Here is a 57671-nt window from a genome sequence, read left to right as displayed (position 1 = left end):
TCCGGCAGCATCGGCACCACCTGCGACGGGAAGTAGACCGAGGTTCCGCGGCTGCGCGCTTCAGCGTCCAGCGGCGTCCCCGGACGCACGTAGTAGCTGACGTCGGCAATGGCTACCCACAGGCGCCAGCCGCCGCCGCGTTTCTTCTCGCAGTACACCGCGTCATCGAAGTCGCGGGCATCTTCGCCGTCAATGGTGACCAGCGGCAGGGAGCGCAGATCGACGCGCCCGGCTTTCGCCTCTTCCGGCACCTGCTCTTTCAGGCCGGAAACCTGGTTTTCTACCGCCGGCGGCCAGACGTATGGAATTTCATGGGTGCGCAGCGCCATATCGACGGCCATGCCGGTACCCATGTTGTCGCCCAGCACTTCGACGATTTTCCCCACGGCTTTGGTGCGACGGGTCGGGCGCTGGGTCAGCTCGACCACCACCACGTAGCCCATCCGCGCGCCCATAATCTCTTCCGGCGGGATCAGGATATCGAAGCTCAGGCGACTGTCGTCCGGGACGACGAAACCGACGCCAGCGTCGGTAAAGTAGCGGCCAACAATCTGGCTGGTTTTCGGCACCAGGACGCGGACAATGCGCGCTTCGCGGCGGCCCTTGCGGTCCGCGCCCAGCGGTTGGGCCAGCACCTGGTCGCCATGAATACAGGTTTTCATCTGCTCTGACGACAGGTAGAGATCGTCTTTGCGCCCTTCAACACGCAGGAAACCATAGCCATCACGGTGGCCGATAACGGTTCCTTTGAGGAGATCAAGGCGCTCCGGCAGCGCATAGCACTGACGGCGGGTGAAGACCAGCTGACCGTCGCGCTCCATCGCGCGCAGGCGGCGGCGCAGCGCTTCGGTTTGCTCTTCGCCCTCGATATTTAACTCGATGGCCAGCTCATCGCGGCTGGCAGGCTTTTCCCGTTTGGTTAAATGTTCGAGGATAAATTCCCGGCTCGGGATTGGGTTCGCGTACTTCTCAGCTTCGCGTTCCTGGAATGGATCTTGTGACATATCGGTTCCTCCGTTGTCATCTCCGGCAGAGTGGCGTCACTCCACCAGCAATAATTTATAAAGCGGTTGATTCTTCTCAACCAAATCAGCCAGCGTATAGTTATCCAGTTCCTTGAGAAAACTCTGCGCGGCTTCAGCTAGCGCCTGTTTCAAACGACAGGCTGGTGTAATGTGGCAAAACTCGCTGCTGCAGTTGACCAGCGATAAGGGTTCAAGGTCGCGCACCACGTCACCGACGCGGATCTGTCCTGCTGGTTTGCCGAGGCGAATGCCCCCGTTCTTCCCCCGCACGGCAGTTACGTAGCCCATGCGACTTAACTGATTGATTATTTTAACCATATGATTACGGGAGACGCCATAGACCTCGGTCACTTCCGAGATACTGGTCATCCGTCCTTCCGGCAGCGACGCCATGTAAATCAGCGCCCGTAGTCCGTAATCGGTGAAACTCGTTAACTGCACATAAACCTCAGGGAAAAGAAAACAGGGTATGTCGAGCGACATCATTATTATTGATGATAAACCAGCCAGCGCTCAGGCCGCTAATTTATTTAAAATGGGGCGGGCGAACAGCAAAAACAAGGGCGCCCGAACGGCGCCCCTTGCGAGTGATTATGCGTCGAACGGGTCGCGCAGAATCATGGTCTCGGTACGGTCTGGACCGGTAGAGATGATATCAACCGGAACGCCGGTCAGCTCTTCAATACGCTGGATGTAGTTCAGCGCTGCCTGCGGCAGGCCGCTGCGCTCTTTCACGCCGAAGGTGGTTTCAGACCAGCCCGGCATGGTTTCGTAGATAGGCTCGATACCTTCCCAGTTGTCGGCGGCCAGCGGAGTGGTGGTCACTTCGCGGCCATCCGGCATACGGTAGCCAACGCAGATTTTCACTTCTTTCAGGCCGTCGAGGACGTCCAGTTTAGTCAGGCAGAAGCCGGACAGGGAGTTAATCTGCACCGCGCGACGAACCGCGACGGCGTCCAGCCAGCCGGTACGACGACGACGACCGGTGGTGGCGCCGAATTCGTTACCCTGCTTGCAGAGGAACTCGCCGGTTTCATCAAACAGCTCGGTCGGGAACGGACCCGCGCCTACGCGAGTCGAGTAAGCTTTGATGATACCCAGAACGTAATCCACATAACGCGGGCCCAGGCCGGAGCCGGTCGCCACGCCACCGGCGGTGGTGTTGGAAGAGGTTACGTACGGATAAGTACCATGGTCGATATCCAGCAGCGTGCCCTGCGCGCCTTCGAACATCACGAAGTCGCCACGTTTACGCGCCTGATCCAGCAGGTCGGAAACGTCCACCACCATGCCGGTCAGGATGTCGGCAATCGCCATCACATCGTCCAGCACTTTCTGGTAGTCAACGGCTTCTGCTTTGTAGAAGTTCACCAGCTGGAAGTTGTGATATTCCATCACTTCTTTCAGTTTATCGGCGAAGGTTGCTTTATCGAACAGATCGCCAACGCGCAGACCGCGACGAGCGACTTTATCTTCGTAAGCCGGGCCGATGCCGCGACCGGTGGTGCCGATAGCCTTCGCGCCGCGCGCTTTTTCACGTGCCACGTCCAGCGCCACGTGATAGTCAAGGATAAGCGGGCAGGCTTCAGAGAGCAGCAGACGCTCGCGAACCGGGATACCACGGTCTTCCAGGCCCTTCATCTCTTTCATCAGCGCAGCCGGAGACAGCACGACGCCGTTACCGATGATGCTGGTGACGTTTTCACGCAGAATGCCTGATGGAATAAGATGGAGAACGGTTTTTTCACCGTTGATTACGAGAGTATGGCCGGCGTTGTGACCACCCTGGTAGCGCACAACATATTTAGCCCGTTCTGTCAGGAGATCGACGATCTTCCCTTTACCTTCGTCACCCCATTGGGTGCCCAGTACGACGACGTTGTTACCCATTTTTCAAAATCACCGTTTGCTTAAAAATGGATTCTACCATCGCTTTTTCAGAGTTACAGCACTTTTTGCATCCAAAATAAGGCAAATCCGACCACTTTTTGATCAGCCAATCGATTTCCTCAACATGTAGTAGATCACAATCCCGGCAACCACAAGTCCGCCGCCAAAGCGCCGCAATAAATTATCCGGGAGCTGGCTCAGGCTGGCGACCATCTTGCGCCAGGCGCGCGGATAAAGTAGCGGGCCAAGCCCTTCGAGTACTAAAACCAGCGCCAGCGCCAGCCAAATGGTGGAGTTCATCGTCAACCCTAATTGAAAAGTATCATCGCCGCCTTCGCAGGCGTCATCGGCCAGCACAGTGAATTCATTCACTCATTTCACATTGTCCCGTATTTCAGCTTCATTATGAACCAGCAAAGTGAAACATAATTCACAACCAATTGTATTGATGGATATTTTTTAAACTGTAACTATGCCGTCGCGTACTACAACCCGGTACGTCTACATAATCAGGAAGATTATCATGAGAGAATTAACCGCATTTGAAATCGAAAATGTGAGCGGCGCAGGTTGGTTACAGGATGGCCTGGCCTCCTTAGGTAGCAAGGTCGGCGCCGCCGTATGGACGATGGGCACCGATGCCCTGAGCATCAACCTGCCGCTGATTGGCACCATTAATCTGGCCGATCTGGCGCCGGACCTGGGCAAAACCTTGGGCGAAAGCGTTGGCTCATCTATCGGCGGCACCATCGAGAGTACGCTGGCGAGCCTGCCGGTGATCGGTGGCCTGCTGAACAAGCTGCTCGGCAACTAATTCACGCCGTCGTAGCATAAAAAAAGGCGCCTGTCTCAGGCGCCTTTTTGCATTAACCACTGTAGGTTACTGTCATCTTCGACTTATTTACGCACCGAATCCGGTGAACGCATATAGCGGAAGAAATCGCTATCCGGGCTCAGGACCATGACATCCTGATTGCTCTGGAAGCTCTTCTCATAGGCGCGCAGGCTACGAATAAAGGAATAGAAGCCCGGATCCTGGCTGAACGCGTCGGCAAACAGTTTTGCCGATTCCGCATCGCCTTCACCACGCAGGATACGGCCCTGGCGCTCGGCTTCCGCCAGCGTCTTGGTGACTTCATAGTCCGCGGTCGCGCGCAGTTTTTCCGCCTCTTCCTGACCCTGTGAACGGTGGCGACGAGCAACCGCTTCACGCTCCGCGCGCATACGGTTGTAGATCGCTTCCGACACTTCCGCCGGCAGGTTGATCTGCTTGATACGCACGTCGACGACTTCAATACCCAGCGCCGCCATACTGTTCGGGTTGATCACCTGCACTTTGCCGTTGGTTTCAGCTTCCACGCGCTCTGCCGCTTTGGCAATCGCGTCGTCAGCTGCCGGCGTGCTAACCTCGTCTTCCGTACCGGCCGACCCTGAGTTCAGCGCATCACGCACTTCCAGCGTCAGGCGGCCACGGGAGTCGGTGACGATGTCTTTCACATCCAGACGGCCGATTTCAGAACGCAGACGGTCCGAGAATTTACGCTTCAGCAGCACCTCTGCCTGGGAGACGTCGCCGCCGCCGGTGGCCAGGTAGTAACGGCTGAAGTCGCTGATGCGCCATTTAATATAGGAGTCGACGATCAGGTCTTTCTTCTCTTTGGTGACAAAACGGTCAGCCTGGTTATCCATGGTCTGAATACGCGCATCCAGCATTTTCACCGATTCGATAAACGGGATCTTGAAGTGCAGGCCTGGCGCGTATACCAGCGGCTTGTTTTCGTCGTCGCGCAGAACTTTACCGAAACGCAGCGTGATACCGCGCTCGCCCTCCTTCACGACAAAGACTGACATGTAGAGCACTACCAGCACGATGACAATGATCGCGATAACAGATTTACGCATCGTTATTCCCCCTGACGCTGGTAGTCGTTACGCTGCGCGTTAGCGCGGCGTTGGTCCATAATGCTACCCCCGGTTGAGCTCGAGGTTGATGAGGTGCTGGCGCTGCCAGTGCTGGATGCAGGCGGCAGACGCAGCAGATCGCTGGCGTCACTGCTATCGCTCTTTGCTGCCGGCGCAGCGGCGCCTTTCAGCATCTGGTCCAGCGGCAGAACCATCAGATTGCCGTTTTTGCTGTCATTAACCAGCACTTTACGGGTGTGGCTCAGCACTTTTTCCATCGTTTCGATGTACAGACGCTCGCGGGTAATCTCCGGCGCGGCTTTGTATTCCGGCAGGATCTTAGCAAAGCGAGCCACTTCACCCTGGGCTTCCAGGACGGTCTGGGTCTTATAGGCGCGTGCCTCTTCGAGGATACGCTGCGCCTGACCATTCGCGCGCGGCTGGACTTCGTTGGTGTAAGCCTCCGCTTCACGAATGTACTGCTGTTCGTTCTCACGCGCGGCAATGGCATCGTCAAACGCGGCTTTCACCTCTTCCGGCGGACGTGCCGTCTGGAAGTTGACGTCCAGCAGAGTGATGCCCATGTTGTACGGGCGAATCGTCTCTTCCAGCTCACGCTGAGTATCGCTACGGATCACGGTACGACCTTCGGTCAGAATGCGATCCATGGTGTATTTACCGATCACCCCGCGCAGCGCGCTGTCGGTGGCCTGACGCAGGCTGTCGTCCGCGCTGGTGACGCTAAACAGATAGCGCTCCGGATCGGTGACGCGGTACTGCACGTTCATCTCAACGCGCACCACGTTTTCGTCAGAGGTCAACATGACGCCGGACGCCGCCAGTTCACGTACCGACTCCACGTTTACTGCCTGCACGTTATCGATAAAGGTCGGCTTCCAGTTCAGGCCCGGCTCAACCAGATGGCTGAACTTACCAAAACGGGTGACCACGCCGCGTTCGGCTTCTTTAATAGTATAGAAACCGCTGGCCGCCCAGATAATCACTGCCGCCGCGGCAACGATGCCGACAATACGCCCGCCCATCGGTCCGCGAGGTCCCTGCGCGCTATTGCCGCCGCCCAGTCCGCCCTTGCCGCCGCCGAGCCCGCCAAGTTTTTTACTTAACTTGCGGAAGATATCATCCAGATCCGGCGGCCCCTGCTCGCGACCGCCTTTGTTGCCATTTCCCTCAGAGTTGCCGCCAGGTTTGCTGCTCCCCCACGGGTCGCGGTCCTGTCCGTTATTACCGGGCTGATTCCACGCCATGTATATGCTCCATATTTGTTTTTGATATCCCCACAGGGGTCAATATCTTCAGGCAAGCTGCAAGGTCAAACCACATAGTCAACAAGCGTTGGCTCTTGCTTACAGAGGCGCCGCCAGTCAACGATCGGCATGCGCACCTGCAGACTCACGCTGCCGTCATCCTCCATCCACTCTTTTTCTATCGCCTGAAGCTGATAGAAACGGCTTCTCAGTCGCCCTTCTTTCGGCGGTAAGCGCAGCGTATGCTGGGCCACTTCACCGGAAAGGCGCTCCGTTAACGCCTGAAAAAGCAGTGGTACGCCAACCCCGGTCTGAGCGGAAAGCCAGACCCGAATCGGTTTATTTTCATCGTCGCGATCGATGCGCGGTTCAAAATCGTCCAGCATGTCGATTTTGTTCATCACCAGCAGCGCCGGGATCTCATCGGCCTCAATTTCAGCGAGAACCGTATTTACCGCATCAATGTTTTCCTGCACGCGGACATCCGCCGCGTCAATCACATGCAGCAGCAGCGTCGCCTGACGCGTCTCCTGCAACGTCGCTTTAAACGCGGCCACCAGATCGTGCGGCAGGTGGCGAATAAAGCCGACGGTATCGGCCAGCACCGTTTCGCCGACGTCAGGGACGTCAATGCGGCGCAGCGTCGGGTCCAGGGTCGCGAACAGCTGGTTCGCGGCATAGACCTCGGCGGCGGTGATCTGGTTAAAGAGCGTTGATTTTCCGGCGTTGGTGTAGCCCACCAGCGACACGGTTGGAATATCGGCTTTCGCGCGCGACCGCCGCCCCTGCTCACGCTGTTTTTCGACTTTTTCCAGCCGCGACAGGATCTGCATGATGCGGTTACGCAATAAACGACGGTCAGTTTCGAGCTGGGTTTCACCCGGGCCACGCAAACCGATCCCGCCCTTTTGTCTTTCAAGGTGGGTCCAGCCGCGGACAAGGCGGGTCGCCATATGGCGCAGCTGCGCCAGCTCGACCTGCAGTTTCCCTTCATGGGTGCGCGCGCGCTGAGCGAAAATATCTAAAATAAGACCGGTACGATCGATAACCCGGCATTCGCACAGGCGTTCCAGGTTGCGTTCTTGCGCCGGACTCAGGGCATGATCGAAGAGCACGACCGAAGCGCCGGTCGCTTTAACGGCTTCCGCAATTTCGACTGCCTTACCTTCACCAACAAAATACTTCGGGTGCGGTGCTTTACGGCTACCGGTAATCACCTGCATTGCTTCGACACCGGCGGAAGAGGCCAGAGTTTCAAACTCCTGGAGGTCTTCCATATCTTTGTCTTGCGAAAAATAGATGTGTACCAGTACCGCCTGCTCACCGGCGTCATAACGGTCAAACAAGCGTAAACCCCTTATAAAATACCAGCGGGGAACGCAGAAAACCTGGCTCCCCGGCGTGGAAAAACAGCACTAGCCTTATTCGGCGTCGTCGCTGTCTTGTTGTGGCGCAGAAGAGCCCTGCGCGCTACCACCGTGGTGATAGTTACTGGAACCGCCGCCAGCATTGTTGCTGTGGTGAGACACCGGGCGAGACGGGACAACAGTAGAAATTGCGTGCTTATAGACCATCTGGCTGACCGTGTTCTTCAACAGGATCACGAACTGATCGAAAGACTCAATTTGCCCTTGCAGCTTGATACCATTCACCAAATAAATAGAAACCGGAACGCGTTCCCGACGCAAAGCGTTCAGGAACGGATCTTGTAAAGATTGCCCCTTAGCCATTCTCTCTTTTCCTTATATGTATGCTTGTTTTGTACTCAGAACCTTACGATTCTCAAAAAAAATTACGCACGATACCGTTTAATTGTACACGTTCAGTTCTGGCTCGCACCAACAACCTGTAATACTTTGTTGAGCGCTTGTTCAGGTTGTTCACTGTCTAACCAGTGCACACCTTCCCAACCGCGCAGCCAGGTGACCTGACGTTTGGCTAACTGTCTCGTGGCGCAAACACCTCGATAAACCATCTCATCATATGGGATCTCGCCATTGAGATATGACCACATCTGGCGGTATCCGACACAACGGATGGAAGGCATATCCGTATGCAAATCTCCGCGGGCAAAAAGCGCCCGTACTTCTGCTTCAAAACCTGAAGCTAACATCTGATGAAAACGCTGTTCTATGCGTTGATGGAGCAGTTCACGGCTCGCCGGGGCGATGGCGAACTGATGCACCTGATATGGCAGAGCGTCTCCTGACGTTTGCGTCAGTTCCGTTAAAGTTTTACCCGAAATGAAAAAAACTTCCAGTGCCCGGGAAAGCCTTTGCGGATCATTTGGATGAATACGCGCAGCCGCTACGGGATCGATCTCCTGTAACTGCTGATGTAACGCGTTCCACCCCTGCTCTGCGGCCTGTTGCTCAATCCGCGCTCTGACCTCTGGGTCAGCGGACGGTAAGGGCGACAATCCTTCCAGCAACGCTTTGAAATACAACATCGTCCCGCCGACTAACAGCGGAATTCGCCCGGCGGCGACAATTTCCGCCATCGCCGCCAGCGCATCGCGGCGAAAATCCGCCGCGGAATAGGCCTCTGCAGGATCCAAAATATCCAGCAGCCGGTGCGGCGCGGCGCTCAGCTCTGCGGCATCCGGTTTGGCGGTGCCAATATCCATTCCCCGATAAATGAGGGCGGAATCAACACTAATCAACTCTACTGGCAAAACTTTACGTAAGGCTATCGCCAGCGCGGTTTTGCCGGAGGCCGTCGGGCCCATTAAAAAAATTGCCTTGGGCAGGCTCGCCTCGGTTACATCATTCATCTTTCAGGGCATTCATCGCCGAATGGAGATCTACAGGTTGTAACAGGCCACCCGGCGGCGTTCTCACCAGCTGCGGGCAAAGACGCTCAACGTCCGCCAGCAGCGCAATCGCCTGCGCCATATTCCATGACGTCTGTTCGCTCGTCAGATTACGCGCCATCCATTGGGCGATATTGCCGACGTCGAATGCGTTTTGCTGCGCCAGGTAGCCTATCAGTTCAGGAATCAAGATTTGTAAATTTTGTTGTCTTAAGGGTAAAGGGACCGCGCGCACCGTCACGTGCAGGGCATCGGTATGCATATCGATCCCCAGCTGCGTCAGCGCCGGCTGCGCGGCGGCCAGCGCCTGTTTTTCCCCTTCCGTCACTTTTAACCGCAGGGGGATCAGCAGCGGCTGGGCACAGACGGCCTCTGCTCCCGGGGTTAACTGCGCCTGGCGCAGCCAGCGCTCGGCAACGGTCAACGACAGCAGCGCCAGGCCGCCCTCGCGCTCCAGCAGCGCGCAGTCGCGACTCACAATCGTCAGCACTCTGCCAAAGCTCTGGCTGTGACCGGCCAGTTCCGCCGCGCCCGGAGTCTGTAATGCGGGCTTTGGTGCCGTTGGCGTGTCGAGCAACTGACGATAAAGCGCCCCTTGCTGCTTCTGGTAACCCGGCTGCGCGTGCGGCCAGCTCGCGCCGCCCGGCCTGCCGCTGGAGGCCGCAGGCTCACGCGATGGCGTGATGCTGAAACGGGTTGCCGGTTCACGCGCTTCCGACGGCCGCGCAAACTGGTTGCCGCCCGCCGCGATCCGGTTCTCCGGCATCGCACGGGGCGCCGGCGGGTCGTCTTTTTCCGCCAGCGGCGCGTCAAGTTGCTGCTGCAGCACGCTCAGTACGCCCTGGTAGATAAAGTCATGCACCAGGCGCGACTGATGGAAACGCACCTCATGCTTGGCCGGGTGGACGTTCACATCCACCTGATGGGGATCGATCTCCAGATACAGCACAAACGCCGGCTGCTGATCGGCCCCCAGTTTGTCTTCACAGGCCTGGCGGATAGCGTGGTTGATCAGCCGGTCGCGCATCATCCGCCCGTTAACATAGCAATACTGAATTTCCGCCAGCGCAGGGGTGGTATGCAGCGGATCGGCGACCCAGCCGCGCAGGGTCAGATCGCCATGCTGCCACTCAATCGCCAGGGCATGTTCAAGAAAGGCGGCGCCACAGATGGTTCCCAGCCGCCGCTCCCGCTGGCCATCCTGAGCGACTGCCCGGTACTGGCGCATCACCTTGCCGTTATGGCTGAGGTTGATGGTGACGTCGAAGCGCGCCAGCGCAATGCGGCGGACCACCTCGTCAATGTGGCCGAACTCAGTCTTTTCGGTACGCATAAATTTGCGCCGCGCCGGGGTATTGTAGAACAGATCGAGGACTTCCAGGGTGGTGCCGACCGGGTGCGCCGCCGGCTTCACCGTCACCGCCTGATCGCGGCCTTCGGCATACGCCTGCCAGGCTTCCTGCTGTTCCGCCGTGCGCGAGGTGAGCGTCAGACGCGCCACCGAGCTAATACTGGCCAGCGCTTCGCCGCGAAAGCCGAGGCTGATAATGGCTTCGAGATCGTCGAGCGAGGCGATTTTGCTGGTCGCGTGGCGAGCCAGGGCCAGCGCCAGCTCGTCTTTTTTGATGCCGCAGCCGTTATCGCGAATGCGAATGAGCTTCGCGCCGCCGCGTTCGATATCAATATCAATTCGCGTGGCGCCCGCATCAAGGCTGTTTTCAACCAGCTCTTTCACCACCGACGCGGGCCGTTCCACCACTTCGCCGGCGGCAATCTGGTTGGCGAGCTGCGGCGGCAGAACCTGAATCGGCATCCCCTGCTCCTTAGTTAATCAACATCCCGCCTGGCGCTGCGGCGCTGGCGGTCTGCGCCGCCTCGCCGCGAGGCGCAGACTGCAGCGGATGCTGCATAAAGTAGTTGCGCAGACCGTTGTAAATCGCCTCCGCAATCTGCTCCTGGTAATCATCGCTCCCCAGCAGCCGTTCTTCCCCGTTGTTACTGATAAAGCCTGTTTCCACGAGGATCGACGGAATGTCCGGCGAGCGCAGTACGCCGAGGCTGGCATGCTCAGGACGGCGCTTATGCAGATTGCCAATCCGCTGCAGCTGGCTGAGCACGTTGGTCGCCACATCGTAGCCGACACGCTGGGAGTGACCGAACTGCAGATCCAGCACCGCCTGGCTCAGGTAGGGATCGGCCTGGCTGTTCGCCAGCACATCGCCCGCGCCGCCGAGCAGTTCAGACTGCTTCTCATGCTGCTCCAGCCAGCCGGCCATTTCACTGTTGGCGCGACGGTTCGAGAGCACCCATACCGAGGCGCCGGTGGCATCGCGGTTTGGCGCGGCGTCGGCATGGATTGAGACGAGGAAGTTGGCGTTTTGCTTACGCGCCACATCCGAGCGCCCCATTACCGAAATAAAGTAATCCCCGTCACGGGTCAGCACCGGTTTAAACTGCGGATCGGCGTTCAGCAGCGCCCGCAGCTTGCGCGCGATAGCGATAGTCACGTTCTTCTCTTTGGTGCCATTCGGACCAATCGCGCCAGGATCCTGACCGCCGTGCCCGGCGTCGATGGCGATAATCACCTTATCCTGCGCCGACACCGTGCGGGCCGCCGGACGGGTCACGGTCTGATTGTTGGTCATCGCCGGCTGAGAGGGGGTCATCACCGTCTGCCGATCGTGGCCCGACGAGCTGAACGGATTGCGTCCCGCCGTCGCCGTCCGGGAAGGCATTACCGGCGGCGGGTCGGCCCGTTTCACCACCACAGGAGGCGGCGGCGGTGGCGGCGGTGGCGCGTCGGCGTTGATGGTAAAGACCACCGTGTAATTCGCCCCGTTCTGCTGCTTCACCGCCCGGGTTTTGCCATCTTCCGTCAGATCCACCAGCAGACGCAGCGTCTGCGTATCCTGCGGCGTACCGGCGCGAATACTCTTCACCAGGTTGCTGCCGCTAAATTTCAGCGGCAGTCCCTGCAATACGCCGGTCTGCTTGATATCCAGCGCCACCAGTCGTTTGCCCTGCGGGGTAAAGGAATACTCCGGTTCACCGACAAAGCTAAGAGTAATACGGGCCTGCTGGTCTCCATTGGAGACCTGGATATCGGATAAACTCGCCGCAGTGGCGTGAAGACTCGACAGCATCAGCGCAGCGGCAAGCCAGGTGGTTATGCGATACTTCATCCCGTCATCCTTCAGGCTAAATGGCTAAACGCGCCAGTAAAGACTCACCCCGTGAGGAGATCGCGGTAATGCGCGCCTCACGCCCTTGTGCCTGGTAATCAAGGTGAATTTCAACGTCCGGGTCAGGCAGGACACCTGCGCCTTGCTGCGGCCATTCCACCAGGCAGATGGCATCGTCGGCAAAATAATCGCGGATCCCCATAAATTCCAGCTCCTCAGGATCCGCCAGGCGGTAGAGATCGAAGTGATACACCATCAGTTTGTCGAGGATGTACGGCTCCACCAGGGTATAGGTTGGGCTTTTGACATTGCCGCGGTGACCGAGCGCCTGTAAAAAGCCGCGGCTAAAGGTGGTTTTCCCCGCGCCTAGGTCACCATACAGGTAAATCACGGTGGCGCCGGTACAGGCCTGCGCAATACGGTCGCCCAGGGCCAGCGTGGCCTGCTCATCGGGTAAAGGAATCACTCGGTTAATCATGGTCTACGTCAATCACATCCGGGTTAACAACACGCCTGAGCGTGGAAAAGAGATCGGTCGCCAGCATGCCGCGGGTGCCCTCGCGGGCGGCCAGTCGGTCGGCGGCATCGCCATGCGCGACGCACCCGGCACAGGCAGCATCATACGGCGTCAGGTGCTGTCCTAACAATGCGGCGATAATGCCAGTGAGCACATCGCCCATTCCGCCGCTGGCCATCCCGGCATTGCCGGCGTCGATAATGCCCATCGCCCCGCTTTCACTGGCCACCACCGTGCCCGCGCCTTTCAGCACGACCACGCCGCCATACCGTTTTACCAGACGCTGCGCAGAAAGTAAGCGATCGCTTTCAATTTCTGCCACGCTGACGTTCAGCAGACGGGCCGCTTCGCCGGGGTGCGGCGTCAGCACGCGATTGTGACGTTTATCGGGATTGAATGCCAGCAGGTTCAGCGCGTCTGCGTCCCAGACCATCGGTTTGTTAACACTTTCCACCATGCGCAGGGCGCTGCGTCCCCACTCGTTCTGCCCCAGGCCCGGGCCAATCGCCACCACATCCGCCCATTCCAGCGCGGCTTTCAGGGTCTGCGGCGTCAGCTCATCCACCATTAATTCCGGCCGGGCGGTGATAATGGGCGCCACATTCTCAGGGTGAGTGAGTACTCGCACCAGCCCTGCGCCGGCGCGTAAAGCCGCTTCACCGCACATGCGAATCGCGCCTGCCGTGCCGCGATCGCCGCCGACGATCGCCAGCTTGCCGTGATCGCCCTTATGGGAGGTAGCCCGGCGCGGCGGCAGCCAGTCGGCAAGGTGGGCGGCGCAAAATCGCGTCAGGGGAGTACTTTGTCCGGCGAGCCAGCGCTCAAGCCCCAGCGCATGATGGTGGAGCTGCCCGACGACATCCCGCGCCTTGCCGGTCAGCAGCCCCGGCTTGAGCGCAATAAACGTCAGCGTATGGTCGGCCTGAATGACCGCCCCCGGCGTCGCGCCGGTCTGCGCATTCAGGCCGGAAGGGATATCCAGAGCCACCACCGGCGCAGGATGGTGGTTCGCCTGGTGGATGAGCGCCGCGATGGATTCGCGCGGCGCACTGCGCAACCCGGTGCCAAGCAGGCCGTCAATAATCAGTGAGATATCGTCTGGCCAGGGGACTGTGGCCGCATGGATCACGCCGCCGGCGTTAAGCCATGCCTCCCGCGCCGCCTGCGCCTCTTCCGGTAGCGGGTTGTCACTCTCCACCGCCAGCAGCGTCACCCGCCGCCCGGCGGCCTGGGCCAGACGCGCGACGACATATCCGTCGCCGCCGTTGTTGCCATGCCCGCAAAGGATCAGCCAGTGCGCGCTGTCAGGAAAAGCGCGGCTGGCCAGCTGGAACGCCGCCTCGCCCGCGCGCTGCATCAGTTCAAACAGCGTCAGTCCCAGACTGTCCGCCGCCTCTCGTTCGGCCAGGCGCAGCGCCTCCGCAGGCCAAATGTTGTATGGTATACTGTCAGGATTTTTCGTCATTGTATGGTCCATCATGTCACAGCCCCTCGATCTCGTTCAGTTAGCGCAACAAATCAAACAATGGGGCACAGAGCTCGGGTTCCAGCAGGTCGGTATCGCCGATACCGACCTTAGCGCCAGTGAACCCAAACTGCAGGCATGGCTGGATAAACAATACCACGGCGAAATGGAGTGGATGGCCCGTCACGGTATGATGCGCGCCCGCCCCCACGAACTGCTGCCCGGTACGTTACGCGTCATCAGCGTGCGGATGAACTATCTGCCCGCCAACGCCGCCTTTGCCCGCACCCTGAAAGATCCCGCGCTGGGTTACGTCAGCCGTTATGCCCTTGGGCGTGATTATCATAAGCTGCTACGTAATCGCCTGAAAAAACTGGGTGAGAAGATTCAGGAACAGTGTGCTTCGCTCAATTTTAGACCTTTTGTCGATTCCGCGCCTATTCTGGAGCGGCCCATCGCAGAAAAAGCGGGCCTTGGATGGACAGGTAAGCACTCACTTATCTTAAGCCGCGACGCCGGCTCCTTCTTTTTCCTCGGCGAACTGCTGACTGACCTGCCCCTGCCGGTCGACAGCCCGGTCGCGGAGGAGTGTGGACGCTGCGTCGCCTGCATGACCATCTGCCCCACCGGGGCCATCGTCGAGCCCTATACCGTCGACGCCCGCCGCTGCATCTCCTATCTCACCATCGAACTGGAAGGCGCGATCCCGGAGGAATTCCGTCCGCTCATCGGCAACCGGATCTATGGCTGTGACGACTGCCAGCTCATCTGTCCGTGGAACCGTTTCTCACAGCTCACCGATGAAGAGGATTTCAGTCCGCGCCAGGCGCTGCATGCCCCGCCGCTGGTGGAGCTGTTCGCCTGGAGCGAAGCGTGGTTTCTGAAGGTGACCGAAGGGTCGGCGATTCGTCGCATTGGTCACCTGCGCTGGCTGCGTAATATCGCCGTCGCGCTGGGTAATGCGCCCTGGGATGAAGCCCATCTTCGCGCGCTGGAGAGTCGCCTGGGCGAGCACCCGCTTCTCGACGAACACATTGAGTGGGCGATGGCCCAGCAGCTGAAAAAACGGAGCGCCGACGCCGTTGAAGTACAGCTGCCGAAAAAATTACGTCTGGTCAGGGTGGTAGAGAAAGGGCTGCCGCGCGACGCCTGATTCATTCACAGGCTGTGAATAAAATCTAAAACACATTGCGTTTCAAGGCGCAGACCGAGGTCAAGTGATCGGATTAACATTTCGAAATGAAATTTAATTGTTAAATTTCAATTAGATATAAAGATATTATTTACAAAGCGAAGCATTTACGCCGTCAGAGACGAAACGACAACCTGTGGATAACTCTGTTCACAGTATTTCTGCAGACCAAACGAAAATCATCCCCGGCGCTGGATTGCACTGTGGATAAATAAGAGATGGAAGAAAATTTGGAGCGGGAAACGAGACTCGAACTCGCGACCCCGACCTTGGCAAGGTCGTGCTCTACCAACTGAGCTATTCCCGCTTAATCATCGTCATTCAAGCTACTGTGTAGCAACCTGAAAACTGCGACTGGTGTGGTGTGTCATTCAAATTTTGGAGCGGGAAACGAGACTCGAACTCGCGACCCCGACCTTGGCAAGGTCGTGCTCTACCAACTGAGCTATTCCCGCTTAATCTTTGGCTTTCGCCCCGCATCTGCGAGATGAAATCCTTTGATCAGGATGGTGCTTTCAAATTTTGGAGCGGGAAACGAGACTCGAACTCGCGACCCCGACCTTGGCAAGGTCGTGCTCTACCAACTGAGCTATTCCCGCGTTACTGCATTTTTTGCCATATTTCGATGGCGTCGTAATTTGCATTTCTGCGTCGTTACGGGAGGCGCATTATACGAGAATTCGATGCCCCTGCAACCCCCTGTTCATCACTTTTTTGCGTTTTTTGTTTAAATGGATATTTTCTCGCCACCTACGCCGCTGAATTGTATAAATAAGCGTCATTTCGGGCAAAATCGCTTTTTCCGCCCGCCTGAATGACGCAAAATCGCTCGCATCATACAGCGGTGGCGCGACGTAAAACGAGGCCACCACGCCGCCAAACAGGGAATTAGCATGAGAAAAGTCCTCACCGTCCTGCTGCTGAGCACGCTGGCCATCGGAACCGCGTCAGCCGAGACGCTCCATTTTGGCACCAGCACGGCCAATCCGCCGTTTGTCACCGCCAACGGCAAAAATCAGCCTGTCGGCTTCGATATCGATCTTGCCCAGGCCCTGTGCCAGCAGATGCAGGCGCAGTGCCAGTTCACGGCGCAGCGTTTCGATACGCTGATCCCGGCTTTACGCTTCAAGAAATTTGACGCGGTGATTGCCGGCATGGAAGTGATCCCGATGCGTGAGAAGCAGGTCGCCTTCAGCCGTCCCTATCGCCAGGCGCTCTCCGGGGTGGTGATCGTCAACAAAGATGTCGCCCATACCTTTGCCGACCTGAAAGCCAAAAAAGTCGGCGTGGTGAAAGGCACACTGCATCAACACTATCTGCGTGATAAACAGAAAGCCGTACAGGCTGTTCCTTACGACGACGTCGCCAGCGCCCTGGCCGCGCTGAAGGCCGGGCAAATAACCGGCGTCATGGGCGACTTCGCCACCCTCGACGCCTGGCAGCAGGAGAACCCTGACTACGCCATCATGGATGAACGGGCCACCGACCCGGCTTATTACGGTAAGCAGTATGCGATTGCGGTGCGCAAAGACGATCCGGAGCTGCTGAATGCGATCAACGATGCCCTGACCGCGGTCATGGCGACGCCTGACTTCCAGCAGATGCAGCAGAAGTGGTTTAAATAAGGCAGAAAGGTGTACCGGGCCGCGCACAGGGCCCGGTCGCGGTTTACAGCTTAATGAAATGCTCGCGGTAGTAAGCCAGCTCGGCGACTGACTCGCGGATATCGTCCATCGCCTGATGGGTACCCTGCTTTTTAAAGCCGTCGAGAATTTCCGGCTTCCAGCGACGCGCCAGCTCTTTCAGCGTGCTAACGTCCAGATAGCGATAGTGGAAATAGGCTTCCAGTTGCGGCATGTACTTAAACAGGAAGCGACGATCCTGGCCGATGCTGTTGCCGCAGATCGGCGACTTGCCCGCCGGCACCCACTGCTTAAGAAACTCAATGGTCGCCAGTTCGGCGTCGTGCTCGCTGACGGCGCTGGCCTTCACGCGATCCACCAGCCCGCTGCCGGTATGCGTCCGCACATTCCACTCGTCCATCAGCGCCAGCTGGGCATCCGATTGATGCACCGCGATGGTCGGCCCCTCGGCCAGAATGTTCAGGTTGGCATCGGTCACCAGGGTGGCGATTTCAATAATGCGATCGCGCTCCGGATCCAGCCCTGTCATCTCAAGATCGATCCAAATGAGGTTGTTTTCATTTGCACTCATGCTATTTTCCACCCTTCTTGCGTGACTATATTCATCTAAAATAGCGTGTATCATAGAGGTTTTGCCCCATCAGGGCGACCAGGAGCCAGTTCGATTGAGTAAAAATAAACTCTCCAAAGGCCAGCAGCGCCGCGTCAAAGCCAACCACCAGCGCCGTCTGAAAACCACTGCGGAGAAGGCCGACTACGATGACAACCTGTTTGGCGACACGTCGGAAGGCATTGTCATCAGTCGCTTTGGCATGCATGCCGACGTCGAATCCGCTGACGGCAGCGTGCATCGCTGCAATATCCGCCGGACGATCCGTTCGCTGGTCACCGGCGACCGCGTGGTCTGGCGGCCGGGTAAAGACGCCGCCGACGGCGTAAGCGTCAAAGGGATCGTCGAAGCGGTTCACGATCGCGCCTCCGTCCTGACGCGCCCGGATTTTTACGACGGCGTGAAGCCTATCGCCGCCAATATCGACCAGATCGTGGTAGTTTCCGCGATCCTGCCTGAGCTGTCGCTGAATATTATCGATCGCTATCTGGTGGCCTGCGAGGCGCAGGATATCGAGCCGTTAATCGTCCTGAACAAAATCGATCTGCTGGATGACGATGGCCTGCGCTTCGTCAATGAGCAAATGGACATCTACCGCAACATCGGTTACCGCGTACTGCTGGTCTCCAGCCGTACTCAGGACGGCCTCAAGCCGCTGGAAGCGGCCCTGACCGACCGCATCAGCATCTTCGCCGGGCAGTCCGGGGTGGGTAAATCAAGCCTGCTGAACGCCCTGCTGGGGCTGAATGAGGATCAGATCCTCACCAATGATGTCTCGGACGTTTCCGGCTTAGGCCAGCACACCACCACCGCGGCGCGCCTCTACCACTTCCCGCACGGCGGCGATGTGATTGATTCACCGGGGGTACGTGAGTTCGGCCTGTGGCATCTGGAAGCGGAACAAATCACCAACGGCTTTGTCGAATTCCATGATTATTTAGGCCGTTGCAAATATCGCGACTGTAAACACGATACCGATCCTGGCTGTGCGCTTCGCGAAGCGGTAGAGAGCGGCAAGATCGCCGAAAGCCGTTTCGAGAACTACCACCGCATCCTGGAAAGCATGGCGCAGGTACAGGTAAAAACGCGTAAAAACTTTTCCTCGACCGATGACTGACCATTAAGCTGAGCGTCACGTCAGGCGCTGCCGGGCAGCGGTGATGACGCGGCTTACGCGGATGCCATTTGGCGAGTTTTACGTATAGAATCGTCCCCTTTTTTCAGGTCCCCGCCCGCAGGCGGGGTCAGGAACGACATATCATGGCCTGGAGGCTACTTTGTTAAACGATCTTAAACTTTCACTGCAATACATTCTGCCTAAACTGTGGCTCACCCGCCTCGCAGGCTGGGGTGCGAGCAAACGCGCAGGTTGGCTGACGAAGCTGGTCATCGATCTGTTCGTGAAATACTACAAGGTCGATATGAAAGAGGCGCAGAAGCCGGATACCGCGGCCTATCGCACCTTCAACGATTTCTTTGTGCGCCCGCTGCGCGACGACGTTCGCCCGCTGAATACCGATCCTAACGTACTGGTGATGCCGGCCGACGGCGTGATCAGCCAGCTTGGTGCCATTGAGAACGATAAAATTCTGCAGGCCAAGGGCCACGACTACAGCCTGGAGGCCTTACTGGCCGGCAACTACCAGATGGCCGACCTGTTCCGTAACGGCAGCTTCGCCACCACCTATCTGTCGCCGCGCGACTATCACCGCGTGCACATGCCGTGCAACGGTATCCTGCGCGAAATGATCTACGTTCCTGGCGACCTGTTCTCCGTTAACCATCTGACGGCGCAGAACGTGCCGAACCTGTTCGCCCGTAACGAGCGCGTCATCTGCCTGTTTGATACTGAGTTTGGCCCGATGGCGCAAATTCTGGTGGGCGCGACTATCGTCGGCAGCATCGAGACCGTGTGGTCCGGCACCGTAACCCCGCCGCGCGAAGGCATTATTAAACGCTGGACCTGGCCCGCTGGCGACAGCGAAGGCTCCGTCGCCCTGCTGAAAGGCCAGGAGATGGGCCGCTTCAAACTGGGCTCCACCGTGATCAACCTGTTTGCCCCGGGCCAGGTGAAGCTGGTCGACATGCTGCAAAGCCTGTCCGTGACTAAAATCGGCCAACCGCTGGCGACAACGGTGGAAGCAACCACCGCCGCTGAACCGGCGCCGTTACAGGAAGAAGAGATCCGCGCCGAACATCGCGCCAGCCCGCTGGTTGACGATAAACAAGACCAAGGTTAATTCTTCAGCAAAAGGGTTATGCCGTGCGCCTGATATACACTTTCCTGTTGGCCTTGAGCCTCAGTTTCGGGGCGTACGCTGCGACAGCCCCGGATGCTAAACAGATAACCCAGGAACTGGAACAGGCGAAGGCGGCAAAGCCCGCCCAGCCTGAAACCGTTGAAGTTCTGCAGTCCGCGCTGAACGCGCTTGAGGAGCGAAAATCGTCTCTCGAGCGCGCCCGTCAGTATCAGGACGTTATCGACAATTTCCCCAAACTGTTTCAAAGCCTGCGTGCCCAGCTCAACAATCTGAGCGAAGAGCCGCGCCAGGTGCCAGTCGGCCTGACCGCCGATGCGCTGAACCAGGAGATCCTCCAGGTCAGCAGCCAGCTGCTGGAGTCAAGCCGTCAGGCGCAGCAGGAGCAGGATCGCGCGCGTGAAATCGCCGACTCCCTGAACCAGCTGCCGCAGCAGCAAACCGACGCCCGGCGTCAGCTCAATGAGGTTGAGCGCCGCATCGGCACGCAAACCGGCAACAATGCTCTCGCCCAGGCGCAAAATCTTGCCCTGCAGGCGGAATCGGCGCGCCTGAAGGCGCTGGTGGATGAGCTCGACCTCGCCCAGCTTTCCGCCAATAACCGCCAGGAGCTGTCGCGCGCCCGTTCTGAACTGGCGCAAAAGCAGAGCGAGCAGCTGGATGCCTATCTGCAGGCGCTGCGTAATCTGCAGAACAGCCAGCGCCAGCGGGAGGCGGAAAAAGCGCTGGAGAGTACCGAACTGCTGGCGGAGAACAGTGAAAACCTGCCGCCGGACATCACCGCCCAGTTTAAAGTCAACCGCGAACTCTCCCAGGCGCTGAACCAGCAGGCGCAGCGTATGGATCTGGTGGCGTCCCAGCAGCGGCAGGCGACGAATCAAACGCTGCAGGTGCGCCAGGCGTTAAACACCCTGCGCGAGCAGTCGCAGTGGCTGGGCTCCTCTAATCTGCTGGGCGAAGCCCTGCGCGCCCAGGTGGCGCGGCTGCCGGAGCGCCCTCGCCCGCAGCAGCTGGATACGGAGATGGCGCAGCTGCGCGTGCAGCGTCTGCGCTTTGAGGATTTACTCAGTAAGCAGCCGCAGCTGCGGCAGATCCGCCAGGCCGACGGCGAACCGCTGACCAGCGAGCAGAACAAGATCCTGCAGGCGCAGCTACGCACGCAGAACGAGCTGCTGAACTCGCTGCTGCGCGGCGGCGATACCCTGATGCTGGAGCTCACCAAGCTGAAGGTCGCCAACGGCCAGCTGGAAGACGCGCTGAAGGAGATCAACGAAGCCACCCACCGCTATCTGTTCTGGACTTCGGACGTCAGCCCCATCGGCTTCTCCTGGCCGCTGGAGATCGTCCAGGATCTGCGGCGCCTGATCTCCCTGGATACCATCAGCGAGCTGGGTAAAGCCAGCGCGATGATGCTCACCAGCAAAGAGACCCTGCTACCGCTGTTTGCCGCCCTGCTGCTGGTTGGCTTCAGCATCAGCTCCCGGCGCCATTTCACCCGCTTCCTTGAGCGCTCCAGCGCTCGGGTGGGGAAAGTCACCCAGGATCACTTCTGGCTGACGCTGCGCACGGTCTTCTGGTCGATACTGGTGGCTTCGCCGCTGCCGGTGCTGTGGATGACGCTCGGCTATGGTCTGCAGTCCGCCTGGCCCTTCCCGCTGGCGGTAGCGATTGGCGATGGGGTCACCGCGACGGTGCCTCTGCTGTGGGTGGTGATGATCTGCGCCACCTTCGCCCGGCCAAACGGGCTGTTTATCGCCCACTTCGGCTGGCCGCGTAACCGCGTGGCGAAAGCGATGCGCTACTACCTGATGAGCATCGGACTGATTGTGCCGCTGATAATGGCGCTGATCATGTTCGATAATCTTAACGACCGCGAGTTCTCCGCCTCGCTGGGCCGCCTGTGCTTCCTGCTGATCTGCGGCGCGCTGGCGGTGGTCACCCTCAGCCTTAAGCATGCCGGCATCCCGCTCTACCTGGATAAAGAGGGGAATGGCGACAACATGGTGAACCGCCTGCTGTGGAACCTGATGCTTGGCGCCCCGCTGGTGGCCATGCTGGCGGCCGCCGTCGGCTACCTCGCCACCGCTCAGGCGCTGCTGGCGCGTCTGGAAACCTCCGTCGCCATCTGGTTCCTGCTGCTGGTGGTCTATCACATTATCCGCCGCTGGATGCTGATCCAGCGGCGCCGACTGGCCTTCGACCGGGCCCGCCATCGTCGCGCGGAAATTCTCGCCCAGCGCGCCCGCGGCGAAGATGAGCCTGTTCACGTCAGCAGCCCGGAAGGATCGGTGGAGACGGAGGTCAGCGAGGTCGATCTCGATGCCATCAGTACCCAGTCGCTGCGTCTCGTGCGCTCTCTGCTGATGCTGATCGCGCTGCTGTCAGTCATCGTGCTGTGGTCGGAAATTCACTCGGCGTTTGGCTTCCTTGAGAATATCTCGCTGTGGGACGTCACCTCGACGGTGCAGGGGGTGGAAAGCCTCGAGCCCATCACCCTTGGCGCAGTGCTGATTGCCATTCTGGTGCTGATCATCACCACTCAGCTGGTGCGCAACCTGCCGGCGCTGCTGGAGCTGGCGATCCTCCAGCACCTCGATTTAACGCCCGGCACCGGCTACGCCATCACCACCATCACCAAGTATTTGCTGATGCTGATCGGTGGGCTGGTGGGCTTCTCGATGATTGGCATTGAGTGGTCGAAGCTGCAGTGGCTGGTCGCCGCGCTGGGTGTGGGTCTCGGGTTTGGCCTGCAGGAGATCTTCGCTAACTTTATCTCCGGCCTGATTATCCTGTTTGAAAAGCCGATCCGCATCGGCGATACGGTCACCATCCGCGACCTGACGGGCAGCGTCACCCGCATCAATACCCGCGCCACCACCATCAGCGACTGGGACCGGAAAGAGATTATCGTGCCGAACAAGGCGTTCATCACCGAACAGTTTATCAACTGGTCGCTGTCGGACTCGGTCACCCGCGTGGTGTTGACGGTGCCGGCTCCGGTGGACGCCGATACCGAAGAGGTGACCAAGATCCTCATCGCCGCGGCGCATCGCTGTTCGCTGGTCATCGATACCCCGGCGCCGGAGGCGTTTCTCGTCGACCTGCAGCAGGGGATCCAGATTTTCGAGCTGCGTATTTTTGCCGCCGAGATGGGGCACCGCATGCCGCTACGCCATGAGATGCATCAGCTGATCCTGGCGGGCTTCCGCGAGCATGGCATTGATATGCCGTTCCCTCCGTTCCAGATGCGGCTGGAAAGTATCGACGGCAGGCAAAGCAGTAAAACCATGACCTCGGCCGGGAAAACCAGCCGACGTACGGCTGGCAGCCTGTAGGCCATACCCTGCCCGGCGCCGCCGCCGGGCAGGCTTTCTAGCTCTCCATTACCAGCACACCGGACGCCAGGCGCCGACGGTAGCTTTCGTAAATGGCCAACGCCAGCAGCGAGAAGAAGATCGGCCCGCCGACCATCCACAGCGTGCTGTTCCAGTCCCCGCTGTCGATGACCGGCTGAATAATGGTGAAGATATTGGCGAAAGTCACCACCAGTAGCACCACGCCGGTCGCCAGCAGCGTCGACTGGCGGTTTTTGAAAATCACGAACGGCCGATCGAGATGCGCTTTTGACTTGAAGAACGGGAAGGCGATGGTCAGGAACAGGTAAGGCAAAGTCATGGAGACATTGGCCATCAGCGTCAGCTTGTTATAAAACGCGGAAGCGCTGTCCCCACCGAACGACACCATGACAATAAACACCCCGACCAGCAAACACTGCAGCCACATCGCCGCGGCGGGCATACCATTAACGTTGAGACGGGTCATCACCGATGGCCAGAGCGCTTTTGGCGTGCCCTGGATAATCGCTTTCAGCGGCGAATAGCTGAGAGTGAAAAACGCGCCGGTATAGGCGAGAAACATCGACAGCCCGGTAATACGGGCGAACCAGATCCCGGTCAGGGCTGCCGCCTCTGGCGTCATGTGCAGAGCCTGGCCGAGCGTGTTCCCGAGGCTGGTCATCAGCACATAGGTGATGTTGCCGAGGTTGGTTGAACGCGCACCGAGCACCTGCTGCCAGTTAGCGCTCACGCCCCACAGCACAATCGCCAGCGAATAACCAACCGAGATCACGATCGCCGCGATAATAATCCCTTTGGCAAAGTTCTTTTCCGGTTTATCGGTTTTATCCACTAAGCCGCCGACTGCCTCAATTCCGCCATAGGCGAAGATGGCAAATACCACAAATGACAGCATTGCCATACCCGACTGATAGCCCGGATTAGGCGAAAGGGCGAAGTTTAACGGTTGGGCGAAATGGCCGCCGTTGAGCAGCAGGATCGCCCCGCTCGCCAGCAGCAGCACCAGATTAAGCCCCATCACCGCGATACCGCCGACGGCGGTGATCCTGGCGATTTTATTGATCCCTTTGACGGCAATAAAGGTCACGACGACCATCCAGCAGGCCGCCAGAATGCCCACCGTCTGCGTCGGGGTCAGGCTACCCAGCGCCCAGCTTTGGGTTTTGTCGGCGCCAAACAAAAAGGTAGATAGCGGCACCCAGATCTTAGCCGCGGTACTCACCATCCAGACGATGTACGACGCAAACCACATAAAGGTGCCGATAAACGCAAAGCGCGGCCCGACGCTGTGGTTCATCCAGGAGTAAATGCCGCCCTCTTCCCGACGAAAGGCTGAGCCCATCTCCGCCATCATCAGCGCAAACGGAATGAAGAAAAAGAGTGCGGAAAAAAGATAAAACGGCATAGCGCTGTAGCCCATCAGATAAAACGCCGACGGGCTGTTGGCAAAGCCAAACACCGAGGTGAAGATCATCAGAATCAGCCCAATCAGGCTCATCTTCTTGAGTTGTTGATGCATAAACCTATCCAAACGTGAGCATCGCCCGACGGGCAACGCCTGGTCTCATAAAAAGAGCGCGGATAGTAGCAAAATCACGGAGAGAGATTGTGGGTATTCGGGCGAATGCCGGGATACCGTGCGAGGTATAGGTCAGGAGAGGCCTGTCACCTCCCTCGCCCGCAGGCGGCGGGAGGTGACAGCGCCATCAGGCGCGGTCGACCGTAAAGGCGATCACTTCGCCGATGCTTTCAGCGCCCAGCGCCAGCATCACCACGCGATCAACGCCCAATGCCACGCCGGAGCAGTCCGGCAGACCTGCCTCCAGCGCCGCCAGCAGGTTGTTATCGATGGGCTGCTGCGGGAGGCCGCGCGCGGCCCGCTTGCGATTGTCCTGCTCAAAGCGCAGGCGCTGCTCATGGGCGTCGGTCAGCTCGTGGAAACCATTCGCCAGCTCAATTCCTTTGTAATAGACCTCGAAGCGCTCAGCGACCCGATGATCTTCCGGGCTGATCTGCGCTAAAGAGGCCTGAGTCGCCGGGAAATGATAAATGAACGTCGGCCGATCTTTGCCGATGTGCGGCTCCACGCCCATGGTGAACAGCAGTTGCAGCAGCGTGTCGCGATCTTCTTCAGTATCGGCGATATTGCTCAGATCCAGCTTCGCCGCGACTTCGCGCAGCTGCGCTTTATCGGCAGAGAGCGGGTCAATATCCAGATGACGCTGGAACGCCTGCTGATAGGAGAGGCTTTCCGCCGGCTGGCACTCCAGCACCTGCTGCAGCAGATCGTCCACCTCGTTGATCAGACGATACATGTCATAGCACGGACGATACCACTCCAGCATGGTGAATTCCGGATTGTGATGCCGCCCCATCTCTTCATTACGGAAGCTGCGGCACAGCTGGAAAACCGGGCCGCAGCCCGCCGCCAGCAGGCGCTTCATATGGTATTCCGGACTGGTCATCAGGTACAGATTGAGTCCCTGTGAGTGGCCCGGGCCGACGAAACGGGTTTCAAACGGGAACAAATGGATATCCGTTACCGTCGCCTGACTCATGCAAGGCGTCTCCACCTCCAGCACGCCGCGATCGGTAAAGAAACGGCGGATTTCCGCCATCACCGCCGCGCGTTTCAACAGATTGGGAATGGGTGCGCTCGGCTGCCAGGTTGCCGTCTCGCTCATGGTACTTTCTCCGATTGCAAACAAGGGCACGAAGTCTACTCGCAACCGGCGAGTGAAACAAATTTTGTGCAATCCCCGGCAGATTACATGCCATTAATCTATCGTTAACCTAAATGCATAAATATCACTGATAAATAACCGCACATATCGATAAAAAAATCGAACACGTCAATTTTCCATACTGACCCTACGGCTATACTCCTGTACCTATAAAGGAGCAGTGATACTTTTTCGCCAGCCCGGCGGCGAAATACACTAAAACTGGAGGAATGTCGTGCACACTTTTCAAGCCGATCTCGCCGTAATTGGCGCCGGCGGGGCAGGCCTTCGCGCCGCTATCGCCGCCGCCCAGGCCAACCCCAATGCCAAAATCGCCCTGATTTCTAAAGTCTATCCGATGCGCAGCCATACGGTCGCTGCAGAAGGGGGGTCCGCAGCCGTTGCCCAGGATCACGATAGCTTTGAGTACCATTTTCACGACACCGTCGCCGGAGGCGACTGGCTGTGCGAGCAGGATGTCGTCGACTATTTCGTTCACCACTGCCCGACGGAAATGACCCAGCTGGAACAGTGGGGATGCCCGTGGAGCCGCCGCCCTGACGGCAGCGTTAACGTCCGGCGCTTCGGTGGCATGAAGATCGAACGTACCTGGTTTGCCGCCGATAAAACCGGCTTCCACATGCTGCATACCCTCTTCCAGACCTCCCTTCAGTTTCCCCAAATTCAACGCTTTGATGAACATTTCGTCCTTGATCTGCTGGTCGATGACGGCCAGGCCCGCGGCCTGGTGGCGATGAATATGATGGAAGGCACGCTGGTGCAGATCCGCGCCAACGCGGTGGTGCTGGCCACCGGCGGCGCCGGACGCGTCTATCGCTACAACACCAACGGCGGCATCGTTACCGGTGACGGGATGGGTATGGCGCTGGGCCACGGCGTGCCGCTGCGCGATATGGAGTTCGTGCAGTATCACCCGACCGGCCTGCCGGGCTCCGGGATCCTGATGACCGAAGGCTGCCGCGGTGAAGGCGGGATTCTGGTCAACAAAAACGGCTATCGCTATCTGCAGGATTACGGCATGGGCCCGGAAACCCCGCTCGGCGAACCGAAGAACAAATATATGGAGCTGGGCCCGCGCGACAAAGTGTCCCAGGCCTTCTGGCACGAATGGCGGAAAGGGAACACCATTCCCACGCCGCGCGGCGACGTGGTCTACCTCGATCTGCGCCACCTCGGCGAGAAAAAGCTGCTGGAGCGCCTGCCGTTTATCTGTGAGCTGGCGAAAGCCTACGTCGGCGTCGACCCGGTGAAAGAACCGATTCCGGTACGCCCGACCGCGCACTACACCATGGGCGGCATCGAAACCGATCAACAGTGCGAAACCCGCATCAAAGGGCTGTTTGCCGTGGGCGAATGCTCGTCCGTTGGTCTGCACGGCGCCAACCGCCTGGGCTCCAACTCGCTGGCCGAGCTGGTGGTCTTCGGCCGCCTGGCCGGGGAACAGGCCATGCAGCGCGCCGCGCAAGCGGGCGAGACGAACGGCTCCGCCCTTGATGCGCAGGCTGCCGATGTGGAGCGTCGTCTGAAAGATCTCGTCAACCAGGAGGGTAACGAAAACTGGGCGAAAATCCGCGACGAAATGGGGCTCTCGATGGAGGAAGGCTGCGGCATCTACCGGACGCCAGAGCTGATGCAGAAAACTATCGACAAGCTGGCTGAGCTGCAGGAGCGCTTTAAGCGCGTGCGCATTACCGACAACTCCAGCGTATTCAACACCGATCTGCTTTACACCATTGAGCTGGGACACGGTTTAAACGTTGCCGAATGTATGGCGCACTCGGCCATCGCCCGTAAAGAATCGCGCGGTGCGCACCAGCGTCTGGATGAAGGCTGTACCGAACGCGACGACGTCAACTTCCTCAAACATACGCTCGCCTTCCGCGAGGCTGATGGCACCACCCGCCTGGAATATGGCGATGTGAAGATCACCACGCTGCCGCCGGCGAAACGTGTCTATGGCGCTGAAGCGGAAGCGGCTGAGAAGAAGGAGACCACCCATGGCTGAGATGAAAAACCTGAAAGTCGAAGTGGTGCGTTACAACCCGGAGGTCGACACGGCACCGCACAGCGCGTTCTATGACGTGCCTTACGATGAGCAGACCTCGCTGCTGGACGCGCTGGGCTACATTAAAGACAACCTGGCGCCCGACCTGAGCTACCGCTGGTCCTGCCGGATGGCGATCTGCGGCTCCTGCGGCATGATGGTCAATAAGGTACCGAAGCTGGCCTGTAAAACCTTCCTGCGGGATTACACCAAAGGCATCAAGGTTGAAGCGCTGGCCAACTTCCCGATCGAGCGCGATCTGGTGGTGGATATGACCCACTTTATCGAAAGTCTGGAGGCCATTAAGCCCTATATCATCGGCAATAACCGCACCCCGGACCAGGGACCAAACAAGCAGACGCCGGCCCAGATGGCCAAATACCATCAGTTCTCCGGCTGTATCAACTGCGGACTGTGCTATGCCGCCTGTCCGCAGTTCGGCCTGAATCCGGAGTTTATCGGCCCGGCGGCGATCACCCTCGCCCACCGCTATAACGAAGACAGCCGCGACCACGGCAAAAAGGAACGCATGGCGCAGCTTAACGGCCAGAACGGCGTCTGGACCTGTACTTTCGTGGGCTACTGCTCGGAAGTGTGTCCGAAGCACGTCGACCCGGCGGCCGCGATCCAGCAGGGCAAGGTGGAAAGTTCGAAAGACTTTCTTATCGCCACCCTGAAACCACGCTAAGGAGTGCATTATGACGACGAAACGCAAACCCTACGTGCGGCCGATGACCTCCACCTGGTGGAAAAAGCTGCCGTTTTATCGCTTCTACATGGTGCGGGAAGGCACGGCGGTACCGACGGTCTGGTTTAGCATTGTGCTGATTTACGGGCTGTTTGCCCTCAAGCACGGCGCCGAAAGCTGGGCGGGATATATCGGATTCCTGCAAAATCCAGTGGTGGTGATCCTCAATCTGATCACTCTGGCGGCGGCGCTGCTGCACACCAAAACCTGGTTCGAGCTGGCGCCGAAAGCCGCCAACGTCATCATCAAAGGCGAAAAAATGGGGCCAGAGCCGGTGATTAAAGGTCTCTGGGTGGTGACGGCGGTGGTCACCGTGGTGATCCTGTTTGTCGCCCTGTTCTGGTAAGGAGGCTGAGATGATTAATCCCAATCCGAAACGTTCCGATGAACCCGTTTTCTGGGGGCTGTTTGGCGCTGGCGGCATGTGGGGCGCGATTGTCGCGCCGGTGATGGTGCTGCTGGTGGGCATTTTGCTGCCGCTGGGGCTCGCCCCGGCCGACGCCTTCAGCTATGAGCGCGTGCTGGCCTTTGCCCAGAGCTTTATCGGCCGCGCGTTCATCTTTCTGATGATTGTCCTGCCGCTGTGGTGTGGGCTGCATCGTATTCACCACGCCATGCACGACCTGAAAATCCATGTGCCAAACGGCAAATGGGTCTTCTACGGTCTGGCGGCGATCCTCAGCGTCATTACTCTCGTTGGCGTACTGTTTATCTGATCCTGCAAGAGCCCGGCAGCAATTCTGCTACCGGGCTCGCTTCATAGAAAAATCTTGCCGCCTTTGCCCTGCCGGACTCTACACTTAGCTTAAAAGCCAGCAAGGAGCATACCATGCGTATCCTGCCGATAATCACCGCGGTCGCCGTCTCGTTCCTGTCTGTCGCCTGCAGCACCCCTGCCCCGCCGCCGGGCGTCACCGTGGTCACCCCCTTCGACGTTCAGCGCTATCTGGGTACCTGGTACGAAATAGCTCGCTTCGACCATCCTTTTGAAAGCGGGCTTGAAAAGGTCACGATCGCCTGGCAGCCGCGCGATGACGGCGGTCTGGACGTGGTCAATAAAGGCTATAACCCCGACCGCGACATGTGGCAGAAAACGGACGGGGTGGCGTATTTTACCGGCGAACCCAGCCGCGCCGCGCTGAAGATCTCCTTCTTCGGCCCCTTCTATGGCAGCTATAACGTCATTGCGCTGGATAAGGAGTATCGGTACGCACTGGTCTGCGGCCCCGACCGCGACTATCTCTGGCTACTGGCGCGAGCCCCCACCATCGCCCCGGAAGTCAGGCAGCAGATGCTGGATATTGCCACCCGGCAAGGTTTTGATATCAGCAAACTGGTCTGGGTTAATCAGCGCTACAACTAGTGCGCGCTGATCTTCAGGCCAATGATGCCGACCACGATGCAGACAAGACTGGCGATACGCATAGCGCTGGCGGATTCACCTAACAGTACGATACCGGTCACAGCGGCGCCCACGGCGCCGATCCCCGTCCAGACGGCGTAAGCGGTACCCACCGGCAGGGTTTTCATCGCCCATGAAAGCAGCGCCATGCTGACGACCATCGCGACGATGGTGATGACGCTGGGAACCAGGCGGCTAAAGCCATGGGTATATTTCAGGCCGACGGCCCACACCACTTCCAGCAGGCCAGCGATAAATAAGACTATCCAGGACATAAGGCTCCTTTGCTGGGGCCGTCCCCGGATGAGAAACGCTTACGGGTCGTCCCGTAAGGTGGATGAAAAGTCGTAGTGAGTATATCCAACAGGATGGGGGAAGTGAAGAACGGTACGGCGCAAAACCGTACCGTCGAAGGCTGTTATTGCTGAGCTTTGGTTGCTGCGCCAGAGATTGCGCTGCCGCCCTCTGAAATATCCTGACCTACACCGCGCGTGGTGTTACAAGCGGTCAGTGCTGAAGAGAGGACCAAAACCGTAAAGAACGCTGCAATCGTTTTTTTCACCATAATGTCATCCTTAGTGTCAGTTTTGTTTTCATGCCCTATAAGCATAGACAAACCGTCCACAGATGAAGGGATCTTTGCGTTTTTTAAGAGAAAAGGAGTATTCGTGGAGGAAGCAGACGCATCGCAAGGCGATCGCGGCAGGCGAAACGGAAGGAAGTCAGCTTACAGCGCGAGAGATGGCGTGACCCAGGCCCTGAATATCTTCACCGAAACCGCGGGCGGTATTGCAGCCAGACAGCAGTGCGCTGCTCAGAAACAGTAACGCCAGGAGTTTTACGCTGCGCTTCATGTGTCGTGCTCGTCGTGCCAGTACAGAAAGAGCGGCGCAGCACAGAGGCTGCGCCAGTCATCATGACGTGAAATTACTTCACGCGGGATACGTATTCGCCAGAGCGAGTATCCACTTTGATTACTTCGCCAATCTGGACGAACAGCGGCACTTTAACCACAGCGCCAGTAGACAGGGTCGCGGGTTTACCACCGGTACCCGCGGTGTCGCCTTTCAGACCTGGGTCGGTTTCAACGATTTCCAGCTCAACGAAGTTCGGCGGGGTGACCGCGATCGGCTGGCCGTTCCACAGGGTCACGATGCACTCAGCCTGATCCAGCAGCCATTTGGCATTGTCACCGATCGCTTTCGCGTCAGCAGACAGCTGTTCGAAGGTTTCGTTGTTCATGAAGTGCCAGAACTCACCGTCGTTATACAGGTAAGTCAGGTTCATATCGACAACGTCCGCGCCTTCTGCAGAATCAGTAGATTTGAAGGTTTTCTCAACGCGGGTGCCGGTCAGCAGACGGCGCAGCTTAACGCGCGCAAACGCCTGGCCTTTACCTGGTTTAACGAATTCGCTGGCTTCTACCGCATAAGGTTCGCCATCTAACATGATTTTAAGACCAGCACGAAAATCGTTGCTATAGTAAGTCGCCATAAGGCCCTCTGAAATTGTTTAACTGGTAGCTAAGCCACAAAATGGCGCATATTGTAACCCTAAATACCCCATCCAGAGAAGATTGGATAACGCAACTTGCCAATGTTGTGACCAGTCCTGATGAACTGCTGCGTCTTTTAAATGTAGATGCTGATGAAAAACTGCTCGCCGGACGTGAGGCCAGACGCCTGTTCCCGCTGCGCGTCCCGCGCGCGTTTATTGCCAGAATGGAGAAAGGCAACCCTGACGATCCGCTGCTTCGTCAGGTACTTACCGCCGAAGAGGAGTTTATCGTCGCCCCCGGCTACTCCACCGATCCGCTGGAAGAACAGCACAGCGTCGTGCCCGGCCTGTTGCACAAATATCGCAACCGGGCCCTGCTGTTGGTGAAAGGCGGTTGCGCGGTCAATTGCCGTTACTGCTTCCGCCGCCACTTTCCTTATGCCGAAAATCAGGGCACCAGGCGCAACTGGCAGACGGCAATGAACTATATCGCTGAGCATCCGCAGCTTGATGAAATCATCTTCTCCGGCGGCGACCCGCTGATGGCGAAGGACCATGAGCTTGACTGGCTAATGACCCAGCTGGAAGCCATTCCGCACGTTAAGCGTCTGCGTATTCACAGCCGATTACCAATCGTGATCCCGGCGCGCATCACCGAGACGCTGGTCAGCCGCTTCCACCGTTCGTCGCTGCAGGCGATCCTGGTTAACCACGTCAACCACGCTAATGAAATTGACGGCGAGTTTCGCGCGGCGATGGCCATGCTGCGTCAGGCGGGCGTCACGCTGCTTAACCAGAGCGTGCTGCTGCGCGGGGTGAACGATAACGCGCAAACCCTGGCCGATCTCAGCAATGCGCTGTTCAATGCCGGGGTAATGCCCTACTACCTGCACGTGCTGGACCGGGTACAAGGGGCGGCACACTTTATGGTCAGCGATGATGAAGCCCGTGAAATCATGCGTGAACTGTTGACCCTCATCTCCGGCTATATGGTGCCGAAGCTGGCGCGAGAGATCGGCGGCGAACCCAGCAAGACGCCGCTGGATTTAGGACTGAAGCAGCGTTAGCTCCCCTCCCTTGTCTGCCAGGTCGTGCTGGCAGACATCTTAATATGAATACACAGCCAGGTTGGGACTAACATACTCGGCAATCCACTTTACCGTTACCTTCTCGATATAAACCCCAGCGGCGGCGTATTATCGATGTAACACGATCAGTACGATAACATTGATAACAATCATCACGACAATCAGCGCGATTAACCAGGTGGGAACTTTAAAGGTTATATGTAATCGTTCCGATACTTTCTCTGCCACCTTCACGCTATTTTCCCGCCTATCATTCTCCTGGATTGCTAAATTCACTGGTAGTGGAAGACTTAATTTATGGTCAATTTTCCCCGTATCATTGAAAATGACATCAGCAGTTTTACTACTGTGAAAATGCGTTAATCTTTCCCGATTCATATTCTCGCACTCTTCATCCGAGAGCGGGATAACTAAAGTATCCGGGGCGACGCTAAAGCCTTTTTGTCTGACGGTGATAATGATATCCTCAGATAGTCCGGCTTTGAGCAGCGATTTTCTCAACAAAGAGATATTTTGATAAAATGTATTTTGCGAAACTACCACTCCCCGTGTTTCCCATACAGCCGCCAGAAATTCATCCCGAGAAATCACTTTGCCGCAATTCTGCAATAGCAGCAGCAAGCATCTGGCGGTAGGCGCATTGAGGCTGATGCTCTCCCCATCCCCGGCAAGCGGTCGCAGCTCATTCATATTGGCATTAAATATAATCTCCTGATTAATTATACAGCCATTAAATAATGCAATATCATCCATATCCTTGCCCCACGCAACCCTATTATCCATAACAAAAATAAATAATCCCAGCCAAACCATGGCGTGAACATTATCGCTTCAGACAGAAGCGGGGTCAGTTCACATTGAACTTCAGCTTTGAGGATACCGCATAAAAAATGACAAGCGATAGTTATCTTGTTTAAAAGCCACATTTTCGGATTAAATTTATCTCAACCTAACTCAACATCTCATTAGAAAAGGTCATTATTAAATTCACGCGTGCTTCATCAAGAATTCACAAGCATTTTTTGCACCAGACTTTTAAATTACCCCCGCTTCTCCATGGTTCGCTATGGCAAGTGATATTGTAGCGTCGTTCAACAGGAAGGTAGGTTTCAGCACTATATAAGGAATGCTGGCGCTTATTTTCAATATCAATATGAATGCATACTCCATTCCCATGATAACTGTTATCGATTCTACACAGGACTAAGTATCTATATATGGATTAATTAAATGAAAAAGACAATCGTAGCTGTAATGGTCGCTGCATCTGCAGTGCTGAGTGCTCAGGCTTTCGCGGCAGGGAACAGCACCAACCTGACAGTTCTGGGTAAAGTTACTGCAACTGGTGAATCCTGTAACGTAACCCCGGCTCCGCTGATCGCAGGTGGCTCTTTAACTCTGGACGATATCCGAGCTGACAAGTTAGAAAACTTTGCTCTGAACTCTCCTTATAAAGAGCTGGCTAAAGATATTGAATATAAAGTCGAAGACTGTCAGAAAGGTGCTTCTGATTACACCGGTAATATTAGTGTTACCGTTACTGGCGATTACGTCAGCGGCATGAACGACGTTCTGAAAAACCTTGCACCAAACGCTGCCAACAGCGCTGCTGTAACCGTTGTTAATACCGACTGGAGCCGTGTTGATTTAAGCGGTGTTAATGCTGCTCAAACTGTCGCTTATACCGCAGGTACCCCGTCTTACCTGCGTTTTAAAGCTGCATACGTCAGAACAGGTTCTGGCGTAACAACCGGTGACGTGAAAGGCGTAGCTACCTTTACCCTCACTTACTAATAATAAATGGAGCCTGCCCGGCAGGCTCCATTTATATCCAAGGAAAGGATTATGCGTGAATTATTATTAAAATCAGTAATAGCTTTTTCATTAGTAACTAGTTTCTTTGCCCACAGCGGGATTGTCGTTGACTCAACTCGTCATCTTTATAAAGAAGGCTCACGCGAAATCAACGCGCACATTGAAAACAAAGATGACACTCCCTACTTAATCAAGTCATGGGTAGAAGCCCCAGAAGGAAAAGACACATCATATTTTATGGTAACCCCGCCACTGTTTCGCCTGGAAGGAAAACAGAAAAACACCTTACGTATCTTTCCAAATGCAAATATTTCGAATGCACCTAAAGATCGTGAATCGGTTTACTTCTTTAATGTCATGTCGATACCACCGACCAGCGATAGTGATGAAGCTAAAAATAAGATTCAGTTAGCTGTTCGACATAAAATGCGACTGATCTTTCGACCGAAAAGTGTTCAAGAATTATCAGCTGATACTGAAGCTAAAAAATTAGAATGGCAAAAAACAAACAACAAGATTACCTTGAAAAATCCGACACCATTCTTTCTTTATTTTAGGTCGGTAAAAATAAATGACAAAGAGATTAACAGCTCAATCCCACACGTAGCCGCCTACTCTACTGTGGAATTCACTTTACCAGCAGGCATAAATGGCTCGGAAATAACATGGATGATAGCAACCGATAGCGGGGGCTCGGGGTCTACCTACTCCTCATCATTCTAATGAGATTAACTGACTGGCTTGGGTAATAACATGTCTAAATTTATAAAAAAAAGAGCTGGAATTCTTGCTGGTGCTCCTTACACAGTTGCTATTCTCATTCCTGCACTGACATTATGTTTGTGCGGTACCGCGACGGCACGTGATTTTTTTGATCCTGATTTCATTAAATCGGTTGGCCAGGACTCTTCATCTATTCCAGATCTATCAGTTTATGCAACCAAGGATTCTCAAGCATCAGGTGAATATCGTGTCGATGTGGTCTTGAATAATGAACTTAAAGAAACAACTAGTATCCTGTTTGTTGAAAAGCAAAATGGAGAGTTGTCACCTTGCTTGAGTATAGAAAAGCTCTCCAGCTATGGTTTACGACTGAGCGCATTCCCAACGTTAAAAAATGATGCAAAAGGATGCGCGAACACAGCTGACATACCAAACTTTACAGCCGATCTCAACTTTAATACACAGCAACTTTTACTATCTATCCCTCAAGCTGCGTTATCAAGCATTGCTCAAGGATATGTGTCGCCTGAAGAGTTTGATGAAGGTATTAATGCGCTGTTGGCAAATTATCAATTCAGCGGCTCAAAAGATTTTGACGAAAAACAAGAATATTACAATTTTAATCTACAGTCCGGGTTAAATGTTGGCCCTTGGCGCATTCGTAACCTGAGTGCATGGAATAAAAATGGCGGCGATAAAAGCAATTGGGACTCCGTTTATCTTTATGCTCAGAGAAGTATCATTCCATTAAAAAGTACATTAGTTATGGGGGAAAGCTCTTCACTTTCAAGTATATTTGATAGTGTTCCTTTTACAGGTATTCAGCTAGCGACAGACACGGATATGATCCCTGAAAGCCTTCGTGGCTTTGCTCCTGTCGTTCGCGGTATTGCCAGAACTAATGCTCGTGTCATCATTAAGCAAAATGGCTATCAAATTTATCAAACATTTGTTGCTCCAGGCGCCTTTGAAATCACCGATCTCTACTCTACTGGCGGTAACGGTGACTTGTACGTGACCGTTGAAGAAGCAGACGGCAGCAAACAAAACTTTGTCGTCGCCTTTGCTTCTTTACCACTTATGCTTCGTGAAGGCCAGATGGAATACGAAATTACCAGTGGTAAATATCGCCCATATGATAACAATACAGATGAAAAACCATTTACCCAAGCAACAATTAGCTATGGGTTATTAAATAATACAACCTTATATGGTGGTTTACAAACAGCATCGGCTTATCAAGCACTTGCATTTGGTGTCGGCCAAAACTTAGGTGAGATTGGAGCCATTTCAAGTGATGTAACTCAAGCCTGGTCGAAAAAACAAGACAACGAAAAAACATCTGGACAGTCCTGGCGTATTCGCTACGGTAAAAATATTCTCGAAACCGGGACGAATGTTTCAGTTGCAGGCTATCGTTACTCAACGAAAGGGTTTAACACCCTATCGGATACGTTCAACACTTATAATGATCATTATAATGCTTCTTCTGCACGTTCTGTGCGAAACAGGACTAACCTGACGGTGAGCCAAAGTTTGGGCGCGAACTTGGGAAGTCTGACAATCTCAGGTTTATTTGAAGACTATTGGGATAGTGGCCGACGCAATAACTCACTAAACATCGGCTATAATGGCGGAGCACGTCGTTTCAACTATTATTTCGGATATAGTTATAATCGCTATTCATGGAGTAATGGTGGTTCTGGCCGAAATGTGGAAGATGATCATCTTCTTTCGTTCACTATATCTGTACCTTTAAGTGAATGGCTTCCGAATACTTATGCTAGCTATAGTATAAATAATAGCAATCCGGGATCCACCGACCAATACGTATCTCTTAATGGTTCAGCGCTGGAAAATAACAATCTGGACTGGAATGTTCAGCAGGGCTATAGCAACCGAGAAGACGCCACTGGCAGCGTCAATGCTACATACAAAGGCTCGTTAGGCCAGGTAACGGGTGGTTACAGCTACAATAAACATAGTCAAATATTAAACTATGGATTGAGTGGAGGTGCATTAGTTCATGCAAATGGCATTACTCTGGGTCAGGAAATGTCCGACACGGCCGTATTAATTAAAGCTCCAGGGTTGGATAATGTTAGACTGGAGAACGACACCAGCATTGAAACGGATTATCGAGGTTATGCCATTATACCTTATGCAACACCTTTCTATCGTACAAGTGTAACGTTAGATAACACAACGTTGAGCGATAATATGGAACTTCCGAATACAACCCAAAAAGTAGTACCTACTCGCGGCGCTATCGTACGAGCTAATTTCGAAGGTACTTTCGGTCGTAGAGCGTTTCTAATTCTCAAAAGATTGTCCGGTGAAAATGTTCCTTATGGTGCAACCGTAACCTTAACAACTGATAAAAAAGCACAGGCCAGTATTGTATCTGATGGCGGTATGGTTTATATGTCAGGCCTAAAAGATAAAGGTGAGGTATATGCTCAATGGGGAGCAAAAACCGATCAGCAATGTAAAGCTACTTATACATTAGCTACGGCAACAGAAAGTATCGCGCAAACCACAGCGGTTTGTCGTTAACGAGGAAGTACATGCGATGAAAAAATTTATTATTTTAATAGGTATATTATTTTCAAGCTTTCAGGCTAACGCCTCTTGCTCTTATAGCAGTACGTCTAGCGGTGCTATCACGGTGAGTTTTGGTACACCTGCTGTCCTGGCCGATCCAACGTTACCTGTTGGGACAATCTTATCCACTGCAGTCCGTGGGAATATTGTTCCAAAAACATTTTCAAATTGTGACCCTGGAGACATATTTGTTGTCAGAACAAACCCAACCGTAAATCAATCTAGTGTAAATAAAATTAACGGGCAGGTCGTTTACGAGACAGGAATTCCAGGTATTGGTTTTCAAATATCTGATATATTAAAGCCTAAAGGGCGATATATTCCTGCGGTGATTGATCAAACAGAGTCAGCAACAAGCCGATACTTTTCTTCGTCAGATATATCAAAACAAGTCATGGTATGGCTAGTAAAAACTGGGCCGATAACCCAAACAAAGTTAACCAATTATATTACAGTATACTATATGGCAGGAACTCCTGCCCAAACGAGTTCTGGTGCTAATAATAATTCGTCTTTGTATAGAATTAACATAGACCTGACGAACATTAAATTTAAAGAAACAACATGTGAAATTTCGCCCAGAGACGGAAATACCGTGAGGTTACAACCTATTGATTTATCAGAGCTTGCTTCACTTTCTGCAGGCAAGGCTGCTGGTAAACCTAAAAACTTTACCGTCGACATAACCTGTCCAACCACAGAAATAAACAAAAATTATCTTTATTGGTTTAACCCTGTTTCTTTAAATTCAACTTCAGCTGATGGTGTTTTACTTAATTCACTTACAGATGGAGCAACAAACGTAGGTATCATTATTAAGAAAGGCTCTAGTGCAATAAAATTCAACGATTTGAGTTATACTTTTACCACGGCAAAGAACCAAAGCCAGACCTTTTCCGCCGATTATTACAAGATAGCAAATCCAGTAACTCTAGGGGTTACTGGAGATGTTAAAGTAGACTTCGAAATTGTTCTTCAGGAAAAATAGTATATATCTATTTCTCTTTTCAAATCATTTTACCTTTTCCCTCCCCCCCTGAACCAAGGTTCAAGGAGGGGAGTTTTATTATTACAAATAAAGACCAAGTTATAAAAACAACTCCTCGCTTTTGATGATAAGATTCATATGTGAACTAAACTCATCTAATACTTGAACCTGTAAAATTCAAATATAATTCTTATTCAAACTATTGGAAAAAGGATTTTTATGGTTAAAATAGCCTTCGAAATATCACTGAACTGTTCATCATGGTGCTATTTCAAAACCGAAAGTAGCAAAATAAAATTTGATACAAATCGATTATGATGGATTATTAAACAAGGAAATAAAATGAAGCAATTAACTATTGTTGAAATGAATGACGTATCTGGTGCAGGTATCCAGCAGATTATTGATGGTAGCCAGAATGTTCTGTTTGGACTGTTGGATGCAGCAATCGGTGCTGTATTGTTAGGTTTCGGCGCATCTGGTGCTGGTGGTCTGCAGGGCGGTGTAACCGGTAACGGTTCAGGTGGCGGTATTCTGGGCTTCGGTGTTATCACTATCGGTATCGGCTCAATTTGGGGAGCTATCCAGGGTGCTGTAACTGGCGCAGTCTGGGGTGCTTATGTTGGCGCCGATACCAGCGTTGAATACATCAAGAAAGGTGTCGACGCCTGGTTCGCAGGCACCATTGGTGGCTGGACTCCAAACTGATTTTTATAATTAGTTTTTAATAAAAACATACAGAACCTTTGAGTTCTGTATGTTTAATATTATTAGCAGGTTTCTAAAAAACTATCTTGCTCAATCACATGTTTTATCTATTTGTTGGGACTTCTTAATCCCTTGGTTAATTTTAAAAGTGATTTCTGATGGCAAATAATCTTTATCGCAAGGAAGCGATTGAATACAAGAAGAACCACTGGAAGGGCAAAGCTCTTATGTTGGCAGGAATTCCTGCATGGTTGGTTTGCACACTTTCCTTTCTTTTTCTAAGCGTACTAATCATTACTCTGACTACTTGTAACTACACTCAGCGTATTGATGTACGCGGGGAAGTGATTACTCTGCCACATTCTATAAACGTATATGCACCACAGCAAGGATTCATAGTAAAGAAATATATTGAGACAGGTGATATTGTCCGAAAAGGAACGCCTCTGTATGAAATAGATGTCTCTCGTTCTACAGTATTTGGTAATGTGACCGATGAGATGAATGCGGTTATTAACGAAAAAATAACCAATGCCGAAGATATTATTGTAAAAATATTAAAAAATAAAGGTGAAACTTTAGAAGCCCTTCATTCTCAAGTGCGCCAGTATGAAGCTTCGTTAAAAGAAACAAAGCAAATGCTGAACGATACAGACACTGGTCTACAAAAGATGAAAGCTAATCTTGCAAGCTATGATAAGTATCTTAAACAAGGCTTGATAACCAAAGATCAATACAACTATCAGCATTCTCTCTATTTTCAACAACAAAGTACGTACCAATCACTTGTTAGCCAGAAAATGCAGCTTGAGACTCAACTTACTCAGCTTAAAAGCGATCTGGTTGTAAAGAGTGCAGATTTTGACAATCAGATTTCTAGCCAAAAAAATCAAATAAACGATTATAAAAATCAGCGTGTTGAATCAAACGCTAACGGCAATGTGGTTATTAAAGCCACCTCGGATGGTAAAATAGAGTCCATAGCTGTAACCGTAGGGCAAATGGTTGACAAAGGCAGTAGTCTTACCCAGATCAAGCCTACAGGAAATATCGAATATTTTCTTATACTATGGTTACCAAACAATAGCATCCCATATGTTAAAAAAGGCGATATTGTTAACATTCGCTACGATGCATTTCCTTCTGATAAATTTGGCCAGTTCCCTGGCATAGTTGAAACAATTTCTTCTGTACCAGCATCGAAGCAGGAGATGTCCGAATATACAAACGTAGTGAGTAATCCAAACCAACAGGAACTCGCACTTTATAAGGCAATTATTAGAATTAAGAATAAAAATTTTGATTATAACGGAAAGACGCTTGAGCTCTCAAATGGACTAAAAGCTCAGGCTATTGTATTCCTGGAAAAGCGTCCTTTATATTTATGGATGTTTGCCCCGTTTCACAAAATCAAGCAAAGCGTAAGTGAACCGATCAATGACTAGAGAATTATTTGACAACATTACCAAGCAGCTCAATTTCAAATTACGCAAGAGCACACCCGTTATTTTACAATCAGAAACATCTGAATGTGGTATAGCTTGCCTGGCAATGATCTCCGGATATTATGGACTCAATATTGATCTGCTGAACTTTCGCGATCGCTTTGGAACCCCTGCGCAGGGCGTCACACTTTTATCATTAAGCAAGATTGCTGAACGAGCCGGCCTACAAAATCGAGCTCTTTCGCTGGATCTTGATGAAATGCGCCAGCTCAAGTTGCCTTGTGTTATTCACTGGGGAATGAATCACTACGTTGTTCTTACTAAAGTTCGTAAATCCAGTTTCATTGTACATGATCCTGCGCTTGGTAAACGAGTGATTGGACTTCAAGAGATGTCTAATAATTTTACAGGCATTGCGCTTGAACTGTGGCCGGAGCAAAATTTCCAACAGGAAACAGTTAAATCTCGTCTACGCATGATAGATTTAATGAGCAACATAGTTGGACTTAAAAGTACGCTGCTTAAGATTTTTGCTTTTTCGGTAGTTATTGAAGCCATTGGTTTATTATTACCTGTTGGTACCCAACTGGTAACAGATCACGTTATTATGGCACACGATGAAAGTTTACTTGCCGTAATCTGTATAGGGCTGGTGTCATTTACACTTTTTAGTGCTTTCATCAGCATGTTAAGAGCTTGGACATCTTTGACACTGAATACATTGACAAGCATACAATGGAAAACCAGTATGTTTGATCATCTGTTCAAACTACCCTTATCCTTTTTTGAAAAACGCCATTTAGGTGATATTCAATCAAGATTTTCATCCCTGGAAACAATCAGATCGACATTTACCAATAGCATCGTTACAGGAATCATCGACTCAATAATGACTATCGGGCTTTTGATCATGCTAACGCTTTATGGCGGCTGGCTGTGCTGGGTTGTAGTAGGTTTTACAGCTTGTTATGGCATTATGCGCCTGGCCACATACCGTTTTTATCGCCGCGTATCAGAAGAACAAGTCATCAAAGGGGCACGCTCTAGCTCACATTTCATGGAGTCGTTATATGGCATTGCAACAATTAAGGCTCTTAATTTAAAAGAGCGTCGTTCGAAGCACTGGCTAAATTTAAATATCGATGCCTGTAATGCAACGATTAAACAGAGTCGTTTTGATATGCTTTTTGGCGGAATCAATACCCTTATATCCTCAATTGATCAGGTGGTAATTTTATGGTTAGGGGCTTTAATGGTTATCGATAACCATATGACACTAGGTATGTTTATGGCTTTTAATGCTTACCGAGGCCAATTTTCTCAGAGAGCTTCCAACTTGATCGATCTTTTTATGAAGGTACGAATGCTCTCCTTACATAATGAAAGGATTTCTGAAATTGCTTTCTGCGAGCCGGAAAAAGAATTGCCCTCTCGGCGTATTTTTGAAGAAAATATTGGGGTGAAACTTCAGGTGAAAGATCTTACCTATCAATATGATCCGTTTTCACAGCCTATTATATCTAACTTGAATATTACCATTGAACCGGGTGAGTCTGTTGCTTTAATTGGCCCATCAGGTATTGGAAAAACAACCCTATTAAAAGTAATGAGCGGCTTGCTATCTCCTACAAGTGGTGATGTCTTGGTGAATAATCTTGATATCACTAAAATTGGTATAAATAATTATCGTTTAAGCACTGCTTGCGTACTTCAGGAAGATCGGTTGTTCTCTGGTTCTATTGCTGAAAATATTAGCGGTTTTGATGATAATGCAGATATCGATTTCATTATGGAGTGCGCAAAAAACAGCAATATACATGCTGAAATTATGCAAATGCCCATGGGTTATGAAACACTTATTGGTGAACTGGGTACGGGTATTTCTGGCGGACAAAAACAACGACTCTTGATCGCACGAGCGCTATACCGTAAACCAGGTATTTTATTTATGGATGAAGCAACCAGCCATCTTGATTTACAAAATGAGTATCATATAAACCAATCAATATCTAATTTAAGTATTACACGTGTCATTGTTGCACATCGTCCATCAACAATTGCTTCAGCAGATCGTGTGATCGATCTGTCAAAAAATAACTCAATTTCATTGCCTTGTTAAACTGGAAAAGGATGACCTGATGACTCAAAAAATTAGTGGTATTAACACTGGCGCAATTAAATTTAATGACAAGTTTTTCCTGATGGCAGTAAAAATCAAGGTAGAGGACTCTACTTGTAATACTTATTATATGCAATTAAGCGTTATGCTCGATTTTATTATTCTTATGCGCGATCGCGCACATAAAGCAATAAAAAAACTGCAAGATAAAGGGGAGATTTATAAAGCAAAGATCATTGCCGAGCACGAAAAATTGGCAATGAATATTCCTGCTTTTGAAGAAGAAGAACTACAACAACCTAATCAGGCTAATCTGATTACTTCTATTACTCCGAAATTTGATGATGAACGCTGCACATTGATGGTGATGTTACAAAATGAAAATATCCTTTCCTTAAATATTGCTGACATACAGGCAGAATTTTTCATTTTAGCAGTCCAGCAAGCGCTTAGTGCAACAAATGACACTGAAACACTCAAGCAAATTGCATCGATTCTCGATTTTCTAATACTTTATTTTGTTGATCTTTCAGATTTAAGTTATCTGAACTATAAGGAAATAAACCACCAACCCTGGAAGCAATCATTATTTACTCAACATTTTGCTGTTCTTTATAGCTTTGAAAAGGAACAGGGAGAAGAAATCTTAGCAGGCGCTGTAATTAAAACAAATGCGCAGCCGGACACGGAAGAAGCAAAGAACCTTATCAAGCGGATCGCACTTCTTGTACCAGAGCTCCGGGATATTGTTGAAAAAAGACACTTAGCTCAGACATTTATGAAATTAATACCTGCAGATCAGACTCAAGTTCTTACATTAGATGAATGTATGCGCCCACTCTATGAGTTTTGCCTTGAAACACAGAAAACTCTTTAGAGCTTGATATTCAGCTTATAGCAAAGCGGAACTAAGTTCGCTTTTAGGTCGTTTTTCGGGTTGCCATTTTATCAGAAAAATGGCAACCCGATCAGCATATGCCTTCAGCCCTAAAGAACTTATTTATAAGTACTGCCGTCTTCTATTCTGCCTGTTTCCCTTTATTAATGAGAAAGCCCGCGTAAAGAAATTCAAGCAGAAATTCAAGAAATCAGTTCGGGCACTTATAAACCTGGCCGTTCATCTCGCTGTCGGTGGGCACAAAGCTCGACAACAGATTTTGCGTCGGGCTGCTGACGCCATAAATCACGTTGCCGCCCATGGCTGCCGCCTGGTTACGCAGGGCGTTAGCCGCACCGCGCATGGAGCCGCCCTCATCGCCATTCTGGCCGGAGAGCCAGTTGCTCTGTTTACCCGTCGCGGTCCCTAACAGCTGACACTCTGCGCCCGGCTTCTCCTGCACGAAGCGCACATTCTGGCCGGCAGAGGTTAATTCATTGCTGGAACTGCAACCTGCCAACAGTAAGGCTGCGCCGACAATCCCTGCTAAATATTTTACCTGCATGTTAATCCCCATGATCGATGAGCTGGACGCACTGGCCCGGATGTAAACCTGACATCCTTCAAACTGCGTCGGCATGAGCCGCTTTCATTCCTTAGCCGGTCGCGCTAGTTAGTCGCTTCCGATACGGAGGTGCTTGCCGCTCTGATGCAGCTTAAATGATTTTTATGTATAAGCCTTATACTAAAAAGCGCGCCAAAAGAAAAACCCCCAGCCATTACTGGCCAGGGGTTTCTGCTTTTTTATGCCGTAGAGCGCACGATTACATCATGCCGCCCATACCGCCCATGCCGCCCATACCGCCAGCAGCACCTAAATCAGGCGCGTCGCCTTTCGGCAGGTCGGTCACCATGCACTCGGTGGTGATCATCAGGCCAGCCACGGAAGCCGCGTACTGCAGTGCAGAACGGGTGACTTTGGTTGGGTCCAGGATACCGAAGTCGATCATGTTGCCGTATTCTTCAGTTGCCGCGTTGTAACCGTAGTTACCGTCGCCGGCTTTCACGTTGTTCGCCACAACAGACGGCTCTTCACCGGCGTTGGACACGATCTGACGCAGCGGCGCTTCCATTGCGCGCAGCGCAACTTTGATACCGACGTTCTGATCTTCGTTCTGACCGGTCAGGCCAGCGAGTTTCGCTGCAACGCGAACCAGCGCTACGCCGCCGCCAGCCACCACGCCTTCTTCAACCGCAGCACGAGTGGCGTGCAGGGCATCGTCGACGCGTGCTTTTTTCTCTTTCATTTCAACTTCGGTTGCCGCGCCGACTTTGATTACGGCAACGCCGCCAGCCAGTTTAGCGACACGTTCCTGCAGTTTTTCACGGTCGTAGTCGGAGGTTGCTTCTTCGATCTGCTTACGGATCTGAGCAACGCGGCCCTGGATTGCGGATTCTTCGCCAACGCCATCGATGATGGTGGTGGTGTCTTTGTTGATAACCACGCGTTTCGCCTGGCCCAGGTCTTCCAGAGTCGCTTTTTCCAGCTCCATACCGATCTCTTCAGAGATAACGGTACCGCCAGTCAGCGTCGCGATATCCTGCAGCATGGCTTTACGACGGTCGCCGAAGCCCGGCGCTTTCACCGCAGCCACTTTCACGATGCCGCGCATGGTGTTAACCACCAGGGTCGCCAGCGCTTCGCCTTCAACGTCTTCAGCGATGATAACCAGCGGTTTGCCAGCTTTCGCTACGGCTTCCAGAACCGGCAGCATTTCGCGGATGTTGGAGATTTTTTTGTCAGCCAGCAGGATGAACGGGCTTTCCAGCTCAACGGCGCCGGTGTCCGGCTTGTTGATGAAGTACGGAGACAGGTAGCCGCGGTCGAACTGCATACCTTCAACCACGTCCAGTTCGTCTTCCAGACCGGTACCGTCTTCAACGGTGATCACGCCTTCTTTGCCAACTTTATCCATCGCTTCCGCGATCAGTTTACCGACGGTTTCGTCGGAGTTAGCGGAGATGGTACCTACCTGAGCGATAGCTTTGGAGTCAGAGCACGGAACGGACAGCGCTTTCAGTTCTTCAACAGCGGCAACGACAGCTTTGTCGATACCACGTTTCAGATCCATCGGGTTCATGCCTGCAGCAACCGCTTTCAGGCCTTCGTTCACGATAGCCTGCGCCAGCACGGTTGCGGTGGTGGTACCGTCGCCTGCCGCGTCGTTCGCTTTAGAGGCAACTTCTTTCACCATCTGCGCGCCCATGTTTTCGAACTTGTCTTCCAGCTCGATTTCACGTGCAACGGAAACACCATCTTTGGTGATGGTCGGCGCGCCGAAGGATTTGTCCAGAACCACGTTACGGCCTTTCGGGCCCAGGGTCACTTTAACTGCATCTGCCAGTACGTTTACGCCGCGCAGCATTTTTACACGAGCGTCGTTACCGAATTTTACGTCTTTTGCTGCCATTTCTTATATTCCTCAAATTCGTTCAGGGTCGTGCGAATTAAGCTTCAACAATTGCCAGGATGTCGCTTTCGGACATGATCAGCACTTCTTCGTTGTCAATCTTTTCAGTCTTCACGCCGTAGCCATCGTTGAAAATCACGATGTCACCAACTTTAACGTCCAGCGGCTGCACGGTCCCGTTTTCCAGGATGCGGCCTTTACCGACAGCGATGATTTCGCCACGCGTTGACTTAGCTGCTGCAGAACCGGTCAGAACGATGCCGCCCGCAGATTTGGTTTCAACTTCTTTACGTTTGACGATCACACGATCATGTAACGGACGAATACTCATTGATAGCTCTCCTTCGAGAAAGTCATTATCAGTTATGGGTGACGCCGGGCCGAACGCGGTTTACCGGCTAGTGCAGAGAGAGATGGGGATGGCCATTTCCCGCTTCAAGGGCAAAATTAAAAAAAAATTTTTACCTTTGCGCTGGCGCGCAAAAAGCGGCGCCACCGGGCAACCGGTCATAAGGAAAAGCGATTGTGATACTCTCTTTCTTTTCACTGGCGCAGGATGGAATCATGAGTGGTTTAAAACAGGAGTTAGGGCTGGGACAGGGAGTCGGGTTGCTTTCCACCTCACTGCTGGGCACCGGCGTTTTCGCCGTTCCGGCGCTGGCGGCGCTGGTCGCTGGCGATAACAGCCTGTGGGCATGGCCGTTGCTTATCCTCCTTGTCTTTCCGATTGCCATCGTCTTCGCCCTGCTGGGCCGCCATTTCCCCAGCGCGGGCGGCGTGGCCCACTTTGTCGATATGGCCTTTGGCCCACGGCTGGCCAGCGTCACCGGCTGGCTGTTTTTATCGGTTATCCCGGTCGGACTCCCCGCCGCCCTGCACATCGCCACCGGCTTCGGCCAGGCGCTGTTCGGCTGGCATGATGCGCAGCTGCTGCTGGCGGAGCTGGGTACCCTGGCCATCGTCTGGTGGGTCGGTTCACGTGGCGCCAGCTCCAGCGCCAACCTGCAGACGCTGGTTGCCGTGCTGATCGTGGCGCTGATCGTCGCCGTCTGGTGGCGCGGCGGGATAAGTCCGGCGCAGATCCCCTTCCCCGCCCCGGCGGAGATCGACCGCGGCCAGCTCTTCTCTGCGCTGTCGGTGATGTTCTGGTGCTTTGTCGGCCTGGAAGCCTTTGCCCACCTCGCCTCGGAGTTTAAACACCCCGAGCGCGATTTTCCCCGCGCGCTGATGATAGGCCTGCTGCTTGCCGGCTCGGTCTACTGGGCCTGCACCGTGCTGGTGTTGCACTTCCACGCCTTTGGCGAGGAGATGGCGGCGGCGGCGTCATTACCGAATATCGTGGTCCGCCTGTTCGGCGTCGAAGCGCTGTGGGTGGCCTGCGTCATCGGTTACCTCGCCTGTTTCGCCAGCCTCAACATCTATATTCAGAGCTTCGCCCGTCTGGTCTGGTCGCAGGCACAGCATAAGCCACAGAGCTACCTCGCGAGGCTGTCGCCGCGGCAGATCCCGCGCAACGCCCTCAACACCGTGCTGGGCTCCTGCGTGGTCAGCACCTTGTGTATCTATTTTCTCGATATCAATCTGGACGCGCTGATCGTCTATGCCAACGGCATTTTCATCATGATCTATCTGCTGTGCATGCTGGCAGGCTGTCGTTTGCTGCGCGGCCGCTATCGGCTGCTGGCGGCGGTGGGCAGCATTCTCTGTCTGCTGCTGCTGGCGATGGTCGGCTGGAAGAGTCTGTACGCGCTGGTGATGCTGGCGGTGCTGTGGTTGTTTTTACCGAGACGTAAGCTGGCGACAGGAAGCGTATAGGCGCAAAAAGAAAGCGGCCCGGTCGCGTCTGCAGACCGGGCCGATAAACGTTAATCGCGGCGATCGTCCTTGTGGTCCAGACGGTCGCGCTGTTCATCCTTGCGCTGGAATTCCCCTTCGAAGGTCTCTCCGCCGCCAGTCCCGGCGCTAAAGCCGCCGCCCGGCATCCGGCTGAAGCGCAAATGCGGCATCAGCTTCATCGTCAGGTGCTTCTGCACCGGGGGCAAAAGCAGCAGCAGGCCGAGGAAGTCGGTAAAGAATCCCGGGATCAACAGCAGCAGGCCAGCGATAATCAGCGAGACGCTCTTGATCATCTCCGCCGCCGGGCTCTCGCCCGCGGCCATCTTCTGCTGCATCAGCAGGAAGTTTTTGAAGCCCTGGTTGCGCACCAGCGACATCCCCACCACCGAGCTAAAGATCACCAGGATCAGCGTCATAAAGACGCCCAACACGTGCGCGACCTGGATAAAGATCGATATCTCAATGTAAATGTAAAGAAAAAAGGCAATAAACGGAATCCAACGCACCGGCGTCTCCTTCATCGACAGGCGCCGAATTCGGCCCCCGTAGTCATCAATTTGCTGATCGCATCCCACTAAGATGGGGATGCTGAGCGGCTTTTCAATCAGCAGAAATGCTTATTTTTTCCAAGAATAGGAAAGCGGTGACCCATTTCACAGATTAATAAATCTTCTCACACCCGCGATGTAATAAGTGATCAAGCTTACTGATATTCGCTATCATCAGCATATGATCTTGGGCACCGGGCCGGTTAAGGAAATAATCGTCGGCCAGAAAATATACTGAATCCTGGATATTCTGTGTATTTGGTGAATTCATTGGCAGCTTGAAAAGAAGGTTCACATGTTAAACAACATTCGTATCGAAGAAGATCTGTTGGGCACCAGGGAAGTTCCCGCGGACGCTTACTACGGCGTTCATACTCTGCGAGCGATTGAAAACTTCTACATTAGCAACAGCAAAATCAGCGACATACCAGAATTCGTGCGCGGCATGGTGATGGTGAAGAAAGCCGCCGCGCTGGCGAACAAGGAGCTGCAGACCATTCCCAAAAGCGCGGCAAATGCGATTATCGCCGCCTGTGACGAAGTCCTGAATAACGGCAAATGCATGGACCAGTTCCCGGTCGATGTCTTCCAGGGCGGGGCCGGCACCTCCGTAAACATGAACACCAACGAAGTCCTGGCAAACATCGGCCTCGAGCTGATGGGCCACCAGAAAGGCGAATACCAGTACCTGAACCCAAACGATCACGTCAACAAATGCCAGTCCACCAACGATGCCTACCCGACCGGGTTCCGCATTGCGGTGTATGCCTCTATCCTCAAGTTAATCGATGCGATTAAGCAGCTGGGCGAAGGTTTCCAGGCGAAAGCCGAGGAGTTCCAGGACATCCTCAAGATGGGCCGCACCCAGCTGCAGGACGCGGTGCCGATGACCCTCGGTCAGGAGTTCCATGCCTTCAATGTGCTGCTCAATGAAGAGACCAAAAGCATTCTGCGCACCGCGGAGCTGCTGCTGGAAGTGAACCTTGGCGCAACCGCCATCGGCACACGCCTCAACACCCCGGACGGTTATCAACAGCTGGCGGTGCAGAAGCTGGCGGAAGTGAGCAACTTACCGGTCGTTCCGGCGGAAGATCTGATTGAAGCCACCTCGGACTGCGGGGCGTACGTCATGGTTCACAGCTCGCTGAAACGCCTGGCGGTGAAACTGTCTAAGATCTGTAACGACCTGCGCCTGCTCTCTTCCGGACCGCGCGCGGGCCTCAACGAAATTAACCTGCCTGAGCTACAGGCTGGCTCTTCTATTATGCCGGCGAAGGTTAACCCGGTGGTGCCGGAGGTGGTCAACCAGGTCTGCTTTAAAGTGATCGGCAACGACACCACAGTGACCATGGCCTCCGAAGCCGGGCAGCTGCAGCTGAACGTGATGGAGCCGGTGATCGGCCAGGCGATGTTCGAGTCTATCCACATTCTGACCAACGCCTGCTACAACCTGCTGGAGAAATGCGTCAACGGCATTACCGCCAACAAAGCGGTGTGCGAAGGTTACGTCTATAACTCCATCGGCATCGTCACCTACCTCAACCCGTTTATCGGCCACCACAATGGCGATATCGTCGGCAAGATCTGCGCCGAAACCGGGAAGAGCGTGCGGGAAGTGGTGCTGGAACGTGGGCTGCTGACGGCGGCGGAGCTGGATGACATTTTCTCCGCGCAAAACCTGATGCATCCCGCTTATAAAGCGAAGCGTTATACCGATGAAAGCGAACAGTAATCTTTCCGGATAGTCGTTCAAAGGCATGTCAGCGATGACATGCCTTTTTGCTTTTTAGTTTTACTAAAATACAACAATCCAATATCAACTTGTTAAAAAACAAGGAAGGCATATATGTTTGGTGCAGAACTGGTTATTGTCCTGCTGGCGATTTATCTCGGCGCCCGGCTCGGCGGCATCGGTATCGGCTTTGCCGGTGGCCTTGGCGTCCTTGTCCTGACGCTTATTTTTCAAATTAAACCGGGTGCGATCCCCTTCGACGTTATTGAAATCATTATGGCGGTGATTGCCGCTATCGCCGCCATGCAGGTCGCAGGCGGAATGGATTACCTGGTCAGCCTCGCCGAACGGATGCTGCGTCGCCACCCGAAATATATTACCTTCCTTGCCCCGCTGGTGACCTGGTTTATGACCGTGCTCGCCGGCACCGGCCATACCGCCTTCTCCACGCTGCCGGTGATCACCGAAGTGGCCAAAGAGCAAGGCATCCGTCCGTCTCGTCCGCTGTCGATTGCGGTGGTGGCCTCCCAGATAGCGATCACCGCTTCGCCCATCTCCGCCGCGGTAGTGTTCTTTGCCGGGATCCTGGAGCCGCTGGGCGTTAGCTACCTGATGCTGCTGGCCATCTGTATTCCGGTCACCCTGTTGGCGGTGATGCTCACCGCTATCGTCTGCAATTTTCTCGGCTGCGAACTGAAAGACGACCCGGTTTACCAGGAGCGGCTGGCCAAGGGTGAGGTCAGACTGCGCGGCAGCCAGGTGTTTGAGCTGAAGCCGCACGCCAAACGTTCCGTTCTGCTGTTTCTGATCGGCATCGTGGCGGTGATGTTCTACGCCACGGCCATCAGCGATACCGTCGGTCTGATCAAAAACCCGGTACTACCGCGTAACGAGGCGATCGTGGTGTTTATGCTGACCATCGCCACGCTGATCAGCATCACCTGCAAAATCGACACCGGCGAAGTGCTCAATGCCAGCACCTTTAAGTCCGGCATGAGCGCCTGCGTCTGCGTGCTCGGCGTCGCCTGGCTGGGGGATACCTTCGTTAAAGCGCATATCAGCGATATCCAGGCCGTGGCCGGCGACCTGCTGCATAACTACCCGTGGCTGCTGGCGGTGGTGCTGTTCTTTGCCGCCACGCTGCTCTACTCGCAGGCGGCCACCACCAAAGCGCTGATGCCCGCCGCGCTGATGCTGGGCGTGAGCCCTCTCACTGCCATCGCCTCGTTTGCCGCCGTCTCCGCCCTTTTCGTTCTCCCGACTTACCCCACCCTGCTGGCGGCGGTCGAAATGGATGACACCGGCTCCACCCGCATCGGTAAATACGTCTTCAACCACGCCTTCCTGATCCCCGGCGTCATCGCCATTACGCTGTGCGTGATCCTCGGGTTTATTTTTGGCGGCATCATGCTGTAAATCTCTTCAAATTCGGGCCAGATCCTGGCCCGTTTCGTTAATCCTCCCCACCTTGCGTGCTATAGTGCCTCTTTTCGCTGATACGAGGTTCATGATGACTACGCCTGATGCTGTTGTTGTGCTCTGTACCGCGCCGGATGAAGCGACCGCCCAGGATCTGGCGGCAAAAGCGCTGGCCGAAAAGCTGGCCGCCTGCGCCACGCTCCTGCCGGGCGCCACCTCGCTCTATTACTGGGAAGGGAAGCTGGAGCAGGAGTATGAAGTTCAGATGCTGCTCAAAACCGATCTTGCCCATCAGCAGGCGTTGCTGGACTGCCTGAAGTCTCACCACCCGTATCAAACCCCTGAACTGCTGGTTCTGCCCGTCACGTATGGAGACAACGATTACCTCTCATGGCTTACCGCATCTTTACGCTGATCCTGCTGCTGTGCAGCGCGTCAGCCACCGCCGGGTTATTCGACGCGCCGGGGCGCTCGAACTTTGTGCCTGCTGACCAGGCCTTCGCCTTTGACTTTCAGCAGCAACAGCATGACCTCAACCTGAGCTGGCAAATCAAGGATGGTTACTATCTTTATCGTCAACAGTTTGCCTTCCGCGCCGCCGGGGCGACGATCGCCGAACCGGCGCTGCCGGCGGGCGAGTGGCATGAGGATGAGTTTTACGGCAAAAGCGAGATCTTTCGCCAGCGCCTGACCGTCCCGCTGACGGTGAAGCAGGCGGACAAAGACGCCACCCTCACCGTCACCTGGCAGGGCTGCGCCGATGCCGGATTCTGTTATCCGCCGGAGACCAAAGTGATCCCGCTGAGCGCCGTGCTGGCGGCTTCGGCAGATGGCCGGGCGACCACCATTGCCCCTGCGCCGCCGGCGAGCAGCCGTCCGGCGTTCAACCCGCCGCTGCCGGTTGAGCCGCGTCCGGCCCCGGAGGTCGCCACTTCGCCTGCGCCTGCCTCAGCGCCGCCCGCTGACGCCCCCGCCCGCCTGCCTTTCACCGCCCTGTGGGCGCTGCTGATAGGCATTGGTATCGCCTTCACCCCCTGCGTGCTGCCGATGTATCCGCTGATTTCCGGCATCGTGCTGGGCGGCAAACAGCGGCTTTCCACCGCGCGCGCCCTGCTGCTGGCCTTTATTTATGTCCAGGGGATGGCCTTAACCTATACCGCGCTGGGGCTGGTGGTGGCCGCCGCCGGGCTGCAGTTCCAGGCGGCCCTGCAGCACCCGTATGTGCTGGTGGGTCTGTCGGCAGTCTTTATACTGCTGGCGCTCTCCATGTTCGGCCTGTTCACGCTACAGCTGCCCTCCTCGCTGCAGACGCGGCTGGCGCTGCTCAGCAATAAGCGCCAGGGCGGCTCGCCCGGCGGAGTCTTTGCGATGGGCGCTATTGCCGGGCTGATCTGCTCCCCCTGCACCACTGCGCCGCTGAGCGCCATCCTGTTATATATCGCCCAGAGCGGTAATCTGTGGCTGGGCGGCGGCACGCTGTACCTCTACGCGCTGGGCATGGGCCTGCCGTTGATTCTCGTCACCGTGTTTGGCAACCGTCTGCTGCCGAAGAGCGGCCCGTGGATGAGCCATGTGAAGACCGCCTTCGGATTCGTGATCCTGGCTCTGCCCGTTTTCCTGCTGGAGCGCATCCTCGGCGACCAGTGGGGATTACGTCTGTGGTCAATGCTTGGCGTCGCCTTCTTCAGCTGGGCGTTCATCACCTCGCTGGGCGCGACCCGGCCGTGGATGCGGCTGGCGCAAATCATTCTTCTTGCCGCCGCGCTGGTTAGCGCCCGTCCGCTGCAGGACTGGGCGTTTGGCGCCCCGGCGCCCGAGCAGCAGGCGCATCTGGCCTTCACCCGCGTCAGCTCGGTGACCGAGCTTGATCGGGCGCTGGCGCAGGCAAAAGGCCAGCCGGTGATGCTCGATCTCTACGCCGACTGGTGTGTAGCCTGCAAAGAGTTTGAAAAATACACCTTTCGTTCACCTGACGTGCAGCAGGCGCTGAAAGGCGTCGTGTTATTACAGGTTGATGTGACAAAAAACAGTCCGCAAGACGCCGCGCTGCTGAAGCGCCTGCAGGTGCTCGGTCTGCCGACGATCCTGTTCTTCAACGCGCAGGGCCAGGAACAACCCGACCGGCGGGTCACCGGCTTTATGGATGCTGCGGCATTCAGCGCCCATTTGCGCGATTGGCAAGCGTGAGCGACACTTTAGGAGGAAAGATGGAGGAGAACACCGTGCTACGTGAAGACGTCCTGGCAGAAGCCATTAAAATTCTTGAAATTGAAGGTATCGCCAACACGTCGCTGGAGATGGTCGCTGAGCGCGTGTCCTGTCCGACGAGCGACCTGAAACGCTTCTGGCCCGATCGCGAAGCGCTGCTCTACGACGCGCTTCGCTATCTGAGCCACCAGGTGGATGTCTGGCGCCGTCAGCTGCTGCTGGACGACACCTTAAGCGCAGAGCAAAAGCTGCTGGCGCGCTATAGCGCGCTTACCACCTGCGTCAGCAACCAGCGCTACCCCGGCTGTTTATTTATCGCCGCCTGCACATTCTATCCGGATGCCCAGCACCCGATCCACCAGCTGGCGGAACAGCAGAAGCAGGCTTCGCTGGCCTACACCCATGAGCTGCTGACCCAGCTGGAGGTGGATGATCCGGAAATGGTCGCCAAGCAGATGGAGCTGATTGTCGAGGGCTGTCTGAGCCGTCTGCTGATCAAGCGTAGCCAGACGGATGTCGATACGGCGCGGCGGCTGGCAGAAGATATTCTGCGCTTCGCCCAGTGCCGTATGGGCGGGGCCTTAACCTGATTCTGATATCCTAACCGCCACGTCGCGCCTATAATTTCCCCCTCACTGATTGCTGACAGGGATTGATATGCGCGCGTTCTTCTGGGCTGCCTGGCTGGGGCTGTGCTCCACACCTCTGCTGGCGGCGCCCCTGCAAGGTTTTTCCTTTGCGCAAAAAGACTGGGAGCTCGCCTGCGATAACACTGGCACCTGCCGGGCGGCAGGTTACGGTGTCCGCATGGGCGAGGTCAGCGTGCTGTTGACCCGCAACGCCGGCAGCGAACAGCACCTCACCGCCACGGCCACCTTCGCGCAGATCGAACACGATATCCCCGCCGACTCCACCGCCAGCCTGCTGATCGACGACCGGGACCTCGGCTCGCTGGATGCCGTGGATGACAGCCACTTCCGTCTGGACAGCGATCAGACCTCCGCCGTGCTGCAGGCCCTGGCGAACCAGCGCAAAATCGAATTCACGCTTAACGGCCAGCACCTGCCGCTTTCCAGCGCCGGCAGCCGCGAGGTGCTGAGTAAAATGGATGCGTTTCAGCGACGAACCGGCACCGCCGACGCGCTGCTGGATAAAGGCGACGCGGGCGACGATGCCATTTTGCCCGCTGCCCCCGCCCCGGAAATCATCGCCGCGCCGGTGATCCACAACGCGCAACCTGTACCGCTGAGCATGCTCCAGCGCCAGAGGCTGTTGCCCGCCCTGACGCCGCTGCTGAACCAGCGCTGTGAAGACTGGCAGAACCCGGCCATTCCGGCGGCAGAGCGCCAGATCACCCTCACCGCGCTGGATAAAACCCATTCGCTGGCGCAGGCGCTCTGCTGGCGAGCGCCCTATAACGATGGCTATGCCCTGTGGCTGGTCGATAACGCCCAGTTGAGCAAACCGCGGCTGCTCACTACCGAGGCCTCCAGCTACGCCAACGGCACGCTGGTCTTCCTGCACAAAGAGCGGGGCATGGCCGACTGCGTAACCGGCGAGACGCGCGTCTGGGAGGGTAAAACCTTCGTTCCCAGCCTGAAGTACAGCACCGGTATGTGCCGGGAAATCACCCCGGGCGGCACCTGGATGCTGCCGACCTTTGTCAGCCAGGTGATCCCGAAGCAGCAGAAAGAAGCGGATAACCTGGCCCTGCGAACGCTGTACAACGCGGTGCTGAAAGCGCAAAAAAGCGATCCGGAACTGGCGCTGAACCGGGTCGCCGAGCAGTTTCCGTTAACCGGCCATATTACCGACTTCACGCTCACTTACGCCGATGACAGCCTGGTGACGACCAGCAAACCGTCCCCGGATATCAGCGATGACGAGTGGCAGGCGTTTCTGCGCTCCGCAATTAGCGCAGATTCAGAAAACGGTAAAGTCAGCTTTACGCTTATCGACCTCGACGGCGACGGCAAACGCGATCTGATCATCGACAGCTACGTGGGCGGCACCGGGCTCTTCAGCTACACCGGGGTGCTCCGGCGCGGCGATGATGATTTTGCCGCCGTCAACGATAGCGACAGTGATAACGGCGATGATTTCGATGCCGGGGTGCCCGGCGCCCTCTTTTCGATCAATGGCCGCGGGGCTAACCAATGGAACCACTGGGTCAAAATCAACGGCCAGGTGTATGCCCTGTGGTACAACGGCCAGTTTGGCGAAGATAATCTCTATCTGCTGCGCCCGTTCAGCACCGCCAGCCAGACGCCCGCGGTGACGGTTCGCTATCGCTATACGCTGAACAGCATCCGCTCCCCGGAGAAAGACCAACCGCTGACCCCCAGCCTGAGCGACAGCGATAAAGCGGATCTGCTGCGCTCGCTGGAGGTGATGCAGGGCAACCTGCTGAAAGACAAACCCGCCAGCGACAACGATGCGCCGATCTGCCCCATTCCGCCCGGCGCCTCCGCCGACGAGGCGGACAACTATTACAGCGGCGTTGCCGTTAACTATATCTATGAGACGGTGGCCTATATTCCGGTCTGGCTGAACGGAAAATGTTATATCGGTACCATTTTCAGCCATCATGGCGCCTATCGTCACGGCGTGGATGCGGAAATTACGCTGAGCTCGCCGCGGGAAGATGAAGAGGTCATTGGTGATTACCTGATCTCCGGGTTGCGCCACGTTATCTCCGTCACCAGCGGCTGGAAAAGCCGTGAAGGCGATAACGGCATGCAGTGATATTGAGTCAAAATGCGCCTTTGAACGCGGAATTGCCGCAAAGATAAGCAATCGACAAGTAATTTAAGAAATTTGGTTGACGGGGTGGGCGGATTACGGTTTAATGCGCCCCGTTGCCCGGATAGCTCAGTCGGTAGAGCAGGGGATTGAAAATCCCCGTGTCCTTGGTTCGATTCCGAGTCCGGGCACCACTTATTCAGAGAACCCAGCCTATGGCTGGGTTTTTGCTTTTCTACATCCGGACTCTTCATCGAACTGCGTTCGATTATTCGCCGCACAGCGGCTCACCCCTTCGGGGCCAGCGCGACACGCGCGCTGTTCAACGCCTGCGGCGTTAGTCCGAGTCCGGGCACCACTTATTCAGAGAACCCAGCCTATGGCTGGGTTTTTGCTTTTCTACATCCGGACTCTTCATCGAACTCCACTCTATGATCCCCTGCCCGGCGGCGCTGCGCTTGCGCGGGCCTACGCTGTTTGAACCTGCGGGAGGACCCGTAGGCCGGATAAGGCATTGATGCCGCCATCCGGCACAACCGCAGGTACGGCGTCTGATGTATATCGCCCGGTGGCGCTGCGCTTGCGCGGGCCTACGCTGTTTGAGCCTGCGGGAGGACCCGTAGGCCGGATAAGGCATTTATGCCGCCATCCGGCACAAACGCGGGTACGGCGTCTGATGTATATCGCCCGGCGGCGCTGCGCTTGCGCGGGCCTACGCTGTTTGAACCTGCGGGAGGACCCGTAGGCCGGATAAGGCATTGATGCCGCCATCCGGCACAACCGCAGGTACGGCGTC

General features: G+C 54.7%; 52 protein-coding genes and 4 tRNA genes (1 of these 56 running past the window's edge). 28 read left to right on the top strand and 28 right to left on the bottom strand.

Annotated features, from left to right (window positions below):
* The 4 genes from rnr to ACLH1U_RS19220 form a co-directional block, all read right to left on the bottom strand.
* Positions 1 to 1004: the 5' portion of a ribonuclease R gene (rnr, locus tag ACLH1U_RS19235; protein WP_411299403.1), read on the bottom strand. The gene continues 1435 nt to the left of window position 1, outside the view; the window shows 1004 of its 2439 coding nt (coding positions 1-1004); its start codon is at positions 1002 to 1004; its stop codon lies beyond the left edge, outside the window.
* 36 nt (positions 1005 to 1040) lie between these two features.
* Positions 1041 to 1466, bottom strand: coding sequence for a nitric oxide-sensing transcriptional repressor NsrR (nsrR, locus tag ACLH1U_RS19230; protein ID WP_002885667.1), 426 nt, complete (start codon positions 1464 to 1466; stop codon positions 1041 to 1043).
* Positions 1467 to 1616: 150 nt separating this feature from the next.
* Positions 1617 to 2915 carry an adenylosuccinate synthase gene (locus ACLH1U_RS19225; protein ID WP_012543110.1) on the bottom strand — a complete coding sequence of 433 codons (1299 nt, stop codon included), beginning with the start codon at positions 2913 to 2915 and terminating at the stop codon, positions 1617 to 1619.
* Between the two features lie 102 nt (positions 2916 to 3017).
* A complete protein-coding gene (locus ACLH1U_RS19220) occupies positions 3018 to 3215 on the bottom strand; it encodes a DUF2065 domain-containing protein (RefSeq protein ID WP_002885664.1) in 198 nt (65 codons plus the stop codon).
* Between the two features lie 223 nt (positions 3216 to 3438).
* Here ACLH1U_RS19220 and ACLH1U_RS19215 point away from each other — a divergent pair, with 223 nt between their 5' ends.
* Entirely contained in the window at positions 3439 to 3729 is a 291-nt protein-coding gene (locus ACLH1U_RS19215) for a hypothetical protein (RefSeq protein ID WP_048296471.1), read from the top strand.
* A gap of 83 nt (positions 3730 to 3812) precedes the next feature.
* Here the strand turns inward: ACLH1U_RS19215 and hflC are convergent, their stop codons facing one another.
* The 9 genes from hflC to nnr form a co-directional block, all read right to left on the bottom strand.
* The gene (hflC, locus tag ACLH1U_RS19210) at positions 3813 to 4817 is read right to left on the bottom strand and encodes a protease modulator HflC (protein WP_004192484.1); all 1005 of its coding nucleotides are present in this window, start codon (positions 4815 to 4817) and stop codon (positions 3813 to 3815) included.
* Between the two features lie 2 nt (positions 4818 to 4819).
* Positions 4820 to 6082 (bottom strand): FtsH protease activity modulator HflK, encoded by a 1263-nt coding sequence (gene hflK / locus ACLH1U_RS19205; protein WP_004206443.1) that lies wholly within the window; start codon positions 6080 to 6082, stop codon positions 4820 to 4822.
* A 65-nt stretch (positions 6083 to 6147) separates the two neighbouring features.
* Entirely contained in the window at positions 6148 to 7428 is a 1281-nt protein-coding gene (gene hflX / locus ACLH1U_RS19200; protein ID WP_004146725.1) for a ribosome rescue GTPase HflX, read from the bottom strand.
* A gap of 75 nt (positions 7429 to 7503) precedes the next feature.
* Positions 7504 to 7812, bottom strand: coding sequence for an RNA chaperone Hfq (gene hfq, locus ACLH1U_RS19195; RefSeq protein ID WP_002885659.1), 309 nt, complete (start codon positions 7810 to 7812; stop codon positions 7504 to 7506).
* Between the two features lie 92 nt (positions 7813 to 7904).
* Complete coding sequence (gene miaA / locus ACLH1U_RS19190; protein ID WP_004206442.1) at positions 7905 to 8855, bottom strand: tRNA (adenosine(37)-N6)-dimethylallyltransferase MiaA; 951 nt, start codon at positions 8853 to 8855, stop codon at positions 7905 to 7907.
* On the bottom strand, positions 8848 to 10707 hold the full coding sequence (mutL, locus tag ACLH1U_RS19185) for a DNA mismatch repair endonuclease MutL (protein WP_048336486.1): 1860 nt from the start codon (positions 10705 to 10707) through the stop codon (positions 8848 to 8850). The genes miaA and mutL overlap by 8 nt, the downstream gene beginning before the upstream one ends.
* Positions 10708 to 10717: 10 nt before the next feature.
* Positions 10718 to 12076 carry an N-acetylmuramoyl-L-alanine amidase AmiB gene (amiB, locus tag ACLH1U_RS19180; protein ID WP_044525185.1) on the bottom strand — a complete coding sequence of 453 codons (1359 nt, stop codon included), beginning with the start codon at positions 12074 to 12076 and terminating at the stop codon, positions 10718 to 10720.
* 16 nt (positions 12077 to 12092) lie between these two features.
* A complete protein-coding gene (tsaE, locus tag ACLH1U_RS19175; protein ID WP_139620694.1) occupies positions 12093 to 12554 on the bottom strand; it encodes a tRNA (adenosine(37)-N6)-threonylcarbamoyltransferase complex ATPase subunit type 1 TsaE in 462 nt (153 codons plus the stop codon).
* A complete protein-coding gene (gene nnr, locus ACLH1U_RS19170; protein ID WP_194859211.1) occupies positions 12547 to 14058 on the bottom strand; it encodes a bifunctional ADP-dependent NAD(P)H-hydrate dehydratase/NAD(P)H-hydrate epimerase in 1512 nt (503 codons plus the stop codon). The genes tsaE and nnr overlap by 8 nt, the downstream gene beginning before the upstream one ends.
* Positions 14059 to 14071: 13 nt before the next feature.
* Between nnr and queG the strand changes: the two genes are divergently transcribed.
* Positions 14072 to 15211: a tRNA epoxyqueuosine(34) reductase QueG gene (gene queG / locus ACLH1U_RS19165; protein ID WP_411299401.1), complete on the top strand. Its 1140-nt coding sequence runs from the start codon at positions 14072 to 14074 to the stop codon at positions 15209 to 15211.
* A 270-nt stretch (positions 15212 to 15481) separates the two neighbouring features.
* On the opposite strand, the gene ACLH1U_RS19160 is transcribed toward queG, so the two are convergent.
* The 3 genes from ACLH1U_RS19160 to ACLH1U_RS19150 form a co-directional block, all read right to left on the bottom strand.
* Positions 15482 to 15557, bottom strand: a tRNA-Gly gene (locus tag ACLH1U_RS19160).
* A 72-nt stretch (positions 15558 to 15629) separates the two neighbouring features.
* Positions 15630 to 15705 (bottom strand) — tRNA-Gly (locus tag ACLH1U_RS19155).
* A 68-nt stretch (positions 15706 to 15773) separates the two neighbouring features.
* Positions 15774 to 15849, bottom strand: a tRNA-Gly gene (locus tag ACLH1U_RS19150).
* Between the two features lie 294 nt (positions 15850 to 16143).
* Here ACLH1U_RS19150 and ACLH1U_RS19145 point away from each other — a divergent pair.
* Positions 16144 to 16875: a transporter substrate-binding domain-containing protein gene (locus ACLH1U_RS19145; protein ID WP_004206436.1), complete on the top strand. Its 732-nt coding sequence runs from the start codon at positions 16144 to 16146 to the stop codon at positions 16873 to 16875.
* A gap of 43 nt (positions 16876 to 16918) precedes the next feature.
* On the opposite strand, the gene orn is transcribed toward ACLH1U_RS19145, so the two are convergent.
* Positions 16919 to 17464, bottom strand: coding sequence for an oligoribonuclease (gene orn, locus ACLH1U_RS19140; protein ID WP_004206435.1), 546 nt, complete (start codon positions 17462 to 17464; stop codon positions 16919 to 16921).
* A gap of 94 nt (positions 17465 to 17558) precedes the next feature.
* Between orn and rsgA the strand changes: the two genes are divergently transcribed.
* From rsgA to mscM, 3 genes are all read left to right on the top strand, one after another.
* Positions 17559 to 18620, top strand: coding sequence for a small ribosomal subunit biogenesis GTPase RsgA (gene rsgA / locus ACLH1U_RS19135; protein ID WP_023291707.1), 1062 nt, complete (start codon positions 17559 to 17561; stop codon positions 18618 to 18620).
* A gap of 160 nt (positions 18621 to 18780) precedes the next feature.
* Positions 18781 to 19743, top strand: coding sequence for an archaetidylserine decarboxylase (gene asd, locus ACLH1U_RS19130; protein WP_411299400.1), 963 nt, complete (start codon positions 18781 to 18783; stop codon positions 19741 to 19743).
* A gap of 23 nt (positions 19744 to 19766) precedes the next feature.
* Positions 19767 to 23096, top strand: coding sequence for a miniconductance mechanosensitive channel MscM (mscM, locus tag ACLH1U_RS19125; protein ID WP_017900929.1), 3330 nt, complete (start codon positions 19767 to 19769; stop codon positions 23094 to 23096).
* Between the two features lie 37 nt (positions 23097 to 23133).
* Here mscM and yjeM read toward each other — a convergent pair whose 3' ends face one another.
* Positions 23134 to 24636, bottom strand: a complete 1503-nt coding sequence (gene yjeM / locus ACLH1U_RS19120) for a glutamate/gamma-aminobutyrate family transporter YjeM (protein WP_032454623.1) — start codon at positions 24634 to 24636, stop codon at positions 23134 to 23136.
* A gap of 187 nt (positions 24637 to 24823) precedes the next feature.
* Entirely contained in the window at positions 24824 to 25801 is a 978-nt protein-coding gene (epmA, locus tag ACLH1U_RS19115; RefSeq protein ID WP_004206428.1) for an elongation factor P--(R)-beta-lysine ligase, read from the bottom strand.
* A gap of 274 nt (positions 25802 to 26075) precedes the next feature.
* On the opposite strand from epmA, the gene frdA reads away from it, so the two are divergent.
* The 5 genes from frdA to ACLH1U_RS19090 all read left to right on the top strand — a co-directional run bounded on the left by frdA (position 26076) and on the right by ACLH1U_RS19090 (position 30016).
* On the top strand, positions 26076 to 27866 hold the full coding sequence (frdA, locus tag ACLH1U_RS19110; protein WP_032454622.1) for a fumarate reductase (quinol) flavoprotein subunit: 1791 nt from the start codon (positions 26076 to 26078) through the stop codon (positions 27864 to 27866).
* Positions 27859 to 28593, top strand: a complete 735-nt coding sequence (gene frdB / locus ACLH1U_RS19105; protein ID WP_004177729.1) for a fumarate reductase iron-sulfur protein — start codon at positions 27859 to 27861, stop codon at positions 28591 to 28593. The genes frdA and frdB overlap by 8 nt, the downstream gene beginning before the upstream one ends.
* Before the next feature lie 10 nt (positions 28594 to 28603).
* Positions 28604 to 28999, top strand: a complete 396-nt coding sequence (frdC, locus tag ACLH1U_RS19100; protein WP_002885530.1) for a fumarate reductase subunit FrdC — start codon at positions 28604 to 28606, stop codon at positions 28997 to 28999.
* A gap of 10 nt (positions 29000 to 29009) precedes the next feature.
* Positions 29010 to 29369 (top strand): fumarate reductase subunit FrdD, encoded by a 360-nt coding sequence (frdD, locus tag ACLH1U_RS19095; protein WP_002885526.1) that lies wholly within the window; start codon positions 29010 to 29012, stop codon positions 29367 to 29369.
* Between the two features lie 113 nt (positions 29370 to 29482).
* A complete protein-coding gene (locus ACLH1U_RS19090; protein WP_032454621.1) occupies positions 29483 to 30016 on the top strand; it encodes a lipocalin family protein in 534 nt (177 codons plus the stop codon).
* Here the strand turns inward: ACLH1U_RS19090 and sugE are convergent.
* The 4 genes from sugE to efp all read right to left on the bottom strand — a co-directional run bounded on the left by sugE (position 30013) and on the right by efp (position 31549).
* Positions 30013 to 30330, bottom strand: a complete 318-nt coding sequence (sugE, locus tag ACLH1U_RS19085) for a quaternary ammonium compound efflux SMR transporter SugE (protein WP_004206425.1) — start codon at positions 30328 to 30330, stop codon at positions 30013 to 30015. The genes ACLH1U_RS19090 and sugE overlap by 4 nt on opposite strands.
* Before the next feature lie 143 nt (positions 30331 to 30473).
* Complete coding sequence (gene ecnB / locus ACLH1U_RS19080; RefSeq protein ID WP_004206423.1) at positions 30474 to 30620, bottom strand: lipoprotein toxin entericidin B; 147 nt, start codon at positions 30618 to 30620, stop codon at positions 30474 to 30476.
* A 157-nt stretch (positions 30621 to 30777) separates the two neighbouring features.
* Positions 30778 to 30909, bottom strand: a complete 132-nt coding sequence (locus ACLH1U_RS19075) for an entericidin A/B family lipoprotein (protein WP_004206422.1) — start codon at positions 30907 to 30909, stop codon at positions 30778 to 30780.
* A gap of 73 nt (positions 30910 to 30982) precedes the next feature.
* Positions 30983 to 31549 carry an elongation factor P gene (gene efp, locus ACLH1U_RS19070; protein WP_004206421.1) on the bottom strand — a complete coding sequence of 189 codons (567 nt, stop codon included), beginning with the start codon at positions 31547 to 31549 and terminating at the stop codon, positions 30983 to 30985.
* Between the two features lie 41 nt (positions 31550 to 31590).
* On the opposite strand from efp, the gene epmB reads away from it, so the two are divergent.
* Positions 31591 to 32619: an EF-P beta-lysylation protein EpmB gene (gene epmB / locus ACLH1U_RS19065; RefSeq protein WP_411299399.1), complete on the top strand. Its 1029-nt coding sequence runs from the start codon at positions 31591 to 31593 to the stop codon at positions 32617 to 32619.
* 129 nt (positions 32620 to 32748) lie between these two features.
* Here the strand turns inward: epmB and ACLH1U_RS19060 are convergent, their stop codons facing one another.
* Positions 32749 to 33393, bottom strand: coding sequence for a transcriptional regulator (locus ACLH1U_RS19060; protein ID WP_032429255.1), 645 nt, complete (start codon positions 33391 to 33393; stop codon positions 32749 to 32751).
* 477 nt (positions 33394 to 33870) lie between these two features.
* Here ACLH1U_RS19060 and ACLH1U_RS19055 point away from each other — a divergent pair, with 477 nt between their 5' ends.
* From ACLH1U_RS19055 to yjeJ, 8 genes are all read left to right on the top strand, one after another.
* A complete protein-coding gene (locus tag ACLH1U_RS19055; protein WP_032454619.1) occupies positions 33871 to 34434 on the top strand; it encodes a fimbrial protein in 564 nt (187 codons plus the stop codon).
* A 51-nt stretch (positions 34435 to 34485) separates the two neighbouring features.
* Complete coding sequence (locus ACLH1U_RS19050; protein WP_032454618.1) at positions 34486 to 35178, top strand: molecular chaperone; 693 nt, start codon at positions 34486 to 34488, stop codon at positions 35176 to 35178.
* Positions 35179 to 35208: 30 nt separating this feature from the next.
* Positions 35209 to 37734 (top strand): fimbria/pilus outer membrane usher protein, encoded by a 2526-nt coding sequence (locus ACLH1U_RS19045; protein WP_065805602.1) that lies wholly within the window; start codon positions 35209 to 35211, stop codon positions 37732 to 37734.
* Between the two features lie 16 nt (positions 37735 to 37750).
* Positions 37751 to 38770 (top strand): fimbrial protein, encoded by a 1020-nt coding sequence (locus ACLH1U_RS19040; protein ID WP_411299398.1) that lies wholly within the window; start codon positions 37751 to 37753, stop codon positions 38768 to 38770.
* A gap of 342 nt (positions 38771 to 39112) precedes the next feature.
* Entirely contained in the window at positions 39113 to 39478 is a 366-nt protein-coding gene (locus tag ACLH1U_RS19035; protein WP_032454617.1) for a hypothetical protein, read from the top strand.
* A 158-nt stretch (positions 39479 to 39636) separates the two neighbouring features.
* Positions 39637 to 40923 carry an HlyD family secretion protein gene (locus ACLH1U_RS19030; protein ID WP_032454616.1) on the top strand — a complete coding sequence of 429 codons (1287 nt, stop codon included), beginning with the start codon at positions 39637 to 39639 and terminating at the stop codon, positions 40921 to 40923.
* On the top strand, positions 40916 to 43042 hold the full coding sequence (locus ACLH1U_RS19025; protein WP_032454615.1) for a peptidase domain-containing ABC transporter: 2127 nt from the start codon (positions 40916 to 40918) through the stop codon (positions 43040 to 43042). The genes ACLH1U_RS19030 and ACLH1U_RS19025 overlap by 8 nt, the downstream gene beginning before the upstream one ends.
* A gap of 19 nt (positions 43043 to 43061) precedes the next feature.
* Positions 43062 to 43919 carry a YjeJ family protein gene (gene yjeJ, locus ACLH1U_RS19020; RefSeq protein WP_032454613.1) on the top strand — a complete coding sequence of 286 codons (858 nt, stop codon included), beginning with the start codon at positions 43062 to 43064 and terminating at the stop codon, positions 43917 to 43919.
* A gap of 211 nt (positions 43920 to 44130) precedes the next feature.
* Here yjeJ and ACLH1U_RS19015 read toward each other — a convergent pair whose 3' ends face one another.
* The 3 genes from ACLH1U_RS19015 to ACLH1U_RS19005 all read right to left on the bottom strand — a co-directional run bounded on the left by ACLH1U_RS19015 (position 44131) and on the right by ACLH1U_RS19005 (position 46721).
* A complete protein-coding gene (locus ACLH1U_RS19015) occupies positions 44131 to 44484 on the bottom strand; it encodes a DUF4156 domain-containing protein (RefSeq protein WP_004152419.1) in 354 nt (117 codons plus the stop codon).
* A 259-nt stretch (positions 44485 to 44743) separates the two neighbouring features.
* Positions 44744 to 46390: a chaperonin GroEL gene (groL, locus tag ACLH1U_RS19010; RefSeq protein WP_023291693.1), complete on the bottom strand. Its 1647-nt coding sequence runs from the start codon at positions 46388 to 46390 to the stop codon at positions 44744 to 44746.
* A gap of 37 nt (positions 46391 to 46427) precedes the next feature.
* Positions 46428 to 46721: a co-chaperone GroES gene (locus tag ACLH1U_RS19005; RefSeq protein WP_004152420.1), complete on the bottom strand. Its 294-nt coding sequence runs from the start codon at positions 46719 to 46721 to the stop codon at positions 46428 to 46430.
* 233 nt (positions 46722 to 46954) lie between these two features.
* Between ACLH1U_RS19005 and yjeH the strand changes: the two genes are divergently transcribed.
* Positions 46955 to 48205 carry an L-methionine/branched-chain amino acid transporter gene (gene yjeH / locus ACLH1U_RS19000; protein WP_032454612.1) on the top strand — a complete coding sequence of 417 codons (1251 nt, stop codon included), beginning with the start codon at positions 46955 to 46957 and terminating at the stop codon, positions 48203 to 48205.
* A 50-nt stretch (positions 48206 to 48255) separates the two neighbouring features.
* Here the strand turns inward: yjeH and ACLH1U_RS18995 are convergent, their stop codons facing one another.
* On the bottom strand, positions 48256 to 48732 hold the full coding sequence (locus tag ACLH1U_RS18995) for an FxsA family protein (RefSeq protein WP_032454611.1): 477 nt from the start codon (positions 48730 to 48732) through the stop codon (positions 48256 to 48258).
* A 337-nt stretch (positions 48733 to 49069) separates the two neighbouring features.
* On the opposite strand from ACLH1U_RS18995, the gene aspA reads away from it, so the two are divergent.
* The 7 genes from aspA to ACLH1U_RS18960 all read left to right on the top strand — a co-directional run bounded on the left by aspA (position 49070) and on the right by ACLH1U_RS18960 (position 57069).
* Positions 49070 to 50506: an aspartate ammonia-lyase gene (gene aspA, locus ACLH1U_RS18990; RefSeq protein WP_004177762.1), complete on the top strand. Its 1437-nt coding sequence runs from the start codon at positions 49070 to 49072 to the stop codon at positions 50504 to 50506.
* 114 nt (positions 50507 to 50620) lie between these two features.
* Complete coding sequence (locus tag ACLH1U_RS18985) at positions 50621 to 51922, top strand: anaerobic C4-dicarboxylate transporter (RefSeq protein ID WP_023291690.1); 1302 nt, start codon at positions 50621 to 50623, stop codon at positions 51920 to 51922.
* Between the two features lie 94 nt (positions 51923 to 52016).
* A complete protein-coding gene (gene cutA / locus ACLH1U_RS18980; protein ID WP_004206404.1) occupies positions 52017 to 52340 on the top strand; it encodes a divalent cation tolerance protein CutA in 324 nt (107 codons plus the stop codon).
* Positions 52316 to 54112 (top strand): protein-disulfide reductase DsbD, encoded by a 1797-nt coding sequence (locus ACLH1U_RS18975; RefSeq protein WP_065805596.1) that lies wholly within the window; start codon positions 52316 to 52318, stop codon positions 54110 to 54112. Before cutA ends, ACLH1U_RS18975 begins: the two co-directional genes overlap by 25 nt.
* Before the next feature lie 35 nt (positions 54113 to 54147).
* Positions 54148 to 54723 carry a transcriptional regulator gene (locus ACLH1U_RS18970; RefSeq protein ID WP_032456885.1) on the top strand — a complete coding sequence of 192 codons (576 nt, stop codon included), beginning with the start codon at positions 54148 to 54150 and terminating at the stop codon, positions 54721 to 54723.
* A gap of 67 nt (positions 54724 to 54790) precedes the next feature.
* On the top strand, positions 54791 to 56878 hold the full coding sequence (locus ACLH1U_RS18965; RefSeq protein WP_085551717.1) for a DUF1176 domain-containing protein: 2088 nt from the start codon (positions 54791 to 54793) through the stop codon (positions 56876 to 56878).
* Between the two features lie 115 nt (positions 56879 to 56993).
* Positions 56994 to 57069 (top strand) — tRNA-Phe (locus ACLH1U_RS18960).
* Positions 57070 to 57671: the final 602 nt, after the last annotated feature.

The sequence above is a fragment of the Klebsiella sp. 1SOBk5mer genome (genome assembly GCF_046603115.1).
Taxonomy (GTDB): Bacteria; Pseudomonadota; Gammaproteobacteria; order Enterobacterales; family Enterobacteriaceae; genus Klebsiella; species Klebsiella quasipneumoniae.
This window is presented reverse-complemented; position numbering and strand designations above follow the sequence as displayed.

What these genes read in the sequence shown, in the direction of transcription:
- ACLH1U_RS19225 (WP_012543110.1), bottom strand. Translation starts at nt 2,915, where the DNA reads ATGGGTAACAACGTCGTCGTACTGGGCACCCAATGGGGTGACGAAGGT.
- ACLH1U_RS19220 (WP_002885664.1), bottom strand. Translation starts at nt 3,215, where the DNA reads ATGAACTCCACCATTTGGCTGGCGCTGGCGCTGGTTTTAGTACTCGAA.
- ACLH1U_RS19215 (WP_048296471.1), top strand. Translation starts at nt 3,439, where the DNA reads ATGAGAGAATTAACCGCATTTGAAATCGAAAATGTGAGCGGCGCAGGT.
- hflC (WP_004192484.1), bottom strand. Translation starts at nt 4,817, where the DNA reads ATGCGTAAATCTGTTATCGCGATCATTGTCATCGTGCTGGTAGTGCTC.
- hflK (WP_004206443.1), bottom strand. Translation starts at nt 6,082, where the DNA reads ATGGCGTGGAATCAGCCCGGTAATAACGGACAGGACCGCGACCCGTGG.
- hfq (WP_002885659.1), bottom strand. Translation starts at nt 7,812, where the DNA reads ATGGCTAAGGGGCAATCTTTACAAGATCCGTTCCTGAACGCTTTGCGT.
- miaA (WP_004206442.1), bottom strand. Translation starts at nt 8,855, where the DNA reads ATGAATGATGTAACCGAGGCGAGCCTGCCCAAGGCAATTTTTTTAATG.
- mutL (WP_048336486.1), bottom strand. Translation starts at nt 10,707, where the DNA reads ATGCCGATTCAGGTTCTGCCGCCGCAGCTCGCCAACCAGATTGCCGCC.
- amiB (WP_044525185.1), bottom strand. Translation starts at nt 12,076, where the DNA reads ATGAAGTATCGCATAACCACCTGGCTTGCCGCTGCGCTGATGCTGTCG.
- tsaE (WP_139620694.1), bottom strand. Translation starts at nt 12,554, where the DNA reads ATGATTAACCGAGTGATTCCTTTACCCGATGAGCAGGCCACGCTGGCC.
- nnr (WP_194859211.1), bottom strand. Translation starts at nt 14,058, where the DNA reads ATGACGAAAAATCCTGACAGTATACCATACAACATTTGGCCTGCGGAG.
- queG (WP_411299401.1), top strand. Translation starts at nt 14,072, where the DNA reads ATGTCACAGCCCCTCGATCTCGTTCAGTTAGCGCAACAAATCAAACAA.
- ACLH1U_RS19145 (WP_004206436.1), top strand. Translation starts at nt 16,144, where the DNA reads ATGAGAAAAGTCCTCACCGTCCTGCTGCTGAGCACGCTGGCCATCGGA.
- orn (WP_004206435.1), bottom strand. Translation starts at nt 17,464, where the DNA reads ATGAGTGCAAATGAAAACAACCTCATTTGGATCGATCTTGAGATGACA.
- yjeM (WP_032454623.1), bottom strand. Translation starts at nt 24,636, where the DNA reads ATGCATCAACAACTCAAGAAGATGAGCCTGATTGGGCTGATTCTGATG.
- epmA (WP_004206428.1), bottom strand. Translation starts at nt 25,801, where the DNA reads ATGAGCGAGACGGCAACCTGGCAGCCGAGCGCACCCATTCCCAATCTG.
- frdB (WP_004177729.1), top strand. Translation starts at nt 27,859, where the DNA reads ATGGCTGAGATGAAAAACCTGAAAGTCGAAGTGGTGCGTTACAACCCG.
- frdC (WP_002885530.1), top strand. Translation starts at nt 28,604, where the DNA reads ATGACGACGAAACGCAAACCCTACGTGCGGCCGATGACCTCCACCTGG.
- frdD (WP_002885526.1), top strand. Translation starts at nt 29,010, where the DNA reads ATGATTAATCCCAATCCGAAACGTTCCGATGAACCCGTTTTCTGGGGG.
- ACLH1U_RS19090 (WP_032454621.1), top strand. Translation starts at nt 29,483, where the DNA reads ATGCGTATCCTGCCGATAATCACCGCGGTCGCCGTCTCGTTCCTGTCT.
- sugE (WP_004206425.1), bottom strand. Translation starts at nt 30,330, where the DNA reads ATGTCCTGGATAGTCTTATTTATCGCTGGCCTGCTGGAAGTGGTGTGG.
- ecnB (WP_004206423.1), bottom strand. Translation starts at nt 30,620, where the DNA reads ATGGTGAAAAAAACGATTGCAGCGTTCTTTACGGTTTTGGTCCTCTCT.
- ACLH1U_RS19075 (WP_004206422.1), bottom strand. Translation starts at nt 30,909, where the DNA reads ATGAAGCGCAGCGTAAAACTCCTGGCGTTACTGTTTCTGAGCAGCGCA.
- efp (WP_004206421.1), bottom strand. Translation starts at nt 31,549, where the DNA reads ATGGCGACTTACTATAGCAACGATTTTCGTGCTGGTCTTAAAATCATG.
- epmB (WP_411299399.1), top strand. Translation starts at nt 31,591, where the DNA reads ATGGCGCATATTGTAACCCTAAATACCCCATCCAGAGAAGATTGGATA.
- ACLH1U_RS19060 (WP_032429255.1), bottom strand. Translation starts at nt 33,393, where the DNA reads ATGGATGATATTGCATTATTTAATGGCTGTATAATTAATCAGGAGATT.
- ACLH1U_RS19055 (WP_032454619.1), top strand. Translation starts at nt 33,871, where the DNA reads ATGAAAAAGACAATCGTAGCTGTAATGGTCGCTGCATCTGCAGTGCTG.
- ACLH1U_RS19050 (WP_032454618.1), top strand. Translation starts at nt 34,486, where the DNA reads ATGCGTGAATTATTATTAAAATCAGTAATAGCTTTTTCATTAGTAACT.
- ACLH1U_RS19045 (WP_065805602.1), top strand. Translation starts at nt 35,209, where the DNA reads ATGTCTAAATTTATAAAAAAAAGAGCTGGAATTCTTGCTGGTGCTCCT.
- ACLH1U_RS19040 (WP_411299398.1), top strand. Translation starts at nt 37,751, where the DNA reads ATGAAAAAATTTATTATTTTAATAGGTATATTATTTTCAAGCTTTCAG.
- ACLH1U_RS19035 (WP_032454617.1), top strand. Translation starts at nt 39,113, where the DNA reads ATGAAGCAATTAACTATTGTTGAAATGAATGACGTATCTGGTGCAGGT.
- ACLH1U_RS19030 (WP_032454616.1), top strand. Translation starts at nt 39,637, where the DNA reads ATGGCAAATAATCTTTATCGCAAGGAAGCGATTGAATACAAGAAGAAC.
- ACLH1U_RS19025 (WP_032454615.1), top strand. Translation starts at nt 40,916, where the DNA reads ATGACTAGAGAATTATTTGACAACATTACCAAGCAGCTCAATTTCAAA.
- yjeJ (WP_032454613.1), top strand. Translation starts at nt 43,062, where the DNA reads ATGACTCAAAAAATTAGTGGTATTAACACTGGCGCAATTAAATTTAAT.
- ACLH1U_RS19015 (WP_004152419.1), bottom strand. Translation starts at nt 44,484, where the DNA reads ATGCAGGTAAAATATTTAGCAGGGATTGTCGGCGCAGCCTTACTGTTG.
- groL (WP_023291693.1), bottom strand. Translation starts at nt 46,390, where the DNA reads ATGGCAGCAAAAGACGTAAAATTCGGTAACGACGCTCGTGTAAAAATG.
- ACLH1U_RS19005 (WP_004152420.1), bottom strand. Translation starts at nt 46,721, where the DNA reads ATGAGTATTCGTCCGTTACATGATCGTGTGATCGTCAAACGTAAAGAA.
- yjeH (WP_032454612.1), top strand. Translation starts at nt 46,955, where the DNA reads ATGAGTGGTTTAAAACAGGAGTTAGGGCTGGGACAGGGAGTCGGGTTG.
- aspA (WP_004177762.1), top strand. Translation starts at nt 49,070, where the DNA reads ATGTTAAACAACATTCGTATCGAAGAAGATCTGTTGGGCACCAGGGAA.
- ACLH1U_RS18985 (WP_023291690.1), top strand. Translation starts at nt 50,621, where the DNA reads ATGTTTGGTGCAGAACTGGTTATTGTCCTGCTGGCGATTTATCTCGGC.
- cutA (WP_004206404.1), top strand. Translation starts at nt 52,017, where the DNA reads ATGACTACGCCTGATGCTGTTGTTGTGCTCTGTACCGCGCCGGATGAA.
- ACLH1U_RS18975 (WP_065805596.1), top strand. Translation starts at nt 52,316, where the DNA reads ATGGCTTACCGCATCTTTACGCTGATCCTGCTGCTGTGCAGCGCGTCA.
- ACLH1U_RS18965 (WP_085551717.1), top strand. Translation starts at nt 54,791, where the DNA reads ATGCGCGCGTTCTTCTGGGCTGCCTGGCTGGGGCTGTGCTCCACACCT.